This is a genomic window from Curtobacterium uvaldense (assembly GCF_028307415.1).
Classification (GTDB): domain Bacteria; phylum Actinomycetota; class Actinomycetes; order Actinomycetales; family Microbacteriaceae; genus Curtobacterium.
On the sequence record NZ_JAQMHU010000005.1, the window covers coordinates 56,172 to 113,842 of the forward strand.

The 57,671-nt window shown below is 72.4% G+C and carries 47 protein-coding genes, 1 tRNA gene and 1 riboswitch (2 of these 49 cut by a window edge); of the genes, 13 read left to right on the forward strand and 35 right to left on the reverse strand.

Features of this window, described 5'->3' with window-relative positions; genetic code table 11:
• Positions 1-576 carry the 5' portion of an LLM class flavin-dependent oxidoreductase gene (locus PIJ49_RS04625; protein ID WP_066653028.1) on the reverse strand. Its footprint begins 852 nt before the window's first position, so only the first 576 of its 1,428 coding nucleotides appear in the window; its start codon is at positions 574-576; its stop codon lies off the left edge, out of view.
• A gap of 101 nt (positions 577-677) precedes the next feature.
• On the opposite strand from PIJ49_RS04625, the gene PIJ49_RS04630 reads away from it, so the two are divergent.
• Positions 678-2,087 (forward strand): MFS transporter, encoded by a 1,410-nt coding sequence (locus PIJ49_RS04630; RefSeq protein ID WP_271825961.1) that lies wholly within the window; start codon positions 678-680, stop codon positions 2,085-2,087.
• A gap of 69 nt (positions 2,088-2,156) precedes the next feature.
• On the opposite strand, the gene PIJ49_RS04635 is transcribed toward PIJ49_RS04630, so the two are convergent.
• From PIJ49_RS04635 to PIJ49_RS04655, 5 genes are all read right to left on the reverse strand, one after another.
• Positions 2,157-2,798: a nucleoside/nucleotide kinase family protein gene (locus tag PIJ49_RS04635; protein WP_271825962.1), complete on the reverse strand. Its 642-nt coding sequence runs from the start codon at positions 2,796-2,798 to the stop codon at positions 2,157-2,159.
• On the reverse strand, positions 2,791-3,597 hold the full coding sequence (locus tag PIJ49_RS04640) for an energy-coupling factor transporter transmembrane component T family protein (protein WP_334212817.1): 807 nt from the start codon (positions 3,595-3,597) through the stop codon (positions 2,791-2,793). Before PIJ49_RS04640 ends, PIJ49_RS04635 begins: the two co-directional genes overlap by 8 nt.
• Positions 3,594-5,369, reverse strand: a complete 1,776-nt coding sequence (locus PIJ49_RS04645) for an ABC transporter ATP-binding protein (RefSeq protein ID WP_442874599.1) — start codon at positions 5,367-5,369, stop codon at positions 3,594-3,596. Before PIJ49_RS04645 ends, PIJ49_RS04640 begins: the two co-directional genes overlap by 4 nt.
• Entirely contained in the window at positions 5,366-6,115 is a 750-nt protein-coding gene (locus PIJ49_RS04650; RefSeq protein WP_308301832.1) for an ECF transporter S component, read from the reverse strand. Before PIJ49_RS04650 ends, PIJ49_RS04645 begins: the two co-directional genes overlap by 4 nt.
• Positions 6,111-6,222, reverse strand: a riboswitch (TPP riboswitch). (Overlaps the previous gene by 5 nt.)
• 78 nt (positions 6,223-6,300) lie before the next feature.
• Positions 6,301-6,624 carry a spore germination protein GerW family protein gene (locus tag PIJ49_RS04655; RefSeq protein ID WP_271825964.1) on the reverse strand — a complete coding sequence of 108 codons (324 nt, stop codon included), beginning with the start codon at positions 6,622-6,624 and terminating at the stop codon, positions 6,301-6,303.
• 129 nt (positions 6,625-6,753) lie between these two features.
• On the opposite strand from PIJ49_RS04655, the gene glgX reads away from it, so the two are divergent.
• The 3 genes from glgX to treZ are packed head-to-tail and all read left to right on the forward strand — an operon-like array spanning position 6,754 to position 13,348.
• Entirely contained in the window at positions 6,754-9,153 is a 2,400-nt protein-coding gene (gene glgX / locus PIJ49_RS04660; RefSeq protein WP_251154751.1) for a glycogen debranching protein GlgX, read from the forward strand.
• The gene (treY, locus tag PIJ49_RS04665) at positions 9,150-11,597 is read left to right on the forward strand and encodes a malto-oligosyltrehalose synthase (protein ID WP_271825965.1); all 2,448 of its coding nucleotides are present in this window, start codon (positions 9,150-9,152) and stop codon (positions 11,595-11,597) included. The genes glgX and treY overlap by 4 nt, the downstream gene beginning before the upstream one ends.
• On the forward strand, positions 11,594-13,348 hold the full coding sequence (gene treZ / locus PIJ49_RS04670) for a malto-oligosyltrehalose trehalohydrolase (protein ID WP_271825966.1): 1,755 nt from the start codon (positions 11,594-11,596) through the stop codon (positions 13,346-13,348). Before treY ends, treZ begins: the two co-directional genes overlap by 4 nt.
• 166 nt (positions 13,349-13,514) lie before the next feature.
• On the opposite strand, the gene PIJ49_RS04675 is transcribed toward treZ, so the two are convergent.
• The 8 genes from PIJ49_RS04675 to PIJ49_RS04710 all read right to left on the reverse strand — a co-directional run bounded on the left by PIJ49_RS04675 (position 13,515) and on the right by PIJ49_RS04710 (position 22,874).
• Positions 13,515-14,309: a polyprenol monophosphomannose synthase gene (locus PIJ49_RS04675; protein ID WP_200884134.1), complete on the reverse strand. Its 795-nt coding sequence runs from the start codon at positions 14,307-14,309 to the stop codon at positions 13,515-13,517.
• A 45-nt stretch (positions 14,310-14,354) separates the two neighbouring features.
• Positions 14,355-15,068, reverse strand: coding sequence for a class F sortase (locus tag PIJ49_RS04680; protein ID WP_271825967.1), 714 nt, complete (start codon positions 15,066-15,068; stop codon positions 14,355-14,357).
• A complete protein-coding gene (locus tag PIJ49_RS04685; protein ID WP_271825968.1) occupies positions 15,065-16,216 on the reverse strand; it encodes a family 8 glycosyl hydrolase in 1,152 nt (383 codons plus the stop codon). Before PIJ49_RS04685 ends, PIJ49_RS04680 begins: the two co-directional genes overlap by 4 nt.
• A gap of 131 nt (positions 16,217-16,347) precedes the next feature.
• The gene (locus PIJ49_RS04690) at positions 16,348-17,196 is read right to left on the reverse strand and encodes a DUF4397 domain-containing protein (protein WP_209683533.1); all 849 of its coding nucleotides are present in this window, start codon (positions 17,194-17,196) and stop codon (positions 16,348-16,350) included.
• A gap of 339 nt (positions 17,197-17,535) precedes the next feature.
• Positions 17,536-19,524 carry an ArnT family glycosyltransferase gene (locus PIJ49_RS04695; protein WP_271825969.1) on the reverse strand — a complete coding sequence of 663 codons (1,989 nt, stop codon included), beginning with the start codon at positions 19,522-19,524 and terminating at the stop codon, positions 17,536-17,538.
• Positions 19,521-21,056 carry a glycosyltransferase gene (locus PIJ49_RS04700; protein WP_271825970.1) on the reverse strand — a complete coding sequence of 512 codons (1,536 nt, stop codon included), beginning with the start codon at positions 21,054-21,056 and terminating at the stop codon, positions 19,521-19,523. Before PIJ49_RS04700 ends, PIJ49_RS04695 begins: the two co-directional genes overlap by 4 nt.
• A complete protein-coding gene (locus tag PIJ49_RS04705; protein WP_235426514.1) occupies positions 21,053-21,583 on the reverse strand; it encodes a GtrA family protein in 531 nt (176 codons plus the stop codon). The genes PIJ49_RS04700 and PIJ49_RS04705 overlap by 4 nt, the downstream gene beginning before the upstream one ends.
• A 286-nt stretch (positions 21,584-21,869) precedes the next feature.
• Positions 21,870-22,874, reverse strand: a complete 1,005-nt coding sequence (locus PIJ49_RS04710; RefSeq protein WP_271825971.1) for an aldo/keto reductase family protein — start codon at positions 22,872-22,874, stop codon at positions 21,870-21,872.
• Between the two features lie 689 nt (positions 22,875-23,563).
• On the opposite strand from PIJ49_RS04710, the gene PIJ49_RS04715 reads away from it, so the two are divergent.
• From PIJ49_RS04715 to PIJ49_RS04730, 4 genes are all read left to right on the forward strand, one after another.
• Positions 23,564-24,229: a putative endonuclease domain-containing protein gene (locus PIJ49_RS04715; RefSeq protein WP_271825972.1), complete on the forward strand. Its 666-nt coding sequence runs from the start codon at positions 23,564-23,566 to the stop codon at positions 24,227-24,229.
• Positions 24,230-24,349: 120 nt separating this feature from the next.
• The gene (locus tag PIJ49_RS04720; protein WP_271825973.1) at positions 24,350-24,910 is read left to right on the forward strand and encodes a YceI family protein; all 561 of its coding nucleotides are present in this window, start codon (positions 24,350-24,352) and stop codon (positions 24,908-24,910) included.
• Between the two features lie 535 nt (positions 24,911-25,445).
• Entirely contained in the window at positions 25,446-26,012 is a 567-nt protein-coding gene (locus PIJ49_RS04725; protein ID WP_251154743.1) for a TIGR03086 family metal-binding protein, read from the forward strand.
• Between the two features lie 386 nt (positions 26,013-26,398).
• Positions 26,399-27,382 (forward strand): aldo/keto reductase, encoded by a 984-nt coding sequence (locus PIJ49_RS04730; protein WP_271825974.1) that lies wholly within the window; start codon positions 26,399-26,401, stop codon positions 27,380-27,382.
• Between the two features lie 100 nt (positions 27,383-27,482).
• Here PIJ49_RS04730 and PIJ49_RS04735 read toward each other — a convergent pair whose 3' ends face one another.
• Entirely contained in the window at positions 27,483-28,412 is a 930-nt protein-coding gene (locus PIJ49_RS04735; protein ID WP_251159846.1) for an oxygenase MpaB family protein, read from the reverse strand.
• 59 nt (positions 28,413-28,471) lie between these two features.
• Between PIJ49_RS04735 and PIJ49_RS04740 the strand changes: the two genes are divergently transcribed.
• Positions 28,472-30,154 carry a long-chain-fatty-acid--CoA ligase gene (locus PIJ49_RS04740; RefSeq protein WP_066652982.1) on the forward strand — a complete coding sequence of 561 codons (1,683 nt, stop codon included), beginning with the start codon at positions 28,472-28,474 and terminating at the stop codon, positions 30,152-30,154.
• Here PIJ49_RS04740 and PIJ49_RS04745 read toward each other — a convergent pair.
• From PIJ49_RS04745 to PIJ49_RS04780, 8 genes are all read right to left on the reverse strand, one after another.
• Positions 30,141-31,193, reverse strand: a complete 1,053-nt coding sequence (locus tag PIJ49_RS04745; protein WP_271825975.1) for a DMT family transporter — start codon at positions 31,191-31,193, stop codon at positions 30,141-30,143. The two genes, PIJ49_RS04740 and PIJ49_RS04745, sit on opposite strands and share 14 nt — an antisense overlap.
• A complete protein-coding gene (locus PIJ49_RS04750; RefSeq protein WP_235426593.1) occupies positions 31,190-33,091 on the reverse strand; it encodes an APC family permease in 1,902 nt (633 codons plus the stop codon). The genes PIJ49_RS04745 and PIJ49_RS04750 overlap by 4 nt, the downstream gene beginning before the upstream one ends.
• Before the next feature lie 150 nt (positions 33,092-33,241).
• Entirely contained in the window at positions 33,242-34,087 is an 846-nt protein-coding gene (locus PIJ49_RS04755; RefSeq protein ID WP_066652975.1) for an ABC transporter permease, read from the reverse strand.
• Complete coding sequence (locus tag PIJ49_RS04760) at positions 34,084-35,160, reverse strand: ATP-binding cassette domain-containing protein (RefSeq protein WP_271825976.1); 1,077 nt, start codon at positions 35,158-35,160, stop codon at positions 34,084-34,086. Before PIJ49_RS04760 ends, PIJ49_RS04755 begins: the two co-directional genes overlap by 4 nt.
• Before the next feature lie 59 nt (positions 35,161-35,219).
• A complete protein-coding gene (locus tag PIJ49_RS04765) occupies positions 35,220-36,146 on the reverse strand; it encodes a hypothetical protein (RefSeq protein WP_271825977.1) in 927 nt (308 codons plus the stop codon).
• Positions 36,147-36,367: 221 nt separating this feature from the next.
• A complete protein-coding gene (locus PIJ49_RS04770; RefSeq protein WP_209683558.1) occupies positions 36,368-36,769 on the reverse strand; it encodes a DUF3054 domain-containing protein in 402 nt (133 codons plus the stop codon).
• 124 nt (positions 36,770-36,893) lie between these two features.
• On the reverse strand, positions 36,894-37,547 hold the full coding sequence (locus tag PIJ49_RS04775) for a spermidine/putrescine ABC transporter substrate-binding protein (protein ID WP_066652971.1): 654 nt from the start codon (positions 37,545-37,547) through the stop codon (positions 36,894-36,896).
• A 685-nt stretch (positions 37,548-38,232) separates the two neighbouring features.
• The gene (locus PIJ49_RS04780) at positions 38,233-39,165 is read right to left on the reverse strand and encodes a DUF3097 domain-containing protein (protein WP_251154738.1); all 933 of its coding nucleotides are present in this window, start codon (positions 39,163-39,165) and stop codon (positions 38,233-38,235) included.
• A gap of 95 nt (positions 39,166-39,260) precedes the next feature.
• Between PIJ49_RS04780 and PIJ49_RS04785 the strand changes: the two genes are divergently transcribed.
• Complete coding sequence (locus PIJ49_RS04785) at positions 39,261-40,313, forward strand: zinc-dependent alcohol dehydrogenase family protein (RefSeq protein WP_066652958.1); 1,053 nt, start codon at positions 39,261-39,263, stop codon at positions 40,311-40,313.
• 39 nt (positions 40,314-40,352) lie between these two features.
• On the opposite strand, the gene PIJ49_RS04790 is transcribed toward PIJ49_RS04785, so the two are convergent.
• The 10 genes from PIJ49_RS04790 to mnmA all read right to left on the reverse strand — a co-directional run bounded on the left by PIJ49_RS04790 (position 40,353) and on the right by mnmA (position 54,074).
• Entirely contained in the window at positions 40,353-40,859 is a 507-nt protein-coding gene (locus PIJ49_RS04790; RefSeq protein WP_066652955.1) for a hypothetical protein, read from the reverse strand.
• 35 nt (positions 40,860-40,894) lie between these two features.
• A complete protein-coding gene (locus PIJ49_RS04795) occupies positions 40,895-41,641 on the reverse strand; it encodes a methyltransferase domain-containing protein (protein ID WP_271825978.1) in 747 nt (248 codons plus the stop codon).
• The gene (locus PIJ49_RS04800) at positions 41,638-42,723 is read right to left on the reverse strand and encodes a type III polyketide synthase (protein WP_271825979.1); all 1,086 of its coding nucleotides are present in this window, start codon (positions 42,721-42,723) and stop codon (positions 41,638-41,640) included. Before PIJ49_RS04800 ends, PIJ49_RS04795 begins: the two co-directional genes overlap by 4 nt.
• A 121-nt stretch (positions 42,724-42,844) precedes the next feature.
• Complete coding sequence (gene gatB, locus PIJ49_RS04805) at positions 42,845-44,350, reverse strand: Asp-tRNA(Asn)/Glu-tRNA(Gln) amidotransferase subunit GatB (RefSeq protein ID WP_271825980.1); 1,506 nt, start codon at positions 44,348-44,350, stop codon at positions 42,845-42,847.
• Positions 44,350-45,897, reverse strand: a complete 1,548-nt coding sequence (gene gatA / locus PIJ49_RS04810; RefSeq protein WP_271825981.1) for an Asp-tRNA(Asn)/Glu-tRNA(Gln) amidotransferase subunit GatA — start codon at positions 45,895-45,897, stop codon at positions 44,350-44,352. Before gatA ends, gatB begins: the two co-directional genes overlap by 1 nt.
• Positions 45,894-46,193 carry an Asp-tRNA(Asn)/Glu-tRNA(Gln) amidotransferase subunit GatC gene (gene gatC, locus PIJ49_RS04815; RefSeq protein WP_058728900.1) on the reverse strand — a complete coding sequence of 100 codons (300 nt, stop codon included), beginning with the start codon at positions 46,191-46,193 and terminating at the stop codon, positions 45,894-45,896. The genes gatA and gatC overlap by 4 nt, the downstream gene beginning before the upstream one ends.
• Before the next feature lie 163 nt (positions 46,194-46,356).
• Positions 46,357-48,765, reverse strand: a complete 2,409-nt coding sequence (locus PIJ49_RS04820; RefSeq protein ID WP_271825982.1) for a transglycosylase domain-containing protein — start codon at positions 48,763-48,765, stop codon at positions 46,357-46,359.
• 116 nt (positions 48,766-48,881) lie between these two features.
• Positions 48,882-50,306, reverse strand: coding sequence for an alpha/beta hydrolase (locus PIJ49_RS04825; RefSeq protein ID WP_271825983.1), 1,425 nt, complete (start codon positions 50,304-50,306; stop codon positions 48,882-48,884).
• 229 nt (positions 50,307-50,535) lie between these two features.
• Positions 50,536-52,926, reverse strand: coding sequence for an NAD-dependent DNA ligase LigA (gene ligA / locus PIJ49_RS04830; RefSeq protein ID WP_144411250.1), 2,391 nt, complete (start codon positions 52,924-52,926; stop codon positions 50,536-50,538).
• 41 nt (positions 52,927-52,967) lie between these two features.
• Positions 52,968-54,074, reverse strand: a complete 1,107-nt coding sequence (mnmA, locus tag PIJ49_RS04835; protein WP_251154733.1) for a tRNA 2-thiouridine(34) synthase MnmA — start codon at positions 54,072-54,074, stop codon at positions 52,968-52,970.
• 53 nt (positions 54,075-54,127) lie between these two features.
• Between mnmA and PIJ49_RS04840 the strand changes: the two genes are divergently transcribed.
• The 3 genes from PIJ49_RS04840 (at position 54,128) to PIJ49_RS04850 (ending at position 56,495) form a co-directional block, all read left to right on the forward strand.
• Positions 54,128-55,489 (forward strand): MFS transporter, encoded by a 1,362-nt coding sequence (locus tag PIJ49_RS04840; RefSeq protein WP_271825984.1) that lies wholly within the window; start codon positions 54,128-54,130, stop codon positions 55,487-55,489.
• Between the two features lie 66 nt (positions 55,490-55,555).
• A tRNA-Leu gene (locus tag PIJ49_RS04845) sits at positions 55,556-55,636 on the forward strand.
• A gap of 118 nt (positions 55,637-55,754) precedes the next feature.
• On the forward strand, positions 55,755-56,495 hold the full coding sequence (locus tag PIJ49_RS04850; protein ID WP_209683580.1) for a DedA family protein: 741 nt from the start codon (positions 55,755-55,757) through the stop codon (positions 56,493-56,495).
• 188 nt (positions 56,496-56,683) lie between these two features.
• Here PIJ49_RS04850 and rdgB read toward each other — a convergent pair whose 3' ends face one another.
• Positions 56,684-57,277 carry an RdgB/HAM1 family non-canonical purine NTP pyrophosphatase gene (rdgB, locus tag PIJ49_RS04855; RefSeq protein ID WP_271825985.1) on the reverse strand — a complete coding sequence of 198 codons (594 nt, stop codon included), beginning with the start codon at positions 57,275-57,277 and terminating at the stop codon, positions 56,684-56,686.
• Positions 57,274-57,671: the 3' portion of a ribonuclease PH gene (gene rph, locus PIJ49_RS04860; RefSeq protein ID WP_066652919.1), read on the reverse strand. 334 nt of this gene lie beyond the right edge of the window; only the last 398 of its 732 coding nucleotides appear in the window; the start codon falls outside the window, past its right edge; the stop codon is at positions 57,274-57,276. The genes rdgB and rph overlap by 4 nt, the downstream gene beginning before the upstream one ends.

Sequence of the window (57,671 nt, forward strand, 5' to 3'; positions counted from 1 at the left end):
GCCGCGCACCGGGTCCTTGAGCACGGCACCGTCCTCCCACGACCCCTCCCACAGCTTGGCGCAGACCTCGAGGTACTCCTCGGCCCAGGCGTAGCGCTCGTCGTGCTCCTCGAGCCGGTCGGCGCCGAAGTTCCGGGCGGCGCTGTCGAGGGCGCTCGTCACGACGTTCCACCCGATGCGGCCGCGGGTGATGTGGTCGAGCGTCGACACCTTGCGGGCGAAGTCGAACGGGTGCGCCTGGATGACGCTCGAGGTGAACGCCAGGCCGAGGTGCTCGGTCGACACGGCGAGCGCGGAGAGCAGCACGGACGGGTCGTTCGAGGGGATCTGCAGCCCCTCGCGGAGGTTCGTCGCGTAGTCGCCGCGGGCGGGGCCGTACGTGCCGACGACGTCCGCGAAGAACATCGCGTCGAACTTCCCGCGCTCGAGCGTCCGGGCGAGGTCGGTCCACAGCGTGACGTCGTCGAAGTCCGCCTGCCGGGCGTCCGGGTGCCGCCAGAGGCCGTGCTGGATGTGCGACGTCGTGTTCATGACGAAGGCCGCGAAGCGCAGCGGACGGGTCGGTGCATCGCTCATGCCCCCATGGTGTCCGGGGAGCCGCCGCCGACGGTCATGACGTGACCTCGCGTTACGGGCGCGGTTCCGCGGCGGCCGGGCGGCGACCATGCTCCTGAGGCATGCCGACCCAGACGACCGCAGCCGCGCCTCCCGTCCGTCCCCCGTCTCCGTCCACGAACGCGACCCGACGTCGCGTCGCGCTCGCGTCGTTCGTCGGGACGACCGTCGAGTACTACGACTTCTACCTGTACGCGACGGCCTCGGCGCTCGTGTTCGCCCCGACGTTCTTCCCGTCCGTCACGCCGGCCGTCGGTGTGATCGCGTCCTTCGCGACCTACGGTGTCGGCTTCGTCGCGCGGCCGCTCGGCGGCATCGTGGCGGGGCACCTGGGCGACCGGATCGGGCGGAAGAAGCTGCTCGTGGCGTCCCTGGTGCTGATGGGCATCGCGTCGACGCTCATCGGGGTGATCCCCTCGGCGGCGACGATCGGGGTCGGTGCGGTGGTCGCACTCGTGGTGCTGCGACTGCTCCAGGGCGTCGCAGCCGGAGCGGAGTGGGGCGGGTCGGCGCTGCTGTCGGTCGAGCACGCGCCGACGCGGCACCGGGGACTGTTCGGGGCGTTCACGCAGATGGGGTCCGCGGGCGGCATGCTGCTGGCGACCGGGGTATTCACGCTCGTACGGACCCTGCTCGGCAACGAGGCGTTCCTGGCCTGGGGGTGGCGCCTGCCGTTCCTGTTCTCCGCGGTCATCGTCGCGGTCGGACTCGTCATCCGGCTCGGCGTGCAGGACGCCCCGGTGTTCCAGGCGCTGCGCGCGTCCGGCGGTGTCGAGCGGTTCCCGGTGTGGCAGGCGGTCCGTCGGCACCCGCGGTCGATCCTCGTCACCGCAGGGCTGCGGCTCGTCCAGCCGGCGCTCTACTCGATCCTGACGACGTACTCGCTGACCTACCTCGGGGCGAAGCGCGGCGAGGAGGGCTCGGCCGCCGGGCTCCAGGCGGTGCTCGTGATCTCGGCGGTGTCGCTCGTGTCGACGCCGTTCTGGGGGTGGCTGTCCGACCGGGTCGGGCGCCGGCCGCTCGCGATCGGGTCGGCGATCGGGATCGGCGTGCTGATCTGGCCGTTCTTCGCGTTCCTCGACGCCGGGCCCCTGGTGCTGCTGCCGTTCGTGGCGTTGATCGGCATGAGCGTGTTCCACGACAGCATCTACGGTCCGCAGGCGGCGTGGTTCGCGGAGCAGTTCCCGACCGGGCGGCGCTACTCGGGCATGAGCCTCGGGTACCAGATCGGGTCGATCTTCTCGGTGGGACTGACGCCGTTGCTCGCGGCGGTGTTCGTCGAGGTGGGCGGGGGCTCGCCGTGGATCCTGTGCGCGTACCTCGGCGTGTACGCGGTGCTGTCGGTCGTGGCCGCGGTGTTCGCGGTCGACCCGGTGCGCGACGCGCGGCGGGCGGACGCCCGGGCGGCCGGTGCCGGTGCCGGTGCCGGTGCCGGTGCCGGTGCCGGTGCCGGTGGGCCAGTATCGGGCTGAGCGACGGGGCTCGGGCTCCGGGCCGCGAGGGACGTCGGTCAGCCCGGGTCTCGCCGTCGACCCCGCCGACTACGTCCTGAGCACCAGGTCCGCGAACTCGGCGGGCGCCTCGGCGGCGATGAAGGCGCGCTCCTGGGCAGCCCAGCGCTCCCACTCGCGGGCGAACACCTCGCCGTCGCGGCCGATCGCCCGGTCGCGTCGGACGTCGTCGTCCGCCTCGAGCCACACCCGGAGGGTCGCGTTCGGGGCGGACCGCCGGGAGAGCGCCCCGCACCCCTCGACCACCAGCGGCTCGTGCGACTCGATCGACACCCACTCCGCCGGCTCGGACCGCTCCCAGTCCCAGCGCCGGTACCCCGACGGCGTCCCGAGCACGTCGGACACGACCGCGTCGGCGGCCGCGCGCAGGCCGTCCCACCCGGGGTAGACATCGTCGAGGTGCACGACCCGTGCGCCGAGCCGTGCCGCCACGGCGTCGCCCAGCGTGGTCTTCCCGGTGCCCGAGCGCCCGTCGACCAGCACGACGAGCCGTCGACCGGTGGCGGCAGCAGCGCCGACCGCGGCCGCGGCGATCCCCTCGACGAGCGCCGCATCCGGTGCCGCTCCCCCGGCGGTCGCGTCCGGCCGCGCACCCCGGGCCGTCACATCCGGCACCGCTCCCCCGGCGACCGCACCCGAGGCGATCGCGTCCGGCCGCGCGCGCTCAGGCACGCCACGTCCCCGCAGCCACGGCCACTCCGATCGACGCGACACCGATCCCCACCAGCACGGCGACCATCGCCCACTCCGGTCCCGCGAACCGCGCCTGCCGCGCCCACGTCCGGGGACCGGGAGCGCCGAAGCCGCGCGACTCCATCGCCACCGCCAGCGTGGTCGCCCGGCGGAGTGCGAGCACGAGCAGCGCGAAGGCCATCGACGCTCCGCGCCGCAGTCGCCCGTGGTCGGCGAGCCCCCGTGCGCGGCGTGCCATGGTGAGCTGGCGCCAGTCCTCGCCGAGCAGGGTCGTCATCCGCACCGCAGCCAGGGCCCCGAGCACGAAGCGGGCCGGCAGCCGCAGCAGCTGTGCGAGCCCGTCGGCCAGGTCGGTCGGGTCGACCCCGACGAAGAGCACGACGGCCGGCAGCCCGACCGCGAGGACCCGCAGCGCGGTCGCCAACGCGAGCGTCAACGACCCGTCGGTGACGTGGACGAAGCCGAGGTCGAACCACTCCCGTCCGGAGGGCCGCCCGTACAGCGCGATGCTCAGCGCCGTCAGGGGCACGGCGACGAGCACCGGCGACGCCCGCAGCAGCAGGGTCCGCGGCGGGATCCGGAGCACCGGGAGGAGCAGCAGCTCCAGCGCGAGCGCGACGGCCGCGGAGACGACGTCGAGACTCGTCACGAGGCACAGGCCGAGTGCGAGCACGCCGAGCATCGCGGCGACGGGCTGGACGCCGGCGACGCCGCGGCGCGTCCGGCCGGGAGGCTCGGCTCGCCCGCCCGCACCGGCGCGGGTCGTCGGGGCGGTCACCGGTGCACCTCCCTGGTCGGTCGGGGTCCGCCGGGTCCGGTCGACGGGGCGTCCGGTCCGGCCGGCGGGGTGCCGGGTCCGGCCGAGGGGTCACCGCGTCCGTCCGGTGGGACGGCGGTTCCGGTCGGCGGCACGGCGGTTCCGGCCGGCGGCACGGCCCTCGCACCGTCGGCGGCGAGCACGACCTCGTCGGCGTCGAGCGCACGGACGAGGTCACGGTCGTGCGTCACCACGACGAGCGCCGTCCCCGCGTCCGCCAGCGCCCCGAGCAGGTCGACCACGGCCTGCCAGGTCGCACGGTCCTGGCCCGAGGTGGGTTCGTCCAGCACGACCACGGGCGGCCGCGAGGCGACGACGGCACCGATCGCGAGCCGCCGCTGCTCACCGCCGGACAGCGTGAAGGGGTTGGCGTCGGCGAGGTGCCGGAGCCCGAACGCGTCGAGGAGTTCCTCCACCCGCGCGTCGGCGTCCGACATCCCGAGCGCGCGCGGTCCGGCACCGAGCTCCTCGCGGACACTGCGCGCCACGAACTGGTGTCCGGGGTCCTGGAACACCGACCCGATCCGGGCCGCGAGCTGCCGGCTCGTCCACCGGATCGGCGCGTCACCGGCCTCCCCGGCCAGGTCGGGCGTCGCGAGGAGTGTCCCTCCGGACGGCCGCAGGAGCCCGGCGAGGGTGAGGCCGAGCGTCGACTTGCCGACGCCGTTCGGACCGGTGACCGCGAGGACCCGACCGCGACGGACCCCGAGGTCGATGCCGCTGCCGACACGGGCCCCGCCGGCACGTCCGAGGATGCCCCCGCGCGCCGTCGCGAGTCCCCGCGCCTCGAGCAGCGCCGTCTCATCGTCGCGCGCGCGGAAGGCGCCCCCGGCCACCGGTGCTCCCGGTGCTGATCCGCCCGCTCGCTCGGTCGACGGCGCGACCGGACGTCCGGCACCGGTCGACGGCGCGACCGGACGTCCGCCGCCGGCCCGGGACGATCCCCGCGCCGGCTCGGCACCGGGCACCCACACGCCGGCCGCCGTCAGCGCCGGACCGTGCTCGGCGAGCACCGACGCGGGGGTCCCGTCCGCGACGACCCCGCCCCCGGGTTCGAGGAGCACGAGTCGATCGACCAGGTCGAGCCAGGTGCCGATCCGGTGCTCGACCACGAGCATCGTCGCAGCGCTGGTGTCGAGCAGCGCCCGCACGGCGTCGTGGACCTGCGCCACGCCCTCGGGGTCGAGGTTCGCGCACGGTTCGTCGAGCACGAGCACGCCGGGGCGCATCGCGAGCACGCCCGCGAGCGCCAGACGCTGCCGCTGCCCGCCGGAGAGCCGGCTCGTCGACCGGTCGAGCGGCAGGTCGAGGCCGACGACCCCGAGCGCGTGCCGGACGCGTTCCCACGTCTCGGCCCGCGGGACGCCGGTGTTCTCGCACCCGAAGGCCACGTCGTCGCCGATGCGCGACATCACCGTGTGGGCCTCGGGATCCTGCATGACGAGGCCGACGCGCCCGCGGACCGCGCGGGGGTCGGCGCCGTCGACCAGGACCGAGCCCTGCACGGCTGCGGCGGTGTCGTCGTCGGGGTCCGGCTCGTCCGCCAGCACCGCGGCGACCGCGCGGAGCACCGTCGACTTGCCGGCGCCCGAGGGGCCGACGACCGCGACGCGCTCACCCGGCTCGACGACGAGGTCGAGACCGCGCACCGCCCACGCGTCGCGCCCGGCGTACCGCCAGCCCCAGTCACGGAAGGCGATCCGCGCCGCCCCCGAGGACGACACGGCCGTCACCGGGCGGCGCGGGACCCGCGCTCGGCCTGCTCGGCAGCGGGCGTCGCGGTGCCGGACTGCGCGCCGTCGAGCGGAACGGTCGCGCCGGTCGGGGCGGACGACTCCTGCGGGGTGGTCGCGTGCGTCCGTCGGGCGTGCTCACGCCCTGCGGCGAACGAGGACAGCACGCCGGTCGCGGCGAGCGCCCGCACGAGCAGCCACGAACCGAGCCCGGCGATCACGGCTCCGGACACCACCGCGGACACGACGTAGACGGTCTTGAACGCCGCGTCGAGCCCCGGGTACCAGAGCACGGTGTCGTTGATGCCGAGGGCGAGCCCCGCGGCGGCACCGGCGAGCACGACGACCGGCAGCCGGTAGGCCCGGTAGAGGAACAGTGCGAGCACGACCTCGGCCCCGAGGCCCTGCACGAGACCGGCCTCGAGCGTCAGCCACCCCCACTGGGTACCGAGCAGTGCCTCGACGCTGGCGGCGACCATCTCGGCGTAGAGCGCGGCCCCGGGCTTCCGGACGACGATGGCGACGAGCGGCCCGGCGAGCAGCCAGACCCCGCCGAAGAGTGCCTGGGTACCGGGGAGGACCAGGGCTGCGACGGCGCTGATCGGCTCGTAGCCGAACTCCCAGAGCTTGAAGACGACACCGATCGCGACGGCGAGGACGCTCGCGACGACGATGTCGACGACCCGCCAGCGCAACGAGCGCCTGACGGTGGTGGACGGTGCTGCGGACTGCGTGGTTGCAGGCATGGTTGCTGACTCCTCCCTGCGCCGGCATGACCCGGATCAGGTTCGACGGTCGGAGCGCCGTTCGCTCCCTCTCAGCCCGGCGGTCCCGGACTCCCGTGTGTGTGGCAGCAGTCTAGACGCGGTCGCGACCGCGTGACGGACGGGAGGCCCGTGGCGGCGTCGCCACGGGCCCCCCGTCCGGTGGGTCACTTCTTGAGGGCGCGGATCACCTTGCTCAGGGCCTTGCCGGTCACCCAGATGGTGGGGATGCTCACCGCGAGCAGCGAGATCAGGTTCGGCTCGAACTGCAGGTCCTGCCCCGGGCGACGCACGTAGGCACCGACGGGGATCGACGCCCCGCCGCCACCGCCGCCGCCGCCGTTCTCGTCGTCCCCGCCGGCGCCGAAGCCGAACCAGCCGATGGACACCGGGATGAGGGTCTGGTCCCCGACCTCGACCGGTTCGCCGTAGTTGGTCGAGACGCCCACGGGGCGCACCTTGTCTGCGATCTGACTCACGATGTTGGCCATGCGCGCGAGGCTACTCGGCGGTTCCTCCACAGGCCGGCGAGCACCGGCGGCCGTCCACCCCTGGGGCTTGTCTGCGGACGCGGACGGCCCGCGCCGATACCGTGGCGGAACCCACACCTGGAGGACTGTTTGCACACCTGGCCCGGCAACCCGTACCCCCTCGGGGCGACCTACGACGGCAGCGGCACGAACTTCGCCCTGTTCAGCGAGGTCGCCGACCGCGTGGAACTGTGCCTCTTCGACGACGCGGGGAACGAGGAGTGCGTCGACCTGGTCGAGGTGGACGCACACGTCTGGCACGCCTACCTGCCGAACGTCGCCCCGGGGCAGGAGTACGGCTTCCGCGTGCACGCGCCGTACGACCCGGCGAACGGACTGCGCGGCAACCCGCACAAGCTGCTCCTCGACCCGTACGCCAAGGCGACCAGCGGCGACATCGACTGGGACCAGGCGCTGTTCTCGTACACGTTCGGCGACCCGGACTCGACCGACGACCAGGACTCGGCGTCCCACATGATGAAGGGCGTCGTCATCAACCCGTTCTTCGACTGGCAGGGTGACCGGGCTCCCCGGGTCCCCTACGGCGAGACGGTGATCTACGAGGCGCACGTCAAGGGCCTCACCGAGACGCACCCCGACGTGCCCGAGGAGCAACGGGGCACCTACGCCGGTGTCGCGCACCCGGCGGTCATCGAGCACCTCAAGCGCCTGGGGATCACGACGCTCGAGCTCATGCCGGTGCACCAGTTCGTCAACGACTCCACGCTGCAGGAGAAGGGGCTGTCGAACTACTGGGGCTACAACACGATCGGCTTCTTCGCGCCGCACTCGCACTACTCGTCGTCCGGCGACCGCGGGCAGCAGGTGCAGGAGTTCAAGGCGATGGTGCGCGAGCTCCACCGTGCCGGCATCGAGGTCGTCCTCGACGTCGTCTACAACCACACGGCAGAGGGCAACCACCTCGGGCCGACGCTGTCCTTCCGCGGCATCGACAACGCGGCGTACTACCGCCTGGTCGAGGACGACAAGCGGTACTACATGGACACCACGGGCACCGGGAACTCGCTCAACGTCGGGCACCCGCACTCGCTGCAGCTCATCATGGACTCGCTGCGGTACTGGGTCACCGAGATGCACGTCGACGGGTTCCGCTTCGACCTCGCCGCGGCCCTGGCCCGCGAGTTCTACGAGGTCGACCGGCTCGCGGCCTTCTTCGAACTGGTCCAGCAGGACCCGATCGTGTCCCAGGTCAAGCTCATCGCCGAGCCGTGGGACGTCGGGCCCGGCGGGTACCAGGTCGGCAACTTCCCGCCGCAGTGGTCCGAGTGGAACGGCAAGTACCGCGACACCGTGCGTGACTTCTGGCGGGGCGAGCCCTCGACGCTCGGCGAGTTCGCCTCGCGCATCTCCGGGTCGGCCGACCTGTACGAGCACGACGGCCGGACGCCCAAGGCGAGCATCAACTTCATCACCGCCCACGACGGCTTCACGCTGTACGACCTGGTCGCGTACAACGAGAAGCACAACGACGCCAACGGCGAGGACAACAACGACGGCGAGAGCCACAACCGGTCGTGGAACTCCGGCGTCGAGGGGCCGACGGACGACCCGGAGGTCGCCGCGCTCCGACTGCAGCGCCGGCGGAACTTCCTCGCCACCCTGCTGCTCAGCCAGGGCGTGCCGATGATCGCCCACGGCGACGAGCTCGGCCGCACCCAGCACGGCAACAACAACGTGTACGCGCAGGACTCCGCGATCAGCTGGATCGACTGGGAGCACGCCGACGACGAACTCGTGCAGTTCACCGCCGACGTCGTGAAGCTCCGGCACGACCACCCGACCTTCCGCCGCACCCGGTACTTCAACGGTCGTCCGGTGCGCCGGGGCGAGGGCGAGCCACTGCCCGACGTCGTGTGGCTGACCCCGTCCGGCGACGCGATGGACCCCGAGGACTGGGACTCCGGCTTCGGCAAGAGCGTCGGCATGTACCTGAACGGCGAGGGCATCCGCGGCCGCGACCGCTGGGGCGAACGTGTGACCGACGTGGCGTTCCTGACGTACTACAACGCACACGACGACGTCGTGACCTTCACCCTGCCGCCCGAGGAGTACTCGCCCGGGTGGACCGTCCGGATCGACACGGCCGAACCCGGCGCCCGCGAGACGGTCCTCGACGCCGGGACCCCGCTCGACGTGCCGGCGCGCTCGATGATCGTGCTCCGCGCCGAGCCCGACCACGAGGTCACCACCACGCAGGTGGAGTCGGTCGAGGGCGGGCGGCAGTCAACCCCGACCAACCCCGCGGCGTCGACGGCGGCGTCCGCCACCGACCCGGAACCGACCGGGGCGGAACCGTCCGACGCTGCACCGTCCGGCGCGGAACCGTCCGACGCTGCTCCGTCCGGGGCGGAACAGCCCACGGCGTCGGCCGAGGGCACGTCCGCAACGGACCCGGTCAGCGAGACCGACGCCGACCCCGACTCCCCTGACACCGAACCCGAACCCGATCCCACAGGAGCCAACGCGTGAGCGCTCGCCGCGTCCCCACGTCCACCTACCGGCTGCAGGTCACCGCAGACTTCGACCTCGACGCCGCCCGGGGCGTGGTCGACCACATCCGCACCCTCGGTGCCGACTGGGTCTACCTCTCCCCCGTGCTGCAGGCCGAGCCCGGGTCACAGCACGGCTACGACGTCGTCGACCACTCGCACGTCGACACCGAGCGCGGCGGCGACGCCGCGCTCCGAGCCCTCGCCGAGGCCGCGCACGCCGCCGGGCTGGGTGTCCTCGTCGACATCGTGCCGAACCACGTCGGCGTCGCCACCCCCGAGGCGAACCCGTGGTGGTGGTCCCTGCTCGAGTCCGGACAGGGCTCCCCCGTCGCGTGGGCCTTCGACGTGGACTGGCAGGCCGGGGACGGGCGCATCCGGATCCCGGTGCTCGACGACCGGCTGCTCGACGCGGTCGAGCTGCGGGACGGCCGGCTGTACGTCGGCGAGACCGCCTACCCGACGGCCGAGGGCACCGTGCAGGACGGTGACGACGTCGCAGCCGTGCACGCCCGTCAGCACTACGAGTTCGTGCACTGGAAGCGCGCGGACCACGACCTCAACTACCGTCGCTTCTTCGCGGTCAACACCCTCGCGGCGATCCGCGTCGAGGAGCCCGAGGTGTTCGCATCGTCCCACGCGACGATCGGCGGCTGGTTCCGCGACGGGCTCGTGGACGGCCTGCGCATCGACCACCCGGACGGCCTGTACGACCCCGCCGGGTACCTGCAGGACCTGCACGACCTCACCGGCGGCGCGTACACGCTCGTCGAGAAGATCCTCGAGCCCGGCGAGCAGCTCCCGTCGTCGTGGCCGGTCGACGGCACCACCGGCTACGACGCCCTCGCCGTGGTCGACCGTGTCCTCGTCGACCCCGCGGGTGAACCGGCGCTCACCGCCGCGTCCGGTGCCGAGCCCGCCGACTGGCAGCAGCTCACGCACGACACCCGGCGCGGGATCGCCGACGGCATCCTCGGCAGCGAGGTCCGCCGGCTCGCACGGCTCCTCGCCCCCGTGGCACCCGACGTGCCCGAGGACCGCGTCGTCGACGCCGTCGCCGAGATCGTCGCGTCCTTCGAGGTCTACCGGACGTACCTGCCCGAGGGCGTCCACCACCTCATCGACGCCCTCGAACGCGCCGCCGAGGCCCGCCCGGACCTCGACGACGTGATCGACCGCATCGCACCGGCGCTCGTCGACCCCGGTCACGCCGCGGCCGTCCGGCTGCAGCAGACGTCGGGCATGGTGATGGCGAAGGGCGTCGAGGACACCGCGTTCTACCGCACGTCGCGCCTGACCACCCTGAGCGAGGTCGGCGCCGACCCGAGCCTGTTCGCCGTCTCGGTGGAGGACTTCCACCAGGCCCAGCGCGACCGCCAGGGCAGCTGGCCGCACACCATGACGACGCTCACCACGCACGACACGAAGCGCAGCGAGGACACCCGTGCGCGCATCAGCGTGCTCGCCGAGCTCGGCTCCGAGTGGGCCGACGCCCTCGCGCGGCTGCGGTCCCTGGCCCCGCTCGACGACGCCGTGATGGCTGACCTGCTGTGGCAGGCCGTCGTCGGTGCACGTCCCGCGAGCCGCGAGCGCCTGCACGCCTACGCCGAGAAGGCGTCGCGCGAGGCCGGCGACAGCACGACGTGGACCGAGCCGGACGAGACGTTCGAGGAGCAGATGCACGCGCTCGTCGACGCGTCGTTCGACGATCCGCAGGTCGTGGCCGTGCTCGACGAGCTCGACCAGGTCATCAACGCTGCCGGGTGGTCGAACGGGCTGGCCCAGAAGCTCGTGCAGCTGACGATGCCCGGCGTGCCGGACGTCTACCAGGGCACCGAGGGCTGGGACCGGTCGCTCGTCGACCCGGACAACCGCCGACCGGTCGACTACGCCGAGCTCCGGCACGTGCTCGCCGGGCTCGACGGCCCCGAGGACGACGGCCCCGAGCGGCTGCCGGCCGTCGGACTCGACGGTGCCGTGAAGACCCTCGTCGTCAGCCGGGCCCTGCGCCTGCGCCGCGACCACCCCGAGCTGTTCACCCGCTACCTGGGGCTCGAGGCAACGGGCAGCGCCGCCGACCACGTCCTGGCGTTCGACCGCGGCGGTGCCGTGACCGTCGCGACACGCCTGCCCGTCGGACTCGAGCGGGTCGGGGGCTGGGGCGACACCCTGGTGCACCCGGTGCCGCTCGACCGGATCGACCTGCTCACCGGTCGACGGTTCCCCGCGTCCCGCGGCATCGCGCTCGCCGAGCTGCTCACGGACCTGCCGGTTGCGCTCCTCGTGCCCGCCGACCTCGCCGACGCCGGGGCGGCCGCTGCCTCCTCGTCCACGTCGACGACCACCCCCGCGGCCTCCGGGTCGGACGGCACCGCCGTCTCCGACCAGCAGGCCGAGATCGAGATCCTGGAGGGTCACGCATGACCGTTCCCGCCCGCTACGCCGTCTGGGCGCCGAACCCCGAGCGCGTGCGCCTGGTCGTCGACGACGTCGAGTACGCCCTGACCCGCGGTGACGACGACTGGTGGAGCACCGACGAGGTCGCTCCCGTGGTCGGTGCCCGCTACGGCTTCCGCATCGACGACGACGAGGACGTCCGTCCGGACCCCCGCAGCCGGTACCAGCCGGACGGGGTGCACGGCACGTCCGAGGTCGTCGACCCGGAGCGCTTCGCGTGGACCGACGAGGCCTGGACGGGCCGTCCCGCCCGCGGCGGGGTCATCTACGAGATGCACATCGGCACCTACACGCCCGAGGGCACCCTCGACGCTGCGGCCGCGAAGCTCGACCACCTCGTCGAGCTCGGCGTGGAGTTCGTCGAGCTGCTCCCCGTCAACGCCGTCAACGGCGAGTGGAACTGGGGCTACGACGGGGTCGGCTGGTTCGCCGTGCACCACCCCTACGGCGGTCCCGACGCCTACGACCGCTTCGTCGACACCGCCCACGCGCTGGGCCTCGGGGTCATCCAGGACGTCGTCTACAACCACCTTGGCCCGAGCGGGAACTACCTGCCGCTGTACGGTCCGTACCTGCTGCAGGGGCTCGGGAACACCTGGGGCGACTCGGTCAACGTCGAGCACCCCGAGGTCCGCCGGTACGTGCTGGACAACGTGCGGATGTGGTTCCGCGACCACCACGTCGACGGACTCCGGCTCGACGCGGTGCACGCGATCCGGGACACCACGCGCCCGCACGTGCTGCAGGTCATGGCCTCCGAGACCGAGGCGTACTCGGAGTTCGTCGGGCGCCCGCTCTCGCTCATCGCCGAGTCGGACCTCAACGACCCGGTCATGTTCCGTCCGCAGGAGGCCTCCGGGTACGGCCTGACCGGACAGTGGTCGGACGACTTCCACCACGCCGTCCACGTGGCGCTCACCGGCGAGACGAACGGCTACTACGCCGACTTCGCACCGCTCTCGGCGCTGGCGAAGGTCCTGGAGCACGGGTTCTTCCACGACGGCACCTGGTCGTCGTTCCGCGGGAAGCGGCACGGTCGACCGATCGACCGCGGGACGTCGCCCGCGACGGCGCTGGTCGTCGCGAACCAGAACCACGACCAGATCGGCAACCGCGCCGCGGGCGACCGGCTCGCGGCGTCCCTCGACGACGAGTCGCTCGTCATCGCCGCGGCGCTGACGCTGCTCGGCCCGTTCACGCCGATGCTCTTCATGGGCGAGGAGTTCGCCGCGACCACGCCGTGGCAGTTCTTCACCTCCCACCCGGAGAAGGCGCTGGGCGAGATCACGGCGAAGGGCCGGATCGCCGAGTTCGCGGAGCACGGTTGGGACGAATCGGTCGTCCCGGACCCGCAGGACCCGACGACGTTCTCGAACTCGAAGCTCGACTGGGCCGACGTCACCTCGGAGCGGGGTGCGCGGATCCTCCGGGCCTACCGCGTGCTCGTCGCGCTGCGCCGCACCGAGCAGGCCTTCGTCGACCACCGCTACGAGGCGAACGCCGTCCGCTTCGACGGGGACGACCGCTGGCTCGTGCTGACCCGCGGCCTGCTCGGGCCCGACGCGGCGCCGGTGCACGTCGTGGTGAACTTCGCCGACGACGCTGCTGAGGTGTCCGTCCCGGACGCGACCGGTGAGGAGCTCTACCGCTTCGGTGAGGCGAGCGTCGACGCCGGTGTGGTCCGGTTCGCGTCGCGCGGCGTGGTGGTCCTGCGCTGACGGACGTGCCCTGACCGATCTGCGAGAGCGACAGTCCCCCGTGGAACTCCCACGGGGGACTGTCGCTTGCGCGGACCAGAGCGGCCACGACACCGGCCGGGCACGGCGCGGCAGTACCGGTACCGGAACTGCGCCGTCACCGGCACCGGGCCCGGGCCGTTGCGGGTCAGGCGGACTGGTCTCCGACCGCGTGCGCGTTCTTGCGCACCGAGGGCAGTCGGCGGTGGTCCTTCACGACGGAGCGCACCTCGCGCACCCGCCGGTCGATGCCCCACTTCGTCACGAGCGTCAGGCTCTCACGGACGATGTTGCCGCTCATCTTCGAGACGCCGAACTCGCGCTCGGTGAAGGTGATCGGCGTCTCGACGACCCGCAACCCGGCCTCGAGCGCACGCCAGCACAGGTCGACCTGGAAGCAGTACCCCTTCGACGCGACCCCGGCCAGGTCGATCCGCTCGAACGCCTTCGACGTGAACACCCGGAAGCCGCCGGTCGCGTCACGCACCGCGATGCCGAGCGCCATCCGCGTGTAGAGGTTCCCGCCGCGGGACAGCAGTTCGCGGTACCACGGCCAGTTCTCGACCTCGCCACCCTTGATCCAGCGGGAGCCGAGCACGAGGTCGTTCGAGTCGGCGAGCTCGAGCATCCACGGGAGGTACTCCGGGTGGTGCGAGCCGTCCGCGTCCATCTCGACGAGCTTGTCGTAGCCGTGCTCGAGGCCCCAGGCGAACCCCGCGAGGTACGCGCCGCCGAGCCCGTCCTTCACCGTCCGGTGCATCACGTGGACCCGGTCGGTCTCGCGCGCGATCTCGTCCGCGATGTCGCCGGTGCCGTCCGGGGAGTTGTCGTCGACGACGAGCACGTGGACGCTGTCGTCGGTCGCGGCCAGGGTGCGGGCGACGATCGGGCGGACGTTCTCCGCCTCGTCGTAGGTCGGGATGATGACCAGGGACGTGCTCATGGTGCTCCTCGCGGTTCGCATCGAAGGGTATCGGGTCGCCCTGCGTCAGCCCGACGTCAGGTCTGCGAACACGATCAGATTGTCCGTGTAGTGCCCGGTCGCGGTGTCGAACGTACCGTCGCACGTGATCAGCCGGAGCTGCGGGGTCGGTGCGCTGCCGTACACGTCACTCGTCGGGAAGGCCGACTTCGCGGCGCGCTCCGAACGGTCGACCGTGAAGGTGCGGGTCGTGCCGTCGGACATCGCCACGTGGATCTCGTCCCCGGCCACGAGTTCGTCGAGCCGGAAGAAGACGGCTGCGCTCGTCGGGCTGTCGACGTGCCCGGCGATCACGGCCGGCCCGACCTGACCCGGCACGATGCCGTCGGCGAACCAGCCGGCGCTGTCCCAGTCCTCGGGCGGGTCGAGCTCGCCCGCGGCACCGCGGCCGAGGTCCTCGAGCCCCGAGGACACCCCGATCGCCGGGATCTCCACCCGCACGGGCGTCGCCGTCGAGCGCGCGGCCGGTGCCGCCGGGTCCTGGAAACCCGAGGTGTCACCGGTCCCGGAGCCGTTCGCCGCCGCACCCGGGTCCGTCCTCGCGGACGGGCTGCTGGTCGCCGCCGTCCGGGTCCCCGCGGCGTCCGTCCCCGTGGTGGCGACGGCCACCCCGGCGATGCCGCCGCCGACGAGGACCGCCGCCACCGCTCCGCCGACGAGCACGCCGCGGCGGCCGGACCACCACCGGGTCGGTCCGGTCGCGGCCCGACGCCCGGTCACGAGGCACCTCCCGCGTCGGTCGCGCAGCCACCGAGGACGTCCGACGTGAGCATGGTCGCGCCGAGCGCTGCCCACGCGTCGCCGTAGTAGGTCGGGGTGGTCGCCGAGGTCCGGTCCATCCGCCGCAGGTCGGCCGACGCCGCCGACGACGAGCCGGCCGCGTGCTCGGCCGCTGCCCGTGCGGCGTAGGCGAGCGCGCTGGTGTCCCCGGTCACGGCCGTGCCGCCGAGGTCGAGCTGGGCCGCGAGCTCGGTGCTCCGGCGCAGGGTCGGCGCGATCGACCCGGCGAGCGTGCGGTCCTCGGCCGAGCACGCCTCGGCGTAGCGCAGCGGCAGCCGCATCGCGTCCCACCCGTAGACGACGCTGCCCTGGTCGCCGTTCGCGGGCATCGGTTCGACCGTGCCGTCGGCGTGCACCTGGGACCAGTCGCTCGGGAGGTCGCTGACGTCGAGCACGGCGGCGGTCACCGCACGGGAGCCCTCGGTGAGCTCCGCCCAGCGGCGGTCCCCGGTCGCCCGTTCCAGGACCCGGAAGGCGGCGGGTGACGCGTAGGACGCGTCGTACCGGTAGGGCTCGGTGTCCGCCCACGGCCCCGGCAGCAGGATCGTCCCGAGGTCGGTCTCCGCCGTCTCGTGCTCGAGGATCGCCGACGCCATGGCCCTGCCCGCAGCGGTGTACCGCTCGTCGCCCCACCGGTCGCCGGCGAGCACGAGTGCCCGGGCGGCGTCGAGGTCGGCGTCGCTCGCGGACTGGCCGTCGACGACTCCGTCCTCCGGCGTCCACCGCCACGCGAGCAGGTCGTCGTCGGTCACCAGGTGCCGCTTCGTCCACGACCAGATCTGGCCGAAGGTCGCACGGTCGTCGTCCGCGTAGGCGATGAGCAGACCGTAGGCCTGCCCCTCGCTGACGGTGTCGCCGCCCTGGTCGGTGCGGACGACCCGGCCGTCCTGCACGTAGTCGTCGAGGAAGTCCTGCCGCAGCTCGGCGGCGCTGCGGTCGACGTCCGGGGCGGGCGACGAGGTCGCGCTCGAGGTCGCTCCTGCCTGCGGCACGGCGTCGCTCCACGGACGGACGGCGACGAGGGCGGCGCCGACGGCGACGACGACCGCCGCTGCGGCGGTGATGGGGATCCAGGTCCTGCGGGTCATGCCGGCACCTCTTCCGGGGTGGTCGGGGACGGTCGGACGGGAGGCGCGCACCAGGTGGGCGCTCGGGCTGCGGTGATCCGCGCCTCCAGGCCGGGCCCGACGGGTCACGCGACCCGTCGGCTGCCCGTCGGTCAGTGGAACAGCGAGCGGAACGCCGCGACGATCGCGTGCGTGAACTCGGTGACGGGGCGGTCGGCGGCTGCGCCGCCACCACCGGTCTGGACCCCACCGGACGGGGTCGTTGCCGTGGCGGCCGCGTCGGTGACGGGCACGACGGTCAGGTCGCCCTTGCTGTCGTCGAGGACGAAGAGCGTCGAGACGGTGTTGCCGGCGAGGTCGACCTCGGCGGTCCCGCGCTGGCCGCTGCCGGAGACGTCGAGCGACCACTTGCCGGCGCCGACCGTCGCGTACCGGGTGGCCGTGCCGAAGGAGGCGTCCTCGGCGATGGCGGTGCCGTCGGTCGTGCTGACGTCGACCTCCTTCGCCGTGGTCGCGGCCTGGACGAGACGGAGCTTGGCCTTGCCGTCACCGGGCTGCTGCAGGTCGTCGGTGAACGCCTTGGTCTGCAGGTCGTCGTTCTTGCCGTAGGCGACGACGGTGTTCGCGTCGCCCTGCTGGACCTGGACGTCGGTCGAGATCACCGGGGTGGAGTCGGGGGCGTCGGCAGCGCGCATCGAGAGGACGTAGGTGCCGACGGGGAGCTCCTGGTAGGGGCTGACCTGGCCGTACGTGACGTCGTCGAGCTCGAACACCGTCTTGCCGCCGGACAGGCTGGTCAGCTCGACGTCGACGCCCTTGGTGTCCGGGGAGAGGTGGCCGACGCGGAGCCAGCCCTCGTCGGAGCCGGTCGCGGCCGAGGCGGTCTGCGGTGCGGCGAGGCCGACGGTGGCGGCGACGACGGCGGCGGCGATCCCGGCGACGACGACCGGGCGGCGGGTGGCGCGGCGGGTGACGGTGGGCGCGGAGGTGCGTGCGTGCATCGTGGTGCTCCTTCGGTTCGGGTGGTACAGGTGCTGGTGCTGGTGCTGGTGCTGGGGCTGGGGCTGGTGGCCGGTGGCGGTGCGCGAGCGGGCGGATCCTGCTCGGGCCTGCCGGTTCGGCTACCGGTTCCGCCCGCTCACGACGGGGCCGGGGCCGGGAGACGCTCGCCGTTCCGGGAGCGGGCGGATCCTGCTCGGGGCTGCCGGTTCGGCTACCGGTTCCGCCCGCTCACGACGGGGCCGGGGTCAGGAGGCGCTCGTCGTTCCGCGAGCGGGCGGATCCTGCTCGGGGACTGCCGGTTCGGCTGCCGGTTCCGCCCGCTCACGACGAGGCCGGGGTCAGGAGGCGCTCGTCGGCGTCGTCGTGGGATCGGCCGGGGTGTAGGTCACGACGACCCGCTCCCCGTCGCGCTCGACGTCGGCCGGGCGGATCCCGTCGCTCATGGCATCGAAGGTGGCGACGGCACGAGCAGCATCCGCCCGGTCGGCGGTCTGCACGACGAGCCGGCGGAAGGGCTGCCCGTCCTCCCCCGTGAGCGGGCGGAATCGTTCGACCGCCACCGACTGGTCAGCGAGCACCTGACCGAGGGCGAGCATCGCGCGCGAGTCGACCTGACCCGCTCGGAACTGCGACTTCGTGCCGGCGTCGGCACGGAGCGCCGGGTTCTGCGCGAGCTCGGTCCCCATCGTCTTCCGCCCGTTCGTCGCGGCGGTGATCGCGTCGTTCGCGGCCGCCTCGCCCTCGGAGTGGATGCGACGGACGTCGACCTGCTGGTCGCCGGTGCCGAACGTGGCCACGCTCGTCGAGTTCCGGATGGCGAGCGACACGTCCTGCGAGGAGTTCCCGCCGGTGCGCATCGAGTCCGTCGTGACCACGTAGTCGGAGTCCTTCCACCCGTTCGGCGACTGGCGCTGGACGGCGGCGTCGGTGTCGAGCTTGTAGTACCAGATGACGTTGTTGCGGGCGTACCCGTCGCGGACCAGGTCGACCCACATGGCGTCGTCCACGAGCAGCCGCGAGGACTTCGGGACGTTGTCGCCGACCCACTGCTCGGCCTGCTGCATCGGCAGGTCGAGGTTCGCCGACGTGAACCCGCGCAGCTGCGCGCCCCAGAGCGGCACCGCCACGACGACGGCCGCTGCGGTGACCACGGCCCAGGCGGCACCGAAGCCACGTCGAGCGAATCCGTGCACGCGGGTCCGGGCGTTGGACCGGATCCGTCCGGCGAGCGCGAGGACCGCTCGCTCGGCGGTGTACGCGACGAGCAGCGCTGCGAAGGGCACGAGCACGATGACGTACGGCACCGGCAGGTACCCGTTCGGGCGGAACATCATCGCGAGCAGGAAGACGAGCATCGCGGCGATCGGGCGGACCCGGCGCAGGAACAGCCCGACGAACGCGGCGGCCGAACCGAGCACGATGAAGACGGGGTCGAGCGCCCACCACTGTGCGGCGGCCTGGTTCGCCAGGCTCCCTCCGTCGAAGATCGATCCCGACGCGGTGCGCGAACCGAGCTGGTAGGTGATGCCCTCGAAGAGGCTCACCCGGCCGGCGCCGGGCAGGAGCTCACCCTTGACCGCGGCGAGCAGCAGGTAGCCGCCACCGATGACGACCAGGACGGCCCCGGCGACGCTCAGCGTGTACCGACGGGTGCTCCTGTCGGCCCGGCGGACCGCGATCCAGATCAGGAACGGCAGCGCGAGCAGGTACGTCTCCTTGGAGAGCACCGCGACGCCGAGGCACGCGGCGGCTCCGGCGAACCCGGCGAGCTGCTGGCGTCGGCTGAGCGCCAGCACGAACGCGGCGAGGAGCCACGGCGTCGCGACGTTGTCGATGTAGACCGTGCGGTGGTACTGCAGGGCCAGCGGCGAGAGGGCGAAGACGAGCCCCGCGACCGCGGCCGTGACGCGACCTGCGCCCAGTCGACGCGCGAGGACGAAGAGCAGGACGCTGGAGACGGCGGCGAAGAAGACCATCGCCTCGCGGGCGGCCTCGACGGCGAACGGGTAGCGCGCGAACGCCCCGGTCAGCGACGTGTACGCCGCGATCTGGATCCACCCCAGCGGCGGGTGGTCGTACCAGTAGGTGTAGTGGGTGATCTCCCCGAGGTTGGCGATCGCCCACGCCTGGGCGGTGTAGGTCCCCTCGTCGTCGATGCGCTGCGGGGTACCGGTCATGTTCCACGCCTGCACCACGACGGTCACGATGAGGACGGGCACCAGCCAACCGATGCTCGCCGCGTGGACACGGAACCAACCGCGCACGCCGGACAGGGAGGCGGCACCCCGGACGGGGATCCCGGTGGTGTGGGTGATGGTGGCGGTCATCGGGCACCTCCTGCAGACGAACCGGCGAGCGCACGCTCAGACGAGGACGAGGACGAGGACGAGGACGCAGCCGATGATGCGGACGCAGCCGAGCCGGTCAGCTCGGACGCGAACCCGACGACCTCGGGCTGAGCGCCACCGGTGCGGTGCTGGCCCGTGTGCTCGGTCTTCTCCCACCCGTTCTGCCCCTTGACGTGGCGGACGACGGCACGGACCGCCGCTGCGGCGAGGAACACCTGGTACGGCACCAGGCCGAGGACGAGCTTCACGTAGTCGCGGATGCGGACCTTCTCCTTGTAGATGCGACCGAACTCGTTGAGTCCGACGACCTCGACGGCGAGCAGCATGAGCGTGGGCGCCACCGGGATGAACGAGACGAGGGCGATCGCCGTCGGCACCTTGACGAAGAGGATCATCAGGACGCTGAGCGGGATGAGCAGACCGGTCGCCGCCTGGATGAACGGCATGGTCAGCATGTAGCGGGCGAAGAAGCGCTGGCGGAAGGACGGCAGCTTCTTCCACTCCCCCTTGCCGAGCACCTGCAGGAAGCCCTGGTTCCAACGGGTCCGCTGCTTGAGCAGGGACGCGAACGTGGGCGGCGTCTCCTCGCGGGTGACGGCCTCGGGGCTGTAGGCGACGACGACCTTCGCGCCGTCGGCGGAGAGCCGGACGCCGAGCTCGCAGTCCTCGGCGAGGCAGTGCGCATCCCAGCCGTCCGACCACTCGAGGCGCTCCTTCGTCACGAAGACGGTGTTGCCGCCGAGCGGGATGAACTTCGAGCCCGCGTGGAAGTGCAGTCGCGAGCGGAACCAGAAGTAGTACTCGAGCACGTTGCGGAGCGACCACCAGCTCGACTTGAAGTTCATCAGCTGGACGCCGCCCTGCACGACGTCTGCGCCGGTCTCCTGGAAGCGCGAGTCGACGAGCGACAGGAGCTTCGGGTAGACCTCGTCCTCGGCGTCGAACACCCCGACGATGTCGCCCGTCGCGTACTGCAGCGCGAGGTTCATCGCCTTCGGCTTGTTCTTCGGTGCGGTGTCGTCGACGACCACGCGGATCAGGCCCGGATGACGCTCCGCAGCCGCGCGCACGACGGCGTCCGTCTCCGGGTCGTCCTCGCCGACGATCGCGATGATCTCGAAGTCCGGGTGGTCCTGCGTCGCGAGCATGTCGAGCGTCTCGCCCATCACGTCCTGCTCGTGCCGACCGGGCACCAGCAGGGTGAAGCGGTGGGCGGCCGGCAGCGGGGTCTGGCTGAAGCTCGTCGACTTCAGCGCGTCACGTGAGCGCCAGGCGTGCAGCATCCACCACAGCGTGGTGAGCGCGATCACCGTGAGCAGCACGGAGACCGCGATGAGCGCCGAGTAGCCGACCCAGTCGCCCAGCGACCAGGCGACCTGCGGAGCCTGTCCCGAGCCTCCCGTCGGGACGTCCGTGGTCCCGCGGTTCGGGAGGTCCCCGGCGGGACCGGTCCCCTCGTTCGGCTGCAGCAGCGGCCCGGCGGCCGTCAGCAGCGTGGTGGTGATGGTCATGCGGCGTGCTCCTTCGCGTGAGCGTCGGTGGAACGGAAGACGAGGGCCTTGTACGCGGCGAACCGGAAGACGGTGCCGAGGACGAGACCCACCCCGTTGCCGGCGACGTTGTCGGCGAGGGTCGAGGTGAAGCCGAGGACGTAGTGCGAGACGAACAGGCAGGCCGCGGCGATGCCGAGACCGATGACGTTCGTGACGGCGAAGAGGAGTCCCTCGCGGAGGGTCTCCTTCCGGCCGACCTGCCGCTGCGAACGGAACGTGATCGAGCGGTTCGCGAGCCACGCGACCACCGTGGCGATGACGGCGGAGACGATCTTCGCGGCGATCGGACCGTCGGGCAGGACGGTCGCGCGCAGGAGGTTGTAGACGCCGAGGTCGATGAGGAAGCAGATCGCTCCGATGGCGCCGAACGACGCGAGCTGCGTCATGGTGGCGCGGAGCCGCGGGCCGAGGGCCGGTCGTGCGACGCTCGCCGCAGGGACGCCGGTCGCCGCTGGGTGGGCGGTCGAGGCGGTGGAGGTCGGCACCGAGCCTGTGCCTGGTGGCACCAGAACGGGGGTGACGGTTCGGGTCATGCCCCCTCTTCGGGGGCACGTTGCGGAGTGGTTTGGTCGGGGTACAGCTCCTGCCAGGACTCTGCCAGTTCCGCGACACCTGCCGTTCATCAGTGAACATCCTTCAGCGTTTTTGCTGATCAGGTGCCAGAAGGGCAGTCCGTCCGGACGGTCGCGCTCGTCGTGCGCTTGCTGGACGACGGACGGGAGGCACGGTGCCAGCTGGCACCGTGCCTCCCGTCCGTCGGTCGGTCGCGCGCTACGCGGGGCGCTGCTCCGGGCTGACCGTCTTGCTGGCATCGCGCTCCGGGATGTCGCCGAGCGCCTCGTCGATGGCGGCGAGCGCGTCAGCGTCGAGCGTCACGCCCGCGGCCTTCACGTTGTCGGTGACCTGCTCGGGGCGGGACGCGCCGACGATCGCCGAGGCGACGTTCGGGTTCTGCAGCGTCCACGCGATCGCGAGCTGGGCCAGCGTGAGGCCGGCCTGGTCGGCGACGGGCTGCAGGCGCTGCACGGCTTCGAGGACCTCGTCGCGCATGAACCGCTTGATCATGTCCGCGCCGCCCTTCTCGTCCGTGGCGCGGGACCCCTCGGGGGCCGGCTGACCCGGCTTGTACTTGCCGGTGAGGACACCCTGTGCGATCGGGGACCAGACGATCTGGCTGAGACCGAGCTGCTTCGAGGCGGGGACGACCTCGCCCTCGATGACGCGCCACAGCATCGAGTACTGCGGCTGGTTCGAGATGAGCTGGAAGCCGAGCTCCTTCGCCAGCGCGGCACCGGCGCGGATCTGATCCGCGTTCCACTCGCTGACGCCGATGTAGAGCGCCTTGCCCTGACGGACGACGTCCGCGAAGGCCTGCATGGTCTCCTCGAGCGGCGTCTCGTGGTCGTAGCGGTGCGCCTGGTAGAGGTCGACGTAGTCGGTCTGCAGGCGCTCGAGCGAGCCGTCGATCGACTCCATGACGTGCTTGCGGGAAAGGCCGACGTCGTTGTGCCCCTTCGGCCCGGTCGGCCAGTAGACCTTCGTGAAGATCTCGAGCGACTGGCGACGCTCGGCCTTGAGCGCCTCGCCGAGGACCGTCTCCGCCGCGGTGTTGGCGTACGTGTCGGCGGTGTCGAACGTGGTGATGCCGGCGTCGAGCGCTGCCCGCACGCACTGGGTGGCGACGTCGTTCTCGACCTGCGAGCCGTGCGTCAGCCAGTTGCCGTAGGTGATCTCGGAGATCTTGAGTCCGGAGTTGCCCAGGTACCTGAATTCCATGCTCCTGACGCTAGTGGAGTGAGCGCTCTCGTGAGGGGGTGTGCGAGTACCTGTGGAGAGGCGCGGGCGCCACCGGCACGGGCGCCGCCGGCGCGGGCGCCGCCGGAATGGGCGCCGCCGGCGTGGGCGCCGCCGGAATGGGCGGGCGGAACACGCGACGCGGTGTGGTCGGGTGGAATCGGATCGGGTGCTGGCGCGAGTGGGCGGAACACGCGACGCGCGCCTCCCGACCTCATCCGGATCCGCCCGCTCGGGGTGAGAGCAGCAACAGCCCGGATCCGCCCGCTCCGGGCCGCACGCACCGGTCCTCGGCAAGGCACGAGTCCTGCACACCTCGCTCCGTCCGGCGCCCATCCACAGCTCGACAGCACCCGCCACGGCCGACCTGGACGATCAGGCACACTGCCCGCATGTCCCTCGCCGACCACTTCCCGCCGCCGCTCCGCGGACGCCCCTTCCGCGTCCGCGAGGCACTGCACCGCGGTGTCCCGGCAAGCCGACTCCGCTCACGACGGCTCTGCCGCCCCTTCCACGGCACACGGTGCTGGACCCCACCCACCTCCCACGCGGACCGTGCACGCGCGGTCGCTCCACGGCTCCGGTACGACCAGGCGTTCAGTCACACGACCGCAGCGCACCTCCTCGGCATACCGCTCCCACGCAGACTCGAGGCAGACCGACGCATCCACGTGACCACCATCGGCAAGGACCAGGCCATCCGCGTGCGCGGGACCGTCGGACACCGAACCAGGGCACACCTCGCGAACGTCGTCCGTTCCGGGACCACCCCGATCGTGGACCCGGCCACCACCTTCGTCATGCTGGCAGCGTTCCTCACGGTCGACGAGCTCGTCATCGCCGGCGACGCGTTGGTCGGATGGCTGAACTGGTGCACGGTCGACGAACTCAGGGCCGTCGTCCGCCGCCACCGCGGCGGGCGGCACGTCCGCAAGGCACGCGCCGCGCTCGCCGAGGTGCGCCCGGGCTCGCGGAGCCCGGGCGAGACACGTCTCCGACTGGTCCTGGTCCGGCGCGGACTCCCCCTTCCGTCGCTCAACCACGACGTCGTCGTCGGAGGCAGATGGGTCGCCTGCGTGGACCTGGCCTACCCGGACGCGAGGGTCGCGATCGAGTACGAGAGCGACCTCCACCGATCCGACCCGCGGGTGTTCCGCAAGGACCTGACACGCGGCGAGCGACTGAAGGACGTCGACTGGTGGCTGGTCCGGGCCACAGCGGATGACGTCGGTCCGCTCGCCGACGACTTCGTGAAGCGCATCCGGCGGCTGCTCACGACGGGCGCGGCCGGGAGGCACGACACGCGGTCCCGACATCCCGTTGCGACGTTCACGTGAACATTGGTTGACGCTTCAACCAAACAGGTGCACAATGGGCTACAGTTCAAATCGATGCAGGCGCATGAAGATGCTCGCCTGGTCGGGAACCGCAGACCAACGCTCTCGTAAGGAGTCACCATGACGCTCAACGCCTCCGCCATCCCGGGCTACCAGACCGGTACCTGGAAGATCGACCCGACCCACTCCGAGGTCACCTTCTCCGTTCGCCACCTCGCGATCAGCAAGGTCAAGGGCTCCTTCGAGCGCTTCGACGCGACGCTCGTCACCGCCGAGAACCCCCTCGACACGACCCTCGAGGCCTCGATCGACGTCGCGAGCATCAACACGAACCAGGCGCAGCGCGATCAGCACCTCGCCACCGGTGACTTCTTCCTCACCGAGGAGCACCCGCAGATGACCTTCAAGTCGACCGGCATCCGCGAGAACGGCGACGACATGCTCATCGACGGTGAGCTCTCGCTCCGCGGCGTGACCAAGAACGTCACGCTGAAGACCGAGTTCGGTGGCGTGACCACCGACGGCTACGGCCAGGTCAAGCTCGGCGCCGAGGCGACCACGAAGATCGACCGCACCGAGTTCGGCGTGAACTGGAACGCGGCGCTCGAGGCCGGCGGCTTCACGCTCGGCAACGACGTCACCATCAACCTCGACGTGCAGTTCGTCCTCCAGGCGGCCTGACCTCCAGGTCACTGAACCACGGCTGTCGCCCCGCCCGAGCGCGGGGACGACGGCCGCGGACACCGAACGAAGTACCTGCAGTACCCGGCGAACGGCCCGGCTCCTCCCCCACGGAGCCGGGCCGTTCCGCGTTCCCGATGCCCCGGTCCGTGCGCCGTGATCGGTGAGCCGGCCGGACGCCCGCCCGTGAACTCGAGCGGGCCTTTCCCGTGGCAGCCGTTCCCCTGCATGCGCCGATCCCGTCCGCTCGGGCACGAGCGGGCCGTTCCCGCAGCCGTCCCCGCCGCCGCGTACCGATTCCGCCCGCCCGAGCACGAGCGGGTGTTTCCGCCGCTGCCGGCTCGACCTCGACGCCGGATCCGCCCGACCGTCGCGATGACCGACCGCTTTCGGCCCGCAGACGACACCGAGCGCTGCCCCGCACGCGCACAGAGCTAGCGAGCGGGCGTAGCGTGTCGCCTGTTCAGCGCGGGAATCGCCCGTCCGTCGGTCCCGTTGCACCTCGCACCCGCCCCGACCGAAGAGGAGCACCACCATGGCCATCGACTGGATCGCGCTGCAGTCCCTCGCCGCAGCCGAGTTCGGACGCCGCGTCGCTGCGGTGACCGACTGGGAAGCGTCCACTCCCGACTCGGAGTGGACCACGCGCGACCTGGTGACGCACGTCATCGACGAACAGCGATGGATCCCCAAGCTCCTGACGGGGTGCGACTACGCGCAGGCCGAGGCGGACCTCGAACCCATCGGGCAGGACCTCGTCGACGAGTGGGCGAAGTTCGCGGCGGCAGCTTCGAGCGCATGGCAGAACGCGCCCGCTGACACTCCCGTGCACCTCAGCACCGACGTGGTCCGTGCAGACGAGTACCTGACCGAGCAGACCAGCGACATCACCATCCACACGTGGGACCTCGCGCGCGCGACGGGGACCGACGAAGCGTTGCCCGATGAACTCGTCCGCGCTGTGTGGGAGTACTTCGAGCCGCAGATCCAGGACCTCGCGGCGACCGGGCTGTACGCCGCGCCGGTCGAGGTCGACGAGGATGCGCCGCTGCAGGTCCGCCTGCTCGCGGTCACAGGTCGCGATGCCAGGGTGAACGCCTGACGCGTCTTTCCGCCCGTTCGACACCGAGGGACGGAATCGGCGGCAGCACGCCAGTGGGCGGAACGAGCGGCAGCGTGAGCGCACGCGAGCAATCTCCGCCCGCTCGTCGTTCGGCAGGCCGGACGCCTGACTGCTGACGGCCCGACACGACGACGATGACGATGACAGCACTCATCCAACAGGAACCGCCCGCCGGACACCCGGCGGGCGGAATCGACGAAGGAGCCATCACGAACGCAGCAGACAACGCCCGCTCGACCGCCTCGACCGACGCCCACGGACGCCACGGAGCCGCCGAAGAGACCGCAACCCCCGGAACGACCGGAACCCCCGGAACCGCCGGAACCACCGCCTCCACCGACGCCCCCGACGCCACCGGGCCCTCGGTGCGCACGACTCGCCTCGGACGCACGGGCCTCGAGATCAGCCGCGTCGTCCTCGGCATGATGTCCTACGGCAAGCCGGACCAGGGCGCCCACCCATGGAGCGTCGACATCGACGACGCCCGCCCGTTCGTCCGCCGTGCCTACGAGGCCGGCATCACCTCGTTCGACACCGCCAACGTCTACTCGGCCGGCTCGAGCGAGGAGATCACCGGGCAGCTCCTCAAGGAGATCGCCCCGCGGGAGGAGGTCCAGGTCTTCACCAAGGTCTTCAACCGCATGCGCCCCGGTCCGAACGGCGCCGGGCTCTCCCGCGCCGCGATCATGCACGAGATCGATGCCTCGCTGACCCGGCTCGGCACGGACTACGTGGACCTGTACCAGATCCACCGGTTCGACCCGCACACGCCGATCGAGGAGACCATGGAGGCGCTCCACGACGTCGTCAAGGCCGGCAAGGCGCGCTACATCGGCGCGAGCAGCATGTGGGCGTGGCAGTTCGCGCAGATGCAGCACACCGCCGAGCTGCACGGGTGGACGAAGTTCGTCAGCATGCAGGACCAGTACAACCTCCTCGAGCGTGAGGAGGAGCGCGAGATGCACCCGTTCGCGCGGGCGACCGGCGTCGGCGTCATCCCGTGGAGCCCACTGGCCCGCGGCAAGGTGACCCGCCCGTGGGACGCCCAGGGTTCGGGCAGCCGCTCGGACACGGACGAGTTCGGCAAGACGCTGTACCGCCAGGACGAGGACGCGAACCGTGCCGTCGTCGACGCGGTCCAGCAGGTCGCCGAGGCCCGCGGCGCGAGCATGGCGCAGGTCGCCCTGGCGTGGGTGGCCGGCAAGCCCGCCATCACCGCGCCGATCATCGGCGCGACGAAGGAGCACCACATCGACGACGCGGTGGCGGCGGTCGCGATGGAGCTGACGCCCGATGAGGTGTCGCGACTCGAGTCCGCCTACACCCCGCGGGTGCCGTCCGGTTTCTGACGCGACCCGACGACGGACGGGAGGCGCGGTGCCAGCTGCCACCGCGCCTCCCGTCCGTCAGGTCAGTCGGTCCGGCAACGCCGCACGGACGGCGCACCGCTCAGGCGGTCGCGTCCTGACGCGACTCCTGCTCCAACCGGGCGATCCGGACGAGCGCCGCGCGCTCGGTGCCCGGGGTCGTCCCCAGCACCGCGCCGATGCCGTCGAGCACCACGCCGGCGACCTGCCGCACCGGCAGCTGCACGGGCCCGACCCCGGGCGTCCGCAGCGCGAGCATCGACCGGTGTCGCGGGTCGAGCGACGCGACCGCTCCGTCGAACAACGCCCGGTAGCCCGGTCGGAGGAGCCTGGCGAGCGGGGGGTCCTTGATGAACCGGACCACGTCGTGCGTCCGGGCGTCGGCCTTGAGCTCGCCGCGGTCGAGGTACCCGTTCATCTGTGCTCGGAGTTCGGCGTCCGACTCCGGAGCGTCCTCGACCCCCATCAGTCGCCCGGCGACCGCCCACTCGCGCACGTAGGCGTCGGCACCACCCGGGATGGGCTTGCCCCACACCTGGGCGCTCCGCAGGAAGGCATCGGTGAAGGCGAGGTGCACCCACCGCGCCAGGTCGGGGTCGTTCGCGGCGTACGGCCTCGTCACGCCGTGGCCGTCGACGTACTCGCCGACCACCCGCTCGTGGAGCTTCCGCACCCACTGGCTGGCGTGCGTGGCCTGCTGCGTGTCGCCGTGCGAGACCGTGTAGATCCACCGGATGGTGCCGGCGAGGCGGCCGAACGGGTCCTCGCGGTAGCGCGAGTGGTCGGCCACCCCGGCGAGGGCCCCGGGGTGCAGCGCCTGCACGAGCAGCGCCCGGACCCCCGCGAGCACGGTGTGGTTGCCGCCGTGCACGGCCCAGGTCGCGGAGCCCGGGCCGAAGAAGCCCGCGTCGGAGCCCTGTTCGAGCTCGTCGATCCAGGCGGGACGCTCGGTCGCGCCGTTGGTGAAGGTGTCGTTGAGGCGGGAGCGGAACGCGTCGGACACGGAAGCCATGCACCCATCGTCCGTCGTGCCCCTGACAACGAGCACGGCTCCGCCGGTAGGTTGGCCGAGTGAGCATCGACACGCCTCGTCCCTGGCTTGCCTCGTACGCCCCGGGGGTCCCGCACGACATCGACGAGCCCACGGGCTCGCTGTCCGACATCGTGGAGCAGTCCGCGGACCGCTTCCCGGGGAAGGTGGCGCTCGAGTTCTTCGGCAGGACGACCTCGTACGCCGACCTGCAGGAGCAGATCCTGCGGGCCGCGAACGGCCTGCGGAAGCTCGGCGTCGGTGCCGGCGACCGGGTGGCGATCGTGCTGCCGAACTGCCCGCAGCACGTGGTGGCGTTCTACGCGGTGCTCCGGCTCGGGGCGATCGTCGTCGAGCACAACCCGCTGTACACGGCGCGCGAGCTCCGGCACCAGTTCGAGGACCACGGCGCGAAGGTCGCGATCGCGTGGGACAAGTCGGTCTCCACGCTCCAGGACTTCCCCGCAGACCTGCGCCTCGACGCGATCGTCTCCGTCGACCTGACGCGCGCGATGCCCCGTGCGACCCGCATCGCCCTGTCGCTGCCGGTGGCGAAGGCCCGCGAGTCGCGCGCGAAGCTCACCACGAGCGTGCGTGGCACGACGAAGTGGGACGACCTCGTCTCGACGCGCAAGCTGTCGAAGCGTCACCCGCGACCGGCCACCACCGACGTCGCGCTCATCCAGTACACGTCCGGCACAACCGGGGTGCCGAAGGGTGCGGTGCTGAGCCACCGGAACCTGCTCGCCAACGCCGCGCAGGCACGGGCGTGGGTCCCGACGATCCGCCGGGGCGACAACACGGTGTACGCGGTGCTCCCGATGTTCCACGCCTACGGTCTGACGCTGTGCCTGACCTTCGCGATGAGCATGGCCTCGCGGCTGGTGCTCTTCCCGGCGTTCGACCCGGCACTCGTCCTCAAGGCGATGAAGAAGCACCCGCCGACGTTCCTGCCGGCCGTACCGCCGATCTACACCCGACTGCAGCACGCGGCGGACTCGGCGAAGGTGTCCCTGCAGGGCATCGAGATCGGCATCTCGGGCGCCATGCCGCTGTCGCAGAGCGTCGTCGAGCCGTGGGAGGCCCGGACCGGCGGCTACCTCGTCGAGGGCTACGGCCTGTCCGAGTGCTCCCCCGTCCTCATGGCGAACCCGGTCTCCCCGGAGCGTCGCCTCGGCGCGATCGGACTGCCGCTGTCGTCCACCGAGGCCCGCGTGGTCGACCCGGACGACCAGACGAAGGTGCTCGGCACGGGCGAGGCCGGCGAGCTGCAGGTCAGGGGCCCGCAGGTGTTCCGCGGCTACTGGGGCAAGGCCGAGGCCACCGACGAGGTCTTCACGCCCGACGGCTGGTTCCGCACCGGTGACGTCGTGTCGATCGACGCGGACGGCTTCGTCAGCATCGTCGACCGGCTCAAGGAGCTCATCATCACCGGCGGCTTCAACGTCTCGCCGTCCGAGGTCGAGGACGCCCTGCTCAAGCACTCCAGCGTGCGCGAGGTCGCCGTCGTCGGCATCACGCAGGGCGGCAACGAGCAGGTCGTCGCGGCGGTCGTGCCGAAGGACCGGGCGTCGTTCGACGCCGAGGCGCTCCGTGCGTGGTCGCGCGAGCAGCTCGCGGCCTACAAGGTGCCGCGGCGCATCGTCGTGGTGGATGACCTGCCGCGCTCGATGATCGGCAAGGTGCTCCGCCGCAAGGTGCGGGACCAGATCACCGCGAAGTAGGCGGGCCGCTCCGTCGCGGGACCGCGAGCAGCGCGAGGCCGACGACGACGAGCGCGACCCCGAGCCACCCGGCACCGCCGAGGTGTTCGCCGACCACGAGCACGGCGAGCACCGCGGCGACCACGGGCTCGAACAGCGACAGCAGTGTCGCGACCGAGGCGCTGACCCGCCGCAGCCCGACCGCGTACAGCGAGTGTCCGAGCACCGTCGGCACGAGCGCGAGGTACACGAACACGGGCCAGTTCGCCCCGACGACGAGCGCGTCACGTCCCGCGACCGCCGCGAGCACCACGAGCGGGACGGCAGCCAGCCCGAACACGGCGCCGACCACCCCGCGCCCGCCGGCACCGGCCGCACTGCCCGACACGGCGGTCGGCAGTGCCGGCGGCACCGGGGCCGGCCGGGTCGCCGCGTGCATCCCCCGCGCGACCGCCCACGAGTAGGTGGCGTACGTCAGTCCGGCGAGCAGTGCGCTGCCGAGCCCGAGCAGCAGGGACCCGTCGCCCGGCGCCGCCGTCCTCGCGAGCGTCACGACGACCATGCCGACCACGCCCACCAGGGTGGCGACGACCCAGCGACCGGTGACGCGCCTCCCGTCCGCCGCCCACTCCACGATGCCCGCGAAGAGCGGCGACGACCCGATGGCCACCGTCGTGCCGAGCGCGACCCCCGCGTCCGCGAGCGCTGCGTAGAACGCGACCGCGTACACGACGAGCGAGACCGCGCCGAGCAGCACCCAGCTCCGTGCACCGGGTCGGACGACCGCGCGCAGCGCGGAGCGACCCGTCGTCGCGGCGAGGACGAGCCCGCCGAGACCGAACGTGACCGCACCGAAGACGAACGCGGGAACGCCGGGTGCGAAGTGGGTCGCGGTCCCCGTCGTCCCCCACACGGCGGCGGCGACGAGGACCGCCACGGGGCCGCCCACCGGACGGGAGGCACGACCCACCGCCGCCGGGTCGGTCACGACACGTGGACCGTCGGCCGCCGCCGGGTCGGTCACGACACGTGGACCGTCGGCCGCCGCCGGGTCGGTCACGACACGTGGACGGTCGGCCGCCGGTGCACGTCCGGCTCCGCCTCGCGCAGGACCTCGCGCGTCACCGGGGCGACGTCGCCGACCCCGGTGAACACGAAGCGCAGGGCGTTCTGGATCGGACTGCCCTCGTTCCACTCGAAGTAGATGCTCGGCACGACGCCGGCGATGTCCCGCACGGCGAGCAGCGTCGACGCGATGGTGTTCGGCACGTTGCCGGACCGGACGCGCAGGACACGGTGGCCCTGCACGACGTGTCCCTCGACGACCAGGTCCTCCTCGAAGTCGGACGAGTCGGCTGGCAGCACCTCGAGGAACATCGTCGGCACGCGCGCGGGGATGCCCGAGTCGCGGCGTTCCTCGCGCCCCTTCGACCGGTAGGCCTCGGCGGTCCCGGCGCCCGGCTCGTTGGCGATGATGCAGACGGAGCTGAACTGGTCGGCGTCGGCCTCGATGAACTGCCGGGCGGTCGCGTCCAGCTCGATCGACGACGCCCGGAGCTCGAACGACCGCCGCACACGGGACACCAGCGACACGACGACGATGGCGATGATGAAGACCGCGGCGATGCGGACACCGTCCGGACGTTCGATGACGTTCGCGACCGTGGTGTAGACGAACACCACCGCGATGACCCCGAAGCCGATCGTCCGCTTCTTCTGCTGCCGCCGCCGAGCCGACAGCGTCACCGCGACGGCCGCGCTGGTGATGAGCACGAGGACACCCGTGGCGTAGGCGCCGCCCTGCGCGTCGACGTTCGCCTCGAAGATGATCGTGATCGCGAAGGCGATGAGCGTGAAGATGATCACGAGCGGCCGGGTCGCACGCGCCCACTGCGGCGCCATGCCGTAGCGGGGCAGGAAGCGCGGCACGAGGTTGAGCAGACCGGCCATCGCGCTCGCGCCCGCGAACCACAGGATCGCCACCGTCGACACGTCGTAGACCGACCCGAAGACGTTGCCGAGGTACTCGTGCGCCAGGAACGCCAGGGCGCGACCGTTCGCGCCGCCGCCCGGCTGGAACTCCTGCTGCGGGATGAGGAAGGTCGTGGCGATCGAGGACGTGATGAGGAACGTGCTCATGATGATCGCGGCGGTCGTCAGCAGGCGCTTCGTGCCGCGGATCCGTCCCTCGGGGCGGCCGTCCGGGTCGTCACCGGCCCCGCCGCGCACCTGCGGCATCACCGCCACGCCCGTCTCGAAGCCGGAGAGGCCGAGCGCCAGCTTCGGGAACACGACCAGCGCGATCCCGATCATCACGAGCGGGTTGCTGTGCTGCGCGGTGAGGTTCGACCACCAGTCGCTCGCGACGACGGGACGCTCGAACACGTGCCACAGCGCCACGACGACGACGACCGCGTTGAGCAGGAGGAACACCGCGACGAGCCCGACGGCGATGCCGATGGCCTCCTTGAACCCGCGGAGGAACACGACGCCGAGCAGGAGCAGCAGCACGAGCGTGATCGGCACCGGGATCTCGGTGAACCAGTGCGGCGTGAAGGGGTTCTCGGCGATGTGCGCGGTGGCGTCGGCGGCCGAGAGCGTCATCGTGATCATGAAGTCGGTCACGGCGAACCCGAGCAGCACGAGCACGAAGAGCTTCCCGGCCCACCACGGCAGCAGCTTCTCGAGCATCATGATCGAGCCGGCACCCTTGAAGCTGTCCGACGCGACCCGTCGGTACACGGGCAGGGCGCCGAACAGGGTCACGAGCACGAGCACGATCGTCGCGATGGGCGACAGCAGCCCGGCGGCGAGCGCCGCGATGGCGGGCTGGTATCCGAGCGTCGAGAAGTAGTCGACGCCGGTCAGGCACATGACCCGCCACCACGAGTGGGTCTTCTCGACCTCGACCTGGTGGGGGCCCTGGTGCGAGGCACCCTGGTCGGCTCCGTGCAGCATCCAGCGGCGCAGCCGCTCGCTGCGGTCGGAGGGTCGCCCGGTGGCGCCGCCCTGGGCGGCACGCTCGGCTTCGGTCGCGGTCACGAGAGTCGATGGTAAGCGGTCCCGACGACCCTCGGGCACCCCACGACCGGGTCTGTGGACGGCGCCTCAGCCCGCGCTGATCCTGGTGTACTTCCGCACCGACAGCGGCACGAACACCACGAGCAGCACCACGATCCCGATCAGCACCGTCACGACCGGGTGCTGCATCGTCCAGACGTCGGGGACGGGAGCCGTGCCGACGTTGCCGAACAGCTCCCGTGCGGCCTGCACGAGCGACGACACGGGGTTCCACTCGGCGAACACCCGCAGCACGAGCGGCATCGTCTCGCTCGGCACGAAGGCGTTCGAGATGAACGTCAGGGGGAACAGCACCATGAAGGACGCGTTGTTGATGACCTCCGGCGTCCGGACGCTCATCCCGAGCAGCGCCATCACCCAGCTGAACGCGTAGCTGAAGAGCAGGAGCAGCCCGACCCCGGCGAGGAACTCGTGCGGTGCGGACCCGACCCGCCACCCGACCGCCAGCCCGGTCAGCATCATGATCACCATCGAGATCGCGTTGAGCACCAGGTCCGAGTTCGTGCGCCCGACGAGCACCGCCGACGCCGACATCGGCAGGGTCCGGAAGCGGTCGATCAGGCCCTCCTTGAGGTCCTGCGCCATCGCCGACCCCGAGAAGGTCGCCCCGAACACGACGGTCTGCGCGAAGATCCCCGCCATCAGGAACTGCGTGTAGTCGGTCCCCCGCACCTGGATCGCCCCGCCGTAGACCTGGCTGAAGAGCAGCACGAACATGATCGGCTGCAGCACCGCGAAGACGAGCATGTCCGGGGACCGCTTGATCTTCGTCAGGTTCCGTCGCGTGACGGTCCAGCCGTCCTCGAACCAGATCGCGACGGGCGAGGTCACGACCACCGGCAGCTGCTGCCGCGACGCGCCGACGGCGGTCACCGGACACGCTCCGGGGTGCTGTCGCTCATGTCCCCCGCGGCTCCCACCGTGTCGCGTCGCCCCGGCCGGGAGGCACGTCCCGCCCCCGCCCCGCCGCCACCGTCCGGCGCGTCCTCCTCGTCCGCCGTGGCGGCGTGTCCCGTCAGGCGCAGGAAGACGTCGTCCAGCGTCGGGCGTCGCATGCCGGCGTCGTGCAGCCGGATGCCCGCCTCGCCCAGGTCGGCGAGGACCCGCTGGAGCGCCTGCGGTCCGGCCTCGACCGCGATGCCGGAGGTGCGCCCGTCGGCCGACGTCTCCACGTCCCCGACGCCGTGGCGGCGCAGGGCGGTGACCACGGCCTCCCGGTCGTCCTCGTCCACCAGGGTGACCACCACGCGGTGTCCACCGACCTGTGCCTTGAGCTGGTCGGCGGTGCCCTCGGCGATCACCCGTCCGTCGTCGATCACGGCGATGTCGTCGGCGAGCTGGTCGGCCTCCTCGAGGTACTGCGTCGTGAGCAGCACGGTGGCGCCGTCGCCGACCAGGCCCTCGATGATCGCCCAGAGGGCCAGGCGACTCCGGGGATCCAGTCCGGTGGTCGGCTCGTCGAGGAACAGCACGCGCGGGTTCGTGACGAGCGCACCGGCGAGGTCGATGCGCCGACGCATGCCGCCGGAGAAGCCCTTCACGGGTCGGTCTCCGGCCTCGGACAGGTCGAACACCTCGATGAGTTCGCGCGCCCGCTGCCGCGCTGCCCGTCGACCGAGGTGGTACAGCCGGCCGATCATCTCGAGGTTCTCGGCCCCGGTGAGGTTCTCGTCGACCGCGGCGTACTGCCCCGAGACACCGATGGACCGCCGGGTGGCCTGCGGATCGGCGACCACGTCGACGCCGTCGATCGTCGCCCGGCCGGAATCCGGGGTGACGAGCGTCGTGAGGACCTTCACGGTGGTGGTCTTGCCCGCGCCGTTCGGACCGAGCAGCGCCGTGACGGTGCCCTCGGGGACGGACAGGTCGAGCCCGGCCAGCGCGTGCACCGGACCCGAGCGCGATCGGTAGGTCTTGGTCAGCCCGGAGGCTTCGATGATGGCCATGTCGCTCCCTCGTCGGCCACGTCGGTGTGGTGTGGGGTCGGAGGGAGCGACGACGTCACTCAGACGTCGAAGTCACCACCGAAGTCGCCGAAGCCGCCGCCGCCGAAGTCTCCGCCGCCGTCGTCCCAGCCCGCGTTCTCGTACCCGCCGCCGTCGGACGCGCCCGCATCGGACGCCCCGCCGTCACCGGAGTCGGCACCAGTGTCCTCCGAACCGCCGTCGCCCGCAGCATCGGTACCGCCGTCGAACGATCCGGCGTCGGGCAGGAAGGCGCTCATGATCGCCGAGCCGATGACGTACCCGGCGACCGTGCCGAGGATCGAGGCGCCGATCATCCGGCCGAACGACGGACCACCGCGCTGGCCCATCGCTCCCGCGCCGCCGTTCATGCCGCCGAGCGAGCGCTCCATGAAGCCGGGCTGCCGGATCTCCGAGCGGGTCGCCGCCTGGGCGAGGGACCGCGGGTCGTCCCCGCGGGGGGCCTCGCCGTCCGGGGCGCTGCGGGTGAACTCGTCGTAGACCATCCGACGCTGCTCGGGCGTCAGGGTCGCGAAGGCCTCGGCGTGGACCTCCTCGATGCGCTCCGGCGGCGCCGTGCGGAGCAGGTAGCGGTAGCGCTCGACGGCGCGCTCGTCGTCGGTGGACGCCGCACCCTGCGGTCCGCCCGGCTGCTGTCCGCCGTACTGCTGGCCGCCGTACTGCTGTCCGCCGTACTGCTGTCCGCTGGGCTGAGCGGGACCGCCCCACTGCGGGGTCCCGTACTGCTGGCCGCCGTACTGCTGGCCCTGCTGGGTCCCGTACTGCGGGGTTCCGTACTGCTGGTCGCCGTCCTGCTGTCCCTGCTGGACGGGCGGCACCTGGTACGACTGCTGTCCGTACCGGTAGCCCTGCTGCTGCTGCTGCGGCTGCTGCTGCGGCTGGCCCCACCCGCCCTGCTGGTCGCGGTCGCGCTCGGGACGGCCGAGCAGTCGGTCGAGGAATCCCATGTCGTTGCTCCTTCGGTGCGGTCCGCCCCGGTCGGGAGGGTCCGTCGGTGCCACCCTAGGGAGCGCCGGCGACCGCTGACTGTGCGACCGCACAGAACTGGCCGAGAGCGGTGTCAGCGCGCGCCGAGCGCCGTCGACCCGGCCGTGGAGCGCGCGTCGGCGGCACCCGGGCGGGCGACGAGGACGGGGCTCCCGCCACGGCCACGAGCGCCGGCGACTGCTCAGGCGCGCCCGCGACCCCGCCGCCCGGTGCGGAGGACGAGCCCGACGAGCAGCCGCCACCCCAGCAGGAAGACCGCGAGCGAGATCGTCGCGACGATGACGAACGACAGGGGCAGCGGATCCCCCGCGACGTCGCCCTGCCCGGTCAGCACGCGGAGCAGCATCCCGATCGCGACCGTCGCCACCCACACCACCACACCGGTCGGCCACACCCTGAGCGGACGCCGCCAACCGCGCACGACCAGGTACCCGACGAGCCAGCCGGCCAGGAACGGGTACGCCGTCGTCCACAGTCCGGTGAGCGACGAGGCCTCGGCGTGGGAGGACCGCCCGATGAGCGCGAAGGCGACGATGAGGACGATGTCGACGACGGCTGCGAGCCAGCCCCAGGTGCGAGTCACCCGACCATTCTCGCGCGGTCGGAGCGCTGCTCGTGACCCCCGCCCGGTCGTCGCACCCACCCCGTCGTGACCCTGCGCCGTCGTTGCCCTGCCCGTCGTGACCCAGTCCTGCCGGGGCCCGCGCTCAGAACAGCCCGGGGCGACCGTTCTCCTCCGGCAGGTCGAACCCGCGGAACATGTCGGACACGAGCGCCGCGATCTGCGGTTCGACCAGGCGTTCGACGGCCTCGGCGATCCGCGGACGGTGCTCGACGAGGGCCAGGCACACGGCCGTCCCCGTGGCGCGCGCACACTCGTCGGACAGGGCGATCTCGTGCCGCAGTGCGGCCTTCGCCTCGTCGGACAGCGGTTCGCGCGGCGTCTGTTCCCCCGCCCCCGTGCCGGTCATCTCGTCGAGGGTGAACAGGAACGGCTCCCCGGGCGACGGCTCCGGGTCCACGTCGAGTCCCTGGAACTCCGGCGACAGGCCCTCGGTCGGCTGGTAGCCCGCGTGCCGCTTCCGCGCGGCGGCCCGTTCGAGCTCACGGTGCAGCAGCGGGAGGTTCTTCGCGGTGTACTCGTCGACGGCGTCCTCGACGATGGTCGAGATCCGACCGATCAACGCGTGCTGGACGGCGTGCGGCACGTCCGGGCCGAAGCCCGCTGCCGAGGCGATCGGAGAACCGGTGCACTTCCGGCAGATCCGCGTCCGCGGGCGGGCGGTCCCGATCTGCCAGCGCGGCAGCCAGCGCAACCACACGTCGACCGCGCTCCGCACGCGACCGTCGATGCCGTCCATCCCTCAACAGTAGGCCGCGCGGCGCGGTTGCCCCCGGAGCGCGCCCGAGCGGGCGGAAACGCGCCGCGCTCGCCGAGCGGCCCGCACGTTCCGCCCCCTCGTCGGCCCGGCGCGGTGCGGCGAGCGGCCAGGTGTGCCGCGAGCGGGCGGAAACGCCTGCCGGACCGGTCGCGCAGGTGCGAGTTCCGCCCGCTCGGGTGAGCGTCCGGCACCACCCGGCGAGCGGGCGGAACGGCCGAGCAGCCCTGCGCGGACCTGCGCGTTCCGCCCTCTCGCGCTCGGTACCGGACGCGCGAGCGGACACGTCGCGCGAGCGGGCGGGACCGGCGACCGGACCGGGCGCGGGAGTACGCGATCCGCCCGCTCGCGATGGTCGCCGGACGCGGGGGCCGGCGAACGGGCGGAACCGGCGACCGGACCGGGCGCGGGAGTACGCGATCCGCCCGCTCGCGATGGTCGCCGGACGCGGGGGCCGGCGAGCGGGAAGGAACCGGCGACCGGACCGGGCGCGGGAGTACGCGATCCGCCCGCTCGCGATGGCCGCCGGACGCGGGCGCCGGCGAGCGGGAAGGAACGGCAGCAGGGGTGGTCCGCCCCCGCCGGTTCCGCCCGCTCGGCGAACGGGACGGACGGGAGGCGCGGGTCGGCCCCGCCTCGGTCGATCCGGCCCCGGGTGGTGCCAAGCTCAGGCCCGCGGCTCGGTCACGAAGTCGATGAGCTCCTCGACGCGCCCGAGCAGCTGTGGCTCCAGGTCGTTGAAGGTCCGGACCTGCCCGAGGATCCGCTGCCATGCACGGGCGACGTCGGCCTGCTCCGCGGCGGGCCACCCGAGGTGCTGCAGGATGCCCTTCTTCCACTCGATCGAGCGCGGGATCGTCGGCCACGCCTCGAGCCCGAGGCGCGCCGGCTTCACCGACTGCCAGACGTCGACGAACGGGTGCCCGACGACGAGGACGTGCGCGCCCCACTTCCCGCGCATCACCGCGTCGGCGAACCGGGACTCCTTCGACCCCGGGACGAGGTGGTCGACGAGCACCCCGACCCGACGCTCGCGGGTGGGCCGGAACTCGTCGAGCACGTCGGCCAGGTTGTCGACGCCCTCCAGGTACTCGACGACGACGCCCTCGACACGCAGGTCGGCGCCCCAGACCTTCTCCACGAGCTCGGCGTCGTGCCTGCCCTCGACCATGATCCGCGAGGGCAGCGCCACTCGTGCCCGCTGCTGCTCGACGGCGAACGAACCCGACGCGGTCCGGAGGCGACCGCCGTCGGTCGTGTGCCGCACGGCGGGCGCGGCCCCGGGCCTCCCGTCAGCACCGGCGGCGCGAGCCGGGGGTGCAGCCGCGGCGGAACGACCGACCGGCGCCTGCGGACGACCGAGGGTGACGAGTTCGCCCTCGAGCAGGAACTGCCCGGTGAAGGGGAAGGCGCGGGTGCGACCCTTCCAGTCCTCCAGGGCGACGTTGCCCGCCTCGAGCCCGACGACGGCGCCCGCCCACCCGGAGTCGGGGTCCTCGAGCACCATGTCGCGTTCGAGCGGCACCTGCCGCACCTTCTTGACGCCCTTCGAGCGCCAGTCGCCCGAGAGCACGTCACTGCCGTACCGGTCGTCGTCCACCCGGGAAGCGTAGTGTCGACGGGTCCCGCAACGGCGCCGGCACCCTGGCGCGTCACGGTACGCGCCGCGTCCACCCCCGATCGGAAGGCCACACCGTGCGCGCAACCGTCATCCACGCCCCTCGCGACATCCGCGTCGAGGAGCGCGACACCCCCGTGCTCATCGAGCCCACCGACGCCGTCGTCAAGGTGACCGCGTCCTGCGTCTGCGGATCGGACCTCTGGCCGTACCGCGGCGTCCGCGGGACCGAGCAGGCCCACACCATCGGACACGAGTTCGTGGGCGTCGTCGAGTCCGTCGGCGCCGACGTCACGGGCCTGTCCGCTGGCGACTTCGTCATCGCGCCGTTCACGACGAACGACGGCACCTGCCAGGCGTGCACGCACGGCATGACGAGCGGCTGCGAGCACAGCTCGATCTTCGGCGGCACGACCGACGCGTACGGCCACCCCATCGGCGGCGCCCAGTCGGAGTACGTCCGGGTGCCCGACGCCGCGGCGACGCTCGTGAAGGTCCCGGGCCCGGTGGACGACGACCTCGTGCCGTCGCTCCTCACGCTCTCCGACGTCTTCTCGACGGGACACCACGCCGCCGTGTCGGCCGAGGTCGGCCCGGGGAAGACCGTCGTGGTCGTCGGCGACGGCGCGGTCGGCCTGTCCGCGGTGCTCGCCGCCGCGCGCCTGGGCGCCGAGCGCATCATCGCGATGAGCCGGCACGCGGACCGCCAGGCACTGGCGCGGGAGTTCGGGGCGACCGACGTCGTCGAGACCCGCGGCGAGGAGGGCATCGCCGCCGTGCGCGAACTGCTCGGCGGGGAGCTCGCCGACTGCGCCCTCGAGGCCGTCGGTACGGCGGAGAGCATGGACCAGGCGCTGCGGGTCGTCCGCCCCGGCGGCAACGTCGGCTACGTCGGGGTCCCCGCGGGTGCACCCGAACTGCCGATGCCCTTCCTGTTCGCGAAGAACATCACCGTGGGTGGCGGGATGGCCCCCGCCCGCGCGTACATCGAGGAGCTGCTGCCCGACGTGCTCTCGCGGACGATCGAGCCGGGCCGGGTGTTCGACCTCGAGCTGCCCCTCGACCAGGCCGCCGAGGCGTACGCGGCGATGGACGAGCGGCGCGCGATCAAGGTGCTGCTGCGTCCGTAGCACCGGCCGCGTCGCAGGTCCGGTCCCGCCGCTCGGTGCTCAGTCGCCGGGCGGCGGGACCGTGATCTGCTGGACGTCCGGCGCGAACTCCCGGAGGCACGCCGATGCCACCTCCGTGAACTCCGGCTCGTCCTCACGGTCGAACCGGCCGCTGCCGTGCTGTCCGGGGAAGTCCGGGTAGCCGCGCTCGCGGATGCAGGCGTCCGCGGCCTCGTACTGGCGATCCCACTCCCGCAGCTGCGCCTCGTCCGCACGCGGGATCCCCACTGCCGTCGAGCAGGCTCCCGCTGCCTCCGAGAACGCCGCTTCGTCGGCTCCCGAGGGTACCTTCGACAGACCGGACTCGGCCTGACGGTCGGTGACGTCCTCGACGTCGTAGCCCTTCCCGCGCATGCAGGCGGACCACCGTTCACCGGCCCCGGCGGTCGCGCGATCGTCCGGCGGAGGGGCAGTGCCCGCACACGCCGTCAGTGCGGCCGACGCCGCGATGATCGAGGTCAGCAGGACGGCGTCGCGCGCAGCGCGGCGGAACAGCGAGGGAGTCACGGGTCGAGCGTCCCGCAGCGGCTGTTTCGCGAGCGTTACGCGTCGCGGACCGCGAGCACACGGTGCGGCGCCGCACGCTCGGCCCTCCACCCCGCGGGGAGCGCCTCCTGCAGCTCCGGCACGGTGAACGACCGGCGGATGGAGCGGAGCCCGTCCACCCGGACGAACGTCCCGGCGGACACGAGCGGGGATGCCAGCGCGTACGCGCGGTAGGCCTGCCGCGACCGACGGATGTCCGAGTGGAGGCTCCGACCGGTGGCCAGCTGCTCGGAGTCCGACAGGAAGGCCGCTCGGGCGTCGTCGTCCAGGTGGTGCAGCACGTGGTTCGACACGACGACGTCGAACCGCTCCCCCGCGGCGACGAGGTCCGTGCTCGACGCCTGCCGGAAGGTCACCCCGCGCGCTGTCGATCGTCGGGCTGCAGCGATGGCGCGGTCGTCCGGGTCGACCCCGACGACCTCGAGCGAGAGCCCGTCACTGCCCGCCCACCGCACGAGCGAGCGCGCCAGGTCGCCGCCACCGCAGCCGAGGTCGAGCACCCGCGCACGACCGCTCGGTGGCAGCGCGGGGACGACGTGCGTCCGCCAGACCGCCCGCCACCCGCTGACCAGCGCGTTCACCACGGCGAACCGCCGGAACGTCCGGTCGAGCATTCGCGGGTCGCACCCGGGGTCGTCCATCAGCTCCTGCAGGACCGTGTCCCGCTGTCGGAGGTCGACCGCTCGGGCTCCGGGCTCACGTCCGCCGTCCGTACCGCGCACGGTCCGTGGCCGGTCCGTCACGCCTCGACCGCCGTGAGCCTCGCGCTCTCCACCGTCAGCCCGGGACCGAACGCGACGGCCGCGACCGGCGATCCGGGCGCGATGCCCTGCTCGACGGCGTCGCGGAGCACGAACAGCACCGTCGCGCTCGACATGTTGCCGTGGTCGCGGAGCACGGCACGGCTCGACGCGACCGCGCCGTCGGGCAGCTCGAGGGCGTCCTGCGCCCGGTCCAGGATCGCCCGTCCACCGGGGTGCACCGCCCACACCGGCACGTCGGCGAAGGTCTCGCCCTCGCCGAGCAGCGCGGTGACGGCAGCCGGCACGTGCACACCGACGAGCTTCGGGACGGCCGTGGAGAGCACCATCTCGAAGCCCTCGTCACCGATGTTCCACGCCATCTCGGACGCACCCTCGGGCACCGTCGCCGTCGCGAACCGCTCGATGCGCAGGCCCGGCCCGCCCGCCGCGACGACCGCTGCCGCCGCGCCGTCGCCGAAGACGCTGTTCGCGACGATCTGGTCCGGGTCGTCCGACGCGCGGACGTGCAGGGTGCAGAGTTCCGCGCAGACGACGAGCACGACCGCGTCGGGGTCCGCCTCGGCGAAGGCCGCCGCGATCCGCAGCGCCGGGAAGGCGGCGCAGCACCCCATGAAGCCGATGTGGTGTCGGAACACCCCGGCGGGCAGTCCGAGCTGGTCGACGACGTCGATGTCCGGTCCGGGCTGCGTGAACCCCGTGCACGAGACGGTCACCAGGTGGGTGACGCGGTCCGGTGCCACCCCGGCGCGCTCGACGGCGTCACGGGCCGCCGCGACGAAGAGCGCCGGAGCGAGCTCCCGGTAGCGGTCGTTGCGTGTGCCGGTGGACGGTGAGACCAGCGTGCCGGAGTCCTGTCGGAAGAGGCCGCCGGGCCGCGAGGCGTCGAGCTCCTCGATCACCGTGTGCCGGTGCTCCACGGCGGATGCGTCGAACGCCGCGGGGACGATCCGTGCGCCGAGGCGGCCGAGGCCGGGCTGCCCGGCGAACAGGTCACGCACCGACCCCTGGTCGAGGGTGGTGTCGGGGACGGCGGTCCCGATGGCGCGGATCGTTGCGGTCACGACCCATCCTGTCACCGGGTCGCTGACACGTCCCCAGGTTGGTCCGGTCCGGTCGGTGCCGCGACGGACGGGAGGCACGGTGCCAGCCGGCCCCGTGCCTCCCGTCCGTCGCGGCCGGACGCTACGACTGCTGCGCGCGCTCCAGGACCAGCTCGCGGACGCGGGCCGCGTCGGCCTGTCCCTGCATCGCCTTCATGACCGCGCCGATGATCGCGCCGGCTGCCTGGACCTTGCCGTCCTGGATCTTGGCGAGGACGTCCGGCTGGGCGGCGAGCGCCTGGTCGACCGCTGCGGTGAGGGCCGAGTCGTCGGAGACGACCTTGAGCCCACGGGCCTCGACGACCTGCGCCGGCGACCCCTCGCCCGCGATGACCCCCTCGAGCACCTGGCGCGCCAGACGGTCGGTCAGGTCACCGGACTCGACGAGCGCGATCGTCTCGGCGACGTGCTGCGGCGACACGAGGTCTCCGGCTGCGGCGTCCTGCGCGTTCGCGACGCGGCTGATCTCGCCCGTCCACCACTTGCGCGCGGCCTGCGGGGAGGCACCGGCGGCGACCGTCGCCTCGACCTCGTCGAGCAGCCCGCCGTTGACGACGTCCTGGAACTCGAGGTCGCTGAAGCCCCAGTCCCCCTTGAGACGGCGGCGACGTGCGACGGGCGCCTCGGGCAGGGACGCCCGGAGTTCCTCGATGACCGCGGGGTCCGGCACGACCGGCAGCAGGTCGGGCTCCGGGAAGTAGCGGTAGTCGTCGGCGTCCGACTTCGGGCGGCCGGCCGAGGTGCGACCGGTGTCCTCGTGCCAGTGCCGCGTCTCCTGCGTGATCGTGCTACCCGCGGCGAGGATCGCGGCCTGGCGCTGGATCTCGTAGCGGATGGCGCGCTCGACGGCGCGGAACGAGTTGACGTTCTTCGTCTCGGTGCGGGTGCCGAGCTTCTCCTGGCCCCAGGGGCGCAGCGAGATGTTCGCGTCGCAGCGCAGGTTGCCGCGCTCCATGCGGGCCTCGGAGACGCCGAGCGCGCGGACCAGGTCACGGATGACCTGGACGTACGCGGCGCCGAGCTCGGGAGCACGGTCCTTCGCGCCGAAGATCGGCTTCGTGACGATCTCGACGAGCGGGACGCCGGCGCGGTTGTAGTCGACGAGCGAGTACTCGGCGCCCTGGATGCGACCGGTGGCACCACCGACGTGCGTCAGCTTGCCGGCGTCCTCCTCCATGTGGGCGCGCTCGATCGGCACCTGGAAGATGGTGCCGTCGGCGAGCTCGACCTCGACCTCGCCCTCGAACGCGATCGGCTCGTCGTACTGCGAGATCTGGTAGTTCTTCGGGTTGTCCGGGTAGTAGTAGTTCTTCCGGGCGAACCGCGAGGACTCCGCGATCGAGCAGCCGAGCGCGAGCCCGAGCTGGATCGAGTAGCGCACGGCCTGCTCGTTCACGACCGGCAGCGACCCGGGCAGCCCGAGGTCGACCGGGGTCACGTTCGTGTTGGGCTCGCCACCGAAGAAGTTCGGGGCGTCCGAGAACATCTTGGTCTTCGTCGCGAGTTCGACGTGGACCTCGAAGCCGAGCACGGGCTCGAAGCGCTCGAGCGCCTCGTCGAAGTCCATCAGCGCGTCCTTCTGCGCCATCAGATCACACCTTCCTGCGCAGCGGACTGCTGAGACTGGTCGAGGTCCGGGATGCTGTCGATGAGCGGGCGACCCCACTGCTGCTCGAGCAGACGCTCGAGCGCGGCGCCGTACCGGTAGAGGCGGGCGTCCTCGCGCTGCGGCGCCATGAGCTGCACACCGGTCGGCAGCGAGTCCTCGGGCGCGAGGCCGTTCGGGATGCTCATGCCGGGCACGCCGGCGAGGTTCGCCGGGATCGTCGTGAGGTCGTTGAGGTACATCGACAGCGGGTCGTCGAGGCGCTCCCCCAGCGGGAAGGCGGTCGTCGGCGCCGACGGGCTGATGAGCAGGTCGACCTGGTCGAACGCCGCCGCGAAGTCGCGCTGCACCAGGGTGCGGACCTTCTGCGCGGACCCGTAGTAGGCGTCGTAGTAGCCGGCGCTCAGCGCGTAGGTGCCGAGGATGATGCGGCGCTTGACCTCGGGGCCGAAGCCGGCCTCACGCGTCGCGGCCATGACGTCCTCGACGGTCGCACCGTTCTCGGGCGTGACGCGCAGGCCGAAGCGCACCGAGTCGAACTTCGCGAGGTTCGACGACGCCTCGGCCGGCAGGATCAGGTAGTAGGCGCTGATCGCGTACGCGAACGACGGCGCGGCGATCTCGACGACCTCGGCGCCCGCCTGCTCGAGGATCGCGACCGTCTCCTGGAAGCGCTGCGTGACGCCGGCCTGGAAGCCCTCGCCCCCCGCGAGCTCCTTGACGACGCCGACCTTGAGCCCGCGGAGCGTGTCGGCCTGCAGGCCCTCGCGCGCAGCGGCGGCCATCGACGGCCAGGCGTCAGGGATCGACGTCGAGTCCTTCGGGTCGTGCCCGCCGATGACGTCGTGCAGCAGCGCGGCGTCGAGGACCGTGCGGGACACCGGACCGATCTGGTCGAGCGACGACGCGAGTGCGATCGCGCCGTACCGGCTGACCCCGCCGTAGGTCGGCTTCACACCGACCGTGCCCGTGACGGCACCCGGCTGGCGGATCGAGCCACCGGTGTCGGAGCCGAGGGCGAAGGGGGCCTCGTGCGCGGCGACCGCTGCCGCCGATCCCCCGCCGGAGCCGCCGGGGATCCGGTCGAGGTCCCACGGGTTGCGCGTCGGACCGTACGCCGAGAACTCGGTCGTCGAGCCCATCGCGAACTCGTCCATGTTGGTCTTGCCGAGCGGCACGAGACCGGCGGCGCGGAGCTTCGCGACCGGGGTGGCGTCGTAGGGCGGCCGCCAGCCCTCGAGGATCTTCGACCCCGAGGTGGTCGGCATGTCCTGCGTGCACAGGACGTCCTTGATCGCGATCGGCACACCGGCGAGCGCGCCGAGGTCGTCGCCCGCGGCGCGACGCGAGTCGATCGACCGCGCTGCCGCCAGGGCGTTCTCGTTGACGTGCAGGAACGCGTGCACGTCGCCGTCGACCGCGGCGATCCGGTCGAGGTGGGCCTGCGTGGCCTCGACGCTCGAGACGTCGCGCGCCACCAGGGCGTCGGCGAGGGCGGCCGCGCTGAGGCGGGTCAGGTCGTCGGTCACTGCTCTTCTCCCAGGATTGCCGTCACGCGGAACCGTTCGCCGTCGGAGTCGGGCGCGCCGGAGAGCGCCTGCTCCTGGGTCAGCGTCTGCCCCACCACGTCGGGTCGGGTGACGTTGCCGAGCGGCACCGGGTGGCTCGTCGCCGGGACGTCGTCGGTCGCGACCTCGGCGACCTTGGCGACGCTCTCGACGATGTGCGACAGCTCCCCGGTCAGCTTCTCGATCTCGTCGGGCGTGAGTGCGATACGTGCGAGGTTCGCCAGGTGGGCGACCTGCTCGCTCGTGATGTCAGGCATGGTGCTCCGTCGATCGGTTCGTGGAATGCGCACCAGTCTATTGGCCGCGTCCGGCGGCGGCACCACGGTCACCGCGGCTGTGGAGGACCGGCACGCCAGGCCCGGTGCCGGTCCGGCGGACCGGCACCGGGCCTCCAGACCGTCGCGTGCTCGCCGTCGCCGCCTACCCGTGCGACGGTGGCTGCTGGGTCGCCTCGCCCGTTCCGGTACCCTGCGCGCCGCCGCCGGGGCCCGTCCCGGTCGACGTCGCGCCGTCACCCGCGCCCGGCTGCGAGCCGGCACCCGCCGCCCCGCCCGGTGCGGGCGCGCCCGTCGTCGTGCCGCCGGTCGTGTCCGCGGTGGACGATCCCGGCGCGGCGGGCGCCTGGGCGCTGGTCCCGGGCGTCGCCTGGTCCCCGCCCGTCGCCGCGTCCGAGGCCGAACCGTCGACGGACCGCGGCGTCGAGCCGATCATCGCCGGGTCGGGCTCGGGCAGCGCTCCCCCGCCGTAGCGCTGGTCGAGCCACGACATCATCGAGCGGCCGACGCCGAACTTCGCGCTGTACCCGGTCGTGCCCTGCGGGAAGGACGTGTTCGCGAGACCGACGAGCCCCCTGACGTTGCCGATCCACGTCGCGTTGGTGTACTTCGTGCTCGACGTGACGAGCCAGTTCTGCGTGTCGGCGTCGGTCGTGCCGGTCTTGGCGAACTTCGGGGTGCTGTCACCGGGGTTCGCCGAGGCCGCGGTGCCGCTGCCGGTCAGGACGCCCTGCAGTGCGTGGTCGACCGTCCCGGCGACCTCGGCGGAGACGCCCCGGGTGCAGCTGGACGGCGTGGGCGTGACCGTCGTGCCGTCGGCCTCGCGCACCGAGTCGATGACGGTCGGCGTGCACACGACGCCGCCGTTCGCGAAGCCCGCGTACGCCTCGGCCAGGTCGATCGGCGAGAGCGGGTTCGTGCCGAGCACGGACGCCGGGTTCGACGCCGGGGCCGAGCCGTCCGCCTGGTGGATGCCCATGGCCTGCGCGAGGTCCTTGATCTTGCAGAGGTCGAGCTGCTTCGCCATCGCGCCGAACGCGGTGTTGATCGACTCCGAGGTCGCCGCCTGGACGCTCATGCTCGCCGGGACGGCCTCGGCGTTCGAGACGGGCCAGGGGGACCCGCCGAGTGCCTCGCACGAGTTCGTGAACTCGGACTGCTGGAACAGGTGCTCGCCCGTCGGCACCGACTCCGACAGCGCGTGCCCGGACGCCAGCCACTCGGCCAGGGTGAAGACCTTGTAGGTCGAGCCGGTCTGGAACCCCCCGGAGTTGCCGTAGGCCGTGTCCGCGTTGTAGTCGATGGCCGTCGCACCGGGGCCGGCGTTGTCGCGCTGCGTGTACGTCGTGTTCTGCACCATCGACAGCACGCGTCCGGTGCCGGGCTGGACGGTGACGTTCGTGCCGCCGAGGTCGACACCGGTCATCGTCGCGGGCACGTAGGACGAGAGTGCGGACTGGGCCTGGGCCTGCAGGTCGAGGTCGAGCGACGTGTGGATCTCGAGGCCCTTCGTGTCGAGGGTCTCGATGCGCTCCGCGGCGGTCTTGCCGAACGCCGGGTCCTGCAGCACCTGGTCGCGGACGTAGTCGCAGAAGTACCCCGCGTCGTACGCACTCGCCGCGGCCGAGCAGCCGTTCGCGGTGTCGGTGATCCGCGGCGTGACCGGGGTGGCCTCCGCCTGGTCGAGCTGCGCCTTCGAGATGTCGTGGTGCACGTACATCCGCTGCAGGACGTAGTCGCGCCGCGTCTTCGTCGCCGCGTAGCCGTTCGCCGCGCCGTTGTCCTCGTCGTCCGGCTCGTCGATGCGCAGGTTCGCCGGGTTGTTGAGGATGGCGACGAGCGTCGCGGACTGCGGGAGCGACAGGTCCTTCGCGTGCACGCCGAAGTAGTACTCGGCACCCGCCTCGGCGCCGTAGACGCGGCCGCCGAGCCCGACGAGGTTCAGGTAGCCGGTGAGGATCTGGTCCTTCGTGTACTTCTTGTCGACCGCGATGGCGTAGCGCATCTCCTGCAGCTTGCGTTGCGGTGTCACCCCGGCGGCGTCCTGGTAGCACGCCGCGACCTTGGCCTGGGTGGCGGCCGCGGTCGCGCCGGTGAGCTGCTCGCACTGCTGCACGAGGACGTTCTTCACGTACTGCTGCGTGATGCTCGAACCGCCCTGCACGTCGCCCCCGACGACGGTCGCCGCGACGCCGCGGACGGTCCCGAGCACGTCGATGCCGCCCTCGTCCTCGAAGCGGGGGTCCTCGGTGTCGATCGCCGCGCGCTTGAGCGACTCCGCCATGGCGTCCGAGGCGACGTCGGTCCGGTTCTCGGCGTAGAACGACGCGATCTTGACCTGCTGGCCGTCCTTCGTGGCGTAGACCGAGGACACCTGCTGCGGGGTCTGGATGTCGAGGTAGCTCGGCAGGTCCTCGAAGAACGACACCGCTCCGGACGTCGCCTCGCCCGCCACCGCCACGGCCGGGGTCACCGCGACCGCCACCAGCAGTCCTGCGAGGCCGGACATGGCGAGGAAGGTCGTGAGGGCACCGGACCACCGCATCGCACGCATGGCGGCACGGTACGGGCCCGGACTGGGGTGCTTCTGCCGTGCGGAGGTCGGGGGCTGCGGCGGCGCACAGGATCACCCACAGGGAGGGTCGTGCATCGCCCACGGGGCGGGTCCGCTCAGTCGCGGGGCTGCAGGTCCTGGGGTCGCAGGAGGTACATGTCGGGCACCGGTTGCGCGGTCCCGCCGCCACCCTGACCGCGCCGAGCCTGGTGCCGGACGAGGTCACCGCGACCGACCCCGATGAGGGCGACGTCGTGCAGCGACGCCGTCCCCGGCTTGAGGTAGTCGTTGTGACCCACCGGTCGGCGGAACACGCCCGCGTCCGGTTCGACGGTGTCCGTGGAGAGGTCGAGGAGCGTCGACCCGAACCCCGCCGAACCCGGGTCGGTCCCGAAGTACCCGGAGCCCGCGATCGGGTCGCTGTGCGCGTCGCCGACGTACACCTGGCCAGGACCCACCGCGAGCTCGGAGGCGGTCTGCACCGCACTGCCCGGCGAGCCGAGCACGGTGAGCGAGTCCGCCTGCATGCGGCCGGACGACAGTGCCATCAGCGCCGTCGTCGACCCGTAGGAGTGCGCGACGACGTTCAACCGGGGCCGGTCGTCGCCGCGGACGGCGTCGAGACCGTCGACCACCCGTTCGAGCCGCTCGGCACCGGTGCGGGCGAGTCCGAGCGACAGGATGTTGGACATGTCGGGCGTCCGGTAGCCCATCCACGCGAGCACGGCGGTGCCGCTCGACGCGTGGTCCGCGACGCCTCGGGCGGTCTGCGTCGTGGCGAGCGCCGACACGGTGGTCTGCTCGTCGTACAGGTCGCTCGCGGTGTCGGTGAAGTCGTGCATCTGCCCGGTCACGGTGAAGAACATCCCCGGGACGACCACCGTCACGTCCCGGGCGGTCGCGAGGTCCCCCACCGCGATCGCCGCGCGGCCCGAGCCCCGGGTGTCGAGCACGATCAGGCGCCGGGGGGCCTGGCCCGACTCGCGGTGCAGGGAGTCCCGGACCTGCGCGAGCAACGCGGTGCGGGCGGCGGCACGGTCGGACCCGCCGCCGGAGTCCTGGTCGTCGGAGTCCTGGTCGTCGGTGCCGACCCCGTCGGCGAGGGTGGTCCGGTTGGCGCGGTCACGGACGTCGTACGGCACCCCGTCCAGGTTGCCGACGACCGCGGGGGCGAGGGCGACCAGGCGCTCCTGCGCGGCGGTGCCGAGCGCGTCCCACCACCGTGCGACGGCGGCCGCGGTGGGTGGCCGGTCCTGGGCGGTCGCGAGCACCCGATCGTCCTCGTCGGCGCGTGCCAGGTCGCCGGGACCGACCGCGACGAGTGCGTCGAGGAACGCCGTGCCGCGCGCCCGCGCCAACCGCTCGAGGCCGACGTGACCGCCGGCAGCGGTCGTCGAGGCGCCGGGCGGAGCATCGCGTGCCACGGGGTCCCGGACCCCGGACACCTCCGCGACGGGCGCCTCGGCCACGGCCGGGACGCCCACGCCGGACGCTCCCGGGACGGGCACGGCAGGAGCCTCGACCACTCCCAGCGAGTGCATCGAGGCGGTGAGTAGCAGGGCCGCGGCGATGAGCAGCAATCAGGTCTCCCCGGGAAGGCCGTGTCGTCGACCCCCTCAGCCGACGATTGATGCCCTCTCGAGTGTAAGGAGAATGCGCTCACGAGGGGGTGCGCGGTGCAACTTGCCCCTCGAACTGGGTGCGGATCGTCGACGGTCCCCCGCGGACGACGGCGCGTCGCTCACGGCGAGCCGCGCTCCGCCGTGCTGCTCAGCTCCCTGCGTCCGCGTCGTCGGTCGCCTGGCCGTCGGCGCCGTCGGACGGCTCCGGTCCGTCCGCCCGGTCCGGCTCCAGGGCGCCGGGCCCCTCGGTCACGAGCAGGCGGAACTGCTCCGCGTCGATGATGCGGAGCCCGAGCTGCTCGGCCTTCGTGAGCTTCGACCCGGCACCGGGACCGGCGGCGACGAAGTCCGTCTTCTTGCTGACGCTCGACGCAGCCTTGCCGCCGGCGGCGATGATGGCCTCCTGCGCGCCCTCACGGGTGTACCCCTCGAGCGAGCCCGTCGCGACGACGGTGACCCCGCTGAGGACGCCCCCCTCGACGGCAGCGCCGGGACCGGGGTGGTCCGGCGTGGTGAACTGCACCCCCGCGGCCGTCCAGCGGTCGATGATCTCGCGGTGCCAGTCCACGGCGAACCAGTCGAGCAGGGCGTCCGCGATGATCCCGCCGACCCCGTCGACCGCCGCGAGCTCCTCGCGCGACGCCTCCCGGATGCGGTCGAGCGACCCGAAGTGGTTCGCGAGTGCCCGTGCGGCGACCGGGCCGACGTGCCGGATGCTGAGCCCGACCATGATGCGCCAGAGCGGCTTGGTCTTCGCGGCCTCGATGTTCGCCAGCATCTCGAAGGCGTTCTTCGACGGGTAGCGGCTCGGCTCGCCCGTGTGGTCGGCTCCGCGCGCGTCGGGGTCGAACGGCGGATCGGTCTTCTTGCGGGCACGGCTGAACGGCGTGACGCGCTTCGGCGTGCCGTCGTCGTCGGACTTCTCCATGCCGGTCTCGGCGTCGCGGACGATCACCTCGATGGGGACGATGTCCTCCATCGTCAGGTCGAACAGGCCGGCCTCGGTGACGAGCGGCGGCTGCTCGGGGTGCAGCGGCTGCGTGAGCGCCGCGGCGGCGACCTCGCCCAGGCCCTCGATGTCGAGCGAGCCGCGCGAGGCGATGTGCTCGACCCGGCCACGGACCTGGGCGGGGCAGCTCCGGGCGTTCGGGCAGCGGAGGTCCTTGTCGCCCTCCTTCGCCGGTGCGAGGGGCGTCCCGCACTCCGGGCAGGCGGCGGGCATGACGAACTCGCGCTCGGTGCCGTCGCGCAGCTCGACGACCGGGCCGAGCACCTCGGGGATGACGTCGCCGGCCTTGCGGAGCACGACGGTGTCGCCGATCAGGACGCCCTTCGCCTTCACGACGTCCTGGTTGTGCAGGGTCGCCTGCCGCACCACGGACCCCGCGACCTCGGCCGGCTGCATCACCGCGAAGGGCGTCGCACGTCCGGTCCGCCCGACGCTGACCACGACGTCGAGGAGCTTCGTGTGGACCTCCTCCGGCGGGTACTTGTACGCGATGGCCCAGCGCGGTGCACGGGAGGTCGAGCCGAGTTCCTCGTGCAGGGCCAGGTCGTCGACCTTCACCACGACGCCGTCGATCTGGTGCTCGACCGACGCACGACGCTCGCCGGTCGTCCGCACGAAGCCGATGACCTCGTCCACGGTGTCGAACACCCGGTAGTGCGAACTCGTCGGCAGGCCCCAGGTCTGCAGCAGCTCGTAGACCTCGGACTGGGAGTGCACCTCGGTGTCGCGCTCGAGCTCGCGCACCGGCCACGCGCCGATGCCGTGCACGAGCATGCGGAGGCGTCGCAGGCGGTCGACCATGAGCGCGCGCTTCGCCTCGGACTTGCCCTCCTCCTTCTGGCGGAGCGATCCGGCAGCCGCGTTGCGCGGGTTCGCGAACACCCGCTCCCCCGCCTCGCGCTGCCGGGCGTTCAGCTCGTCGAACTGCGCGACGGGGAAGAAGATCTCGCCGCGGACCTCGACGATGGCCGGGTGTCCCTCGCCGGACAACCGGTCGGGGATCGTGCCCATGGTGCGCACGTTGCCGGTGACGTCCTCGCCCACCACGCCGTCACCACGGGTCGCCGCCGACACGAGGCGACCGTGCTCGTACCGCAGGTTGATCGCGAGCCCGTCGATCTTCAGCTCGGTGAGGAACCGGACCCGTTCGGAGCCGGCGTCGCGCTGCACCTTGTCGGCCCACTCGGTCAGCTCCTCGGGGCTGAACACGTTGTCGAGGCTCAGCATGCGCTCGGCGTGCTCGACCGGCGCGAACTGCACCGTCTGCGCCTGGCCGCCGACGGTCTGGGTCGGGCTGTCCGGGGTGCGCAGGTCCGGGAAGCGCTGCTCGATCGCATCGAGGCGACGGACCATCGCGTCGTAGTCGCCGTCCGACACCGTCGAGCCGTTGCCCTCGTAGTACTGGTCGCGCAGCTCGCCGATGCGCACCCGGAGACGGTCGACCTCCCGCTGGGCCTGCGCGGCGTCGAGGTCGGCCGGGGCCAGCGTCTCGAACGTCGAGTCGGCCGAGTCGGGGGTCGTGTCGCTCATGCCTCAGTTCTACCGTGCACCGCCGACCCCGGGCCGCAGGCTCAGACGGTCGCGGGCACCGCCGAGACGGTGCGGTCGATCGTGCACTGCCCGAGCACCCGGGTGCCGACGTAGACCACCGCAGTCTGACCGGGAGCCACACCGGACAGCGGCTCGTCGACGTCGATCACGAGCTCGCCGTCCGTCACCCGCGCCGTCGCCGGGACCGGATCGGCGTGCGCCCGGATCTGCACGTCGCACGCGAACGGCGTCGACGGGTCGGCCGGAGCGGTCCCGGCCCAGGTGAACCGCGAGCCGGCCATCGACCGGACGTCGAGCGCCTCCTTCGGTCCGACGACGACGGTGTTGTCCTTCGGCCGGATCTCGAGCACGAAGCGCGGCTTGCCGTCCGGTGCCGGGCGTCCGAGGTGCAGTCCGCGGCGCTGCCCGACGGTGTAGCCCGTGGCACCCTCGTGCTCGCCGACCACGGTGCCGTCGCGCTCCACGACCGAGCCCGGCGCGGTCCCCACGCGGTCGGCCAGCCACCCGCGGGTGTCCCCGTCCGGGATGAAGCAGATGTCGTAGGAGTCGGGCTTCTGCGCGACGGTCAGCCCGCGCGCCGCCGCCTCGGCACGGACCTCGTCCTTCGACGGTGTCGCACCGAGCGGGAACATCGCGTGCTCCAGCTGCTCGGCCGTCAGCACGCCGAGCACGTACGACTGGTCCTTCGCCCACGCCGCCGAACGGTGCAGCTCACGGGCGCCGTCCGACCCGGTCACGACCGAGGCGTAGTGGCCGGTGCACACGGCGTCGAAGCCCAGGGCGAGCGCCTTCTCGAGCAGGGCGGCGAACTTGATGCGCTCGTTGCACCGCATGCAGGGGTTCGGGGTGCGGCCGGCCTGGTACTCCGCGACGAAGTCGTCGACGACGTCCTCCTTGAAGCGCGCCGAGAAGTCCCACACGTAGTACGGGATCCCGAGTGCCGAGGCTGCCCGCTGCGCGTCCATCGAGTCCTCGATCGTGCAGCAGCCACGGCTCCCCGTGCGGAGCGTGCCCGGCATCCGGCTCAGCGCCAGGTGCACACCGACCACGTCGTGCCCGGCGTCGACGGCCCGCGCCGCGGCCACCGCCGAGTCGACCCCACCGCTCATCGCCGCAAGTACACGCATGCATCCAGGGTAAGCGCATCCCCCGACGAGTCCAGGCGTACCGTTGCTCGACGATGACCAGCACCACGAACGACGCCTTCGACCGCCGCGGCGTCCTGCTGTCCGGCTTCCTGCCCGCGGCGCTCTTCGCGATCGGCGAGGGAGCGATCATCCCGATCATCCCGATCGCCGCCGACTCCCTCGGCGCGAGCCTCGCGTTCGCCGGGTTCGTCGCCGCGCTCATCCTCGTCGGCGAGCTCATCGGTGACGTGCCCTCCGGCGTCGTGGTCGGGCGGATCGGTGAACGGAACGCGATGATCGGCGCCGCGGTGGTGTCCGTCGTCGGGCTGCTCGTCTGCGTCGTCTCACCGAGCCCCTGGGTGCTCGCCGTCGGGGTGTTCCTGGTCGGTGTCTCGACCGCCGTCTTCGCCCTCGCCCGGCACGCCTACATGACGACCGCGATCCCCCTGCGGATCCGGGCCCGCGCCCTGTCGAGCCTCGGCGGCGTGTTCCGCTTCGGCTACTTCGTCGGGCCCTTCCTCTCGGCCGGCGTCGTCCACCTGACCGGCACGACGCAGAGCGCCTTCTGGATCCACGTGGTGTGCTGCCTCGCGGCGGCGGTCGTGCTCCTCGTCCTGCGCGACCCCGCGACGGGCGCACGCGGTCTGCGGTTGCCGAGCAGGGCCTCCAGGCCGGACACGACGAGCGCGACCGACGGGACGGACGCGACCCGCGGACCGGACGCGGCCGACGCGGCACGGCGCACGGCACCCGCGCGGCACCCCGACGAGCCGCCCACCGACACGGGCGCGCAGTTCGTCGAACGCGAGGCACACGGCCTCTTCCGCACCATCCGCGAGAACCGCGCCGTCCTGGCACGGCTCGGCAGCGGAGCGGCGCTCATCGGCGCGCTCCGCGCCGGACGGCAGGTGATCCTGCCGCTCTGGGCGGTCAGCGTCGGTCTCGACGACGCCTCGGCCGCGCTCGTCATCGGCATCGCCGGCGCCGTCGACTTCGCGCTCTTCTACACGAGCGGGCAGATCATGGACCGCTGGGGTCGACTCGCGAGCGCCCTGCCGTGCATGCTCGGGCTCGCCGTGAGCTACTTCCTGCTCGCCTGGAGCGGGCACCTCGACGCGAGGGTCGGGTGGTTCGTCGGCATCGCGATCGGCATGTCCCTCGCCAACGGTGTCGGCAGCGGCATCCTCATGACGCTCGGTGCGGATCTCGCGCCGCGGGGGAACCCGGCACCGTTCCTCGGCGCGTGGCGCTTCACGGGGGACTTCGGGTCGGCTGCGGCGCCACTGCTGATCTCGGGCGTCACCGCGGTCGCCTCGCTCGCGTTGGCGAGCGGGGTGATGGGGGTGCTCGGCCTGGTCGGTGTGGGGGTGCTGCTGCGGTACGTGCCGCGGTACCTGCCTCGTCGGGTGCGCTGAGCGGACGGCCTGGAGGCGCGGCTCCCGCCCGCCCCGCGTCCACGCCTCGGTAGACTGCCGCTGCTCGCGGGAGTGGTGGAATCGGTAGACACGCAGGATTTAGGTTCCTGTGCCCCTGGCGTGAGGGTTCGAGTCCCTCCTTCCGCACGATGGTCGGCTCGCCGGGTGGAGTCACACCACAGGAGGATGGGGCGGTCACCGCCGGGCGGTACCCTCGTCACGCGGGAGCTTCCCCGTGCCCCGCCCCGACACGACCGGAACAACCATGCACTCCGTCGCACTCGCCCTGATCCCGTGGCTCGACCCGCAGTACATCCTCGACCACTTCGGGGCCATCGCCGTGCTCATCGTCTGCGCCATCGTCTTCGCCGAGACGGGCCTGCTGATCGGCTTCGTCTTCCCCGGCGACAGCCTGCTCGTCATCACGGGGCTCTTCGCCTTCGACCGCGGCGGCCAGATCGGCGGCATCCCCATCTGGGCGGCGGCGCTGATGATCGGCGCGGCGGCGTTCCTGGGCGGTGAGCTCGGGTACTACATCGGCAAGAAGGCCGGGCCCCCGATCTTCGAGCGCAAGGAGAGCGGACTCTTCTCGAAGGAGAACGTCGACCGCACGAACGCGTTCTTCCACCGCTTCGGCCCGCTCGCGGTCATCCTCGCCCGCTTCGTCCCCGTGGTCCGGACCTTCCTGCCGATCGCGGCCGGGGTCGGGCGCATGAACTACAAGAAGTACTCGCTGTACAACGCCGTCGGTGCGGTCGTCTGGGGTGTCGGCGTGACCTTCCTCGGGTACTTCCTCGGGTACATCCCGCCGATCGCGTACGTCGTGCGGAACTACATCGACGTGATCCTCATCCTCGCGGTGCTCGTCACGGTCGTCCCCGCGGGGCTGCACTACTGGCGGACCGCGCGCAAGGCGAAGCACGCCGCCGAGGCCGAGGAGGCAGCGCAGCGCGGTGGCGCCGAGCGGGGTACCGCCGACGGCGCGGGTCGCCCGGCCGAGCAGTAGTCGGCGGGCCGTCGGCGCTCCGGCGGCCTGGCGGCGCTGACCGTCCGCACGGCGCTGCAGCGGCGGCGTCGCACAACCGAAGACACCTCGCGCCACGGGAACCCGTGGCGCGAGGTGTCGCTCGTTGTGCCTGGGCACGGAACGCCGCGCTGACGCCGGCGTCCCGCGGAGCCCTCCGACCGGTGTGGTCAGACCCCGAAGTACTCCCGGACGATCGGTGCGATCCCCCGGAACGCCTTCGACCGGTGCGACAGTGCGTTCTTCTCGTCGCGCGTCAGCTGTGCTGCCGAACGGTCGGCGTCGTCCGGCTGGAACACCGGGTCGTACCCGTGTCCGCCGTCGCCGATGGCCTCCGTCAGGACCTCGCCGTTCCAGACCGCCTCGAACAGGTGCTCCGTGCCGTCCGGGGTGACGAAGGCGGCGGCACACACGAACGCAGCGGTCCGCTCCACGACCCCCTCGAGGTTCCGCAGCAACAGCGCGATGTTGTCTGCGTCCACCCGCGTCCCGGCGTACCGGGCGGAGTGGATGCCGGGTGCCCCGCCGAGCGCGTCGACGGCGATCCCGGAGTCGTCGGCGAGCGCCGGCAGCCCGGTGTGCGCCACCGCCGCACGGGCCTTGATGAGCGCGTTCGCCGCGTAGGTGTCGCCGTCCTCGACGGGCTCCGGACCGTCGTACCCGACGAGCTCGACGCCCGCGCCGAGGGCCTCGCCGAGGATCCCGCGCAGCTCGACGACCTTGCCCTGGTTGTGCGTCGCCAGGACGACGGTGTGGCCGGTCACGCGAGGCCCAGCACGTCGCGCTGGATCGCCGCGAGCGACCGGTTGCCCGCGAGGCCGAGGTCGAGCAGCGTGTCCAGCTCGTCGCGGTCGAACGGCGCGTGCTCCGCCGTGCCCTGCACCTCGATGAACTTGCCGGAGCCGGTCGTCACGATGTTCATGTCGGTGTCGGCTGCGGAGTCCTCGGTGTAGGCGAGGTCGAGCATCGGCTCCCCCCCGACGATGCCGACCGAGATCGCCTGCACGCTGTCGGTCAGCGGCGTCGCCTTCTTGGCGATGAAGCCCTTGTCGCGGCCCCACTCGATCGCGTCCACCATCGCCACGTAGGCGCCGGTGATCGACGCGGTGCGGGTCCCGCCGTCGGCCTGGAGCACGTCGCAGTCGAGGACGAGGGTGT

What these genes read in the sequence shown, in the direction of transcription:
- PIJ49_RS04630 (WP_271825961.1), top strand. Translation starts at nt 678, where the DNA reads ATGCCGACCCAGACGACCGCAGCCGCGCCTCCCGTCCGTCCCCCGTCT.
- PIJ49_RS04650 (WP_308301832.1), bottom strand. Translation starts at nt 6,115, where the DNA reads ATGCCTGCAACCACGCAGTCCGCAGCACCGTCCACCACCGTCAGGCGC.
- PIJ49_RS04655 (WP_271825964.1), bottom strand. Translation starts at nt 6,624, where the DNA reads ATGGCCAACATCGTGAGTCAGATCGCAGACAAGGTGCGCCCCGTGGGC.
- treZ (WP_271825966.1), top strand. Translation starts at nt 11,594, where the DNA reads ATGACCGTTCCCGCCCGCTACGCCGTCTGGGCGCCGAACCCCGAGCGC.
- PIJ49_RS04675 (WP_200884134.1), bottom strand. Translation starts at nt 14,309, where the DNA reads ATGAGCACGTCCCTGGTCATCATCCCGACCTACGACGAGGCGGAGAAC.
- PIJ49_RS04685 (WP_271825968.1), bottom strand. Translation starts at nt 16,216, where the DNA reads ATGACCCGCAGGACCTGGATCCCCATCACCGCCGCAGCGGCGGTCGTC.
- PIJ49_RS04690 (WP_209683533.1), bottom strand. Translation starts at nt 17,196, where the DNA reads ATGCACGCACGCACCTCCGCGCCCACCGTCACCCGCCGCGCCACCCGC.
- PIJ49_RS04695 (WP_271825969.1), bottom strand. Translation starts at nt 19,524, where the DNA reads ATGACCGCCACCATCACCCACACCACCGGGATCCCCGTCCGGGGTGCC.
- PIJ49_RS04700 (WP_271825970.1), bottom strand. Translation starts at nt 21,056, where the DNA reads ATGACCATCACCACCACGCTGCTGACGGCCGCCGGGCCGCTGCTGCAG.
- PIJ49_RS04710 (WP_271825971.1), bottom strand. Translation starts at nt 22,874, where the DNA reads ATGGAATTCAGGTACCTGGGCAACTCCGGACTCAAGATCTCCGAGATC.
- PIJ49_RS04720 (WP_271825973.1), top strand. Translation starts at nt 24,350, where the DNA reads ATGACGCTCAACGCCTCCGCCATCCCGGGCTACCAGACCGGTACCTGG.
- PIJ49_RS04725 (WP_251154743.1), top strand. Translation starts at nt 25,446, where the DNA reads ATGGCCATCGACTGGATCGCGCTGCAGTCCCTCGCCGCAGCCGAGTTC.
- PIJ49_RS04735 (WP_251159846.1), bottom strand. Translation starts at nt 28,412, where the DNA reads ATGGCTTCCGTGTCCGACGCGTTCCGCTCCCGCCTCAACGACACCTTC.
- PIJ49_RS04750 (WP_235426593.1), bottom strand. Translation starts at nt 33,091, where the DNA reads ATGCTGCACGGAGCCGACCAGGGTGCCTCGCACCAGGGCCCCCACCAG.
- PIJ49_RS04760 (WP_271825976.1), bottom strand. Translation starts at nt 35,160, where the DNA reads ATGGCCATCATCGAAGCCTCCGGGCTGACCAAGACCTACCGATCGCGC.
- PIJ49_RS04765 (WP_271825977.1), bottom strand. Translation starts at nt 36,146, where the DNA reads ATGGGATTCCTCGACCGACTGCTCGGCCGTCCCGAGCGCGACCGCGAC.
- PIJ49_RS04775 (WP_066652971.1), bottom strand. Translation starts at nt 37,547, where the DNA reads ATGGACGGCATCGACGGTCGCGTGCGGAGCGCGGTCGACGTGTGGTTG.
- gatB (WP_271825980.1), bottom strand. Translation starts at nt 44,350, where the DNA reads ATGGCGCAGAAGGACGCGCTGATGGACTTCGACGAGGCGCTCGAGCGC.
- gatC (WP_058728900.1), bottom strand. Translation starts at nt 46,193, where the DNA reads ATGCCTGACATCACGAGCGAGCAGGTCGCCCACCTGGCGAACCTCGCA.
- PIJ49_RS04820 (WP_271825982.1), bottom strand. Translation starts at nt 48,765, where the DNA reads ATGCGTGCGATGCGGTGGTCCGGTGCCCTCACGACCTTCCTCGCCATG.
- PIJ49_RS04825 (WP_271825983.1), bottom strand. Translation starts at nt 50,306, where the DNA reads ATGCACTCGCTGGGAGTGGTCGAGGCTCCTGCCGTGCCCGTCCCGGGA.
- ligA (WP_144411250.1), bottom strand. Translation starts at nt 52,926, where the DNA reads ATGAGCGACACGACCCCCGACTCGGCCGACTCGACGTTCGAGACGCTG.
- mnmA (WP_251154733.1), bottom strand. Translation starts at nt 54,074, where the DNA reads ATGCGTGTACTTGCGGCGATGAGCGGTGGGGTCGACTCGGCGGTGGCC.
- PIJ49_RS04840 (WP_271825984.1), top strand. Translation starts at nt 54,128, where the DNA reads ATGACCAGCACCACGAACGACGCCTTCGACCGCCGCGGCGTCCTGCTG.
- PIJ49_RS04850 (WP_209683580.1), top strand. Translation starts at nt 55,755, where the DNA reads ATGCACTCCGTCGCACTCGCCCTGATCCCGTGGCTCGACCCGCAGTAC.